The 57671-nt window shown below is 32.7% G+C and carries 49 protein-coding genes (2 of these 49 running past the window's edge); 31 read left to right on the forward strand and 18 right to left on the reverse strand.

Going from position 1 to position 57671, the window contains the following annotated elements; genetic code table 11:
- Positions 1 to 1572, reverse strand: the 5' portion of a protein-coding gene (locus ACT53I_RS00535) for an ABC transporter ATP-binding protein (protein ID WP_476077963.1). It extends 108 nt beyond the left edge of the window; only the first 1572 of its 1680 coding nucleotides appear in the window; the start codon lies at positions 1570 to 1572; its stop codon lies off the left edge, out of view.
- A 121-nt stretch (positions 1573 to 1693) separates the two neighbouring features.
- Here ACT53I_RS00535 and nusB point away from each other — a divergent pair, with 121 nt between their 5' ends.
- The 3 genes from nusB to yajC are packed head-to-tail and all read left to right on the forward strand — an operon-like array spanning position 1694 to position 3459.
- Positions 1694 to 2599, forward strand: a complete 906-nt coding sequence (gene nusB / locus ACT53I_RS00540) for a transcription antitermination factor NusB (protein ID WP_476077964.1) — start codon at positions 1694 to 1696, stop codon at positions 2597 to 2599.
- 42 nt (positions 2600 to 2641) lie between these two features.
- Entirely contained in the window at positions 2642 to 3127 is a 486-nt protein-coding gene (locus ACT53I_RS00545; protein ID WP_476077965.1) for a DUF1573 domain-containing protein, read from the forward strand.
- An 11-nt stretch (positions 3128 to 3138) separates the two neighbouring features.
- On the forward strand, positions 3139 to 3459 hold the full coding sequence (yajC, locus tag ACT53I_RS00550; protein ID WP_069800706.1) for a preprotein translocase subunit YajC: 321 nt from the start codon (positions 3139 to 3141) through the stop codon (positions 3457 to 3459).
- Positions 3460 to 3541: 82 nt separating this feature from the next.
- Here the strand turns inward: yajC and ACT53I_RS00555 are convergent, their stop codons facing one another.
- The 4 genes from ACT53I_RS00555 to aspS form a co-directional block, all read right to left on the reverse strand.
- The gene (locus ACT53I_RS00555; RefSeq protein WP_476077966.1) at positions 3542 to 5230 is read right to left on the reverse strand and encodes a putative transporter; all 1689 of its coding nucleotides are present in this window, start codon (positions 5228 to 5230) and stop codon (positions 3542 to 3544) included.
- A 140-nt stretch (positions 5231 to 5370) separates the two neighbouring features.
- Complete coding sequence (locus tag ACT53I_RS00560; protein WP_476079358.1) at positions 5371 to 6330, reverse strand: Fic family protein; 960 nt, start codon at positions 6328 to 6330, stop codon at positions 5371 to 5373.
- Between the two features lie 68 nt (positions 6331 to 6398).
- Positions 6399 to 6938: a hypothetical protein gene (locus ACT53I_RS00565; protein WP_476077967.1), complete on the reverse strand. Its 540-nt coding sequence runs from the start codon at positions 6936 to 6938 to the stop codon at positions 6399 to 6401.
- A gap of 73 nt (positions 6939 to 7011) precedes the next feature.
- Positions 7012 to 8760, reverse strand: coding sequence for an aspartate--tRNA ligase (aspS, locus tag ACT53I_RS00570; RefSeq protein WP_476077968.1), 1749 nt, complete (start codon positions 8758 to 8760; stop codon positions 7012 to 7014).
- A 429-nt stretch (positions 8761 to 9189) separates the two neighbouring features.
- Here aspS and ACT53I_RS00575 point away from each other — a divergent pair, with 429 nt between their 5' ends.
- Positions 9190 to 9396, forward strand: a complete 207-nt coding sequence (locus tag ACT53I_RS00575) for a 30S ribosomal protein THX (RefSeq protein ID WP_476077969.1) — start codon at positions 9190 to 9192, stop codon at positions 9394 to 9396.
- Between the two features lie 27 nt (positions 9397 to 9423).
- Here ACT53I_RS00575 and ACT53I_RS00580 read toward each other — a convergent pair whose 3' ends face one another.
- On the reverse strand, positions 9424 to 9933 hold the full coding sequence (locus ACT53I_RS00580; RefSeq protein WP_476077970.1) for a DUF2480 family protein: 510 nt from the start codon (positions 9931 to 9933) through the stop codon (positions 9424 to 9426).
- 108 nt (positions 9934 to 10041) lie between these two features.
- Between ACT53I_RS00580 and lpxB the strand changes: the two genes are divergently transcribed.
- The 13 genes from lpxB to ACT53I_RS00645 all read left to right on the forward strand — a co-directional run bounded on the left by lpxB (position 10042) and on the right by ACT53I_RS00645 (position 29084).
- Complete coding sequence (gene lpxB, locus ACT53I_RS00585; RefSeq protein ID WP_476077971.1) at positions 10042 to 11148, forward strand: lipid-A-disaccharide synthase; 1107 nt, start codon at positions 10042 to 10044, stop codon at positions 11146 to 11148.
- The gene (locus ACT53I_RS00590) at positions 11145 to 11615 is read left to right on the forward strand and encodes a DinB family protein (RefSeq protein WP_476077972.1); all 471 of its coding nucleotides are present in this window, start codon (positions 11145 to 11147) and stop codon (positions 11613 to 11615) included. The genes lpxB and ACT53I_RS00590 overlap by 4 nt, the downstream gene beginning before the upstream one ends.
- 137 nt (positions 11616 to 11752) lie before the next feature.
- Entirely contained in the window at positions 11753 to 14458 is a 2706-nt protein-coding gene (locus tag ACT53I_RS00595) for a phosphoenolpyruvate carboxylase (protein ID WP_476077973.1), read from the forward strand.
- Positions 14459 to 14747: 289 nt separating this feature from the next.
- Complete coding sequence (locus ACT53I_RS00600; RefSeq protein ID WP_476077974.1) at positions 14748 to 16352, forward strand: ComEC/Rec2 family competence protein; 1605 nt, start codon at positions 14748 to 14750, stop codon at positions 16350 to 16352.
- 101 nt (positions 16353 to 16453) lie between these two features.
- On the forward strand, positions 16454 to 17116 hold the full coding sequence (locus tag ACT53I_RS00605) for a succinate dehydrogenase cytochrome b subunit (RefSeq protein WP_069800732.1): 663 nt from the start codon (positions 16454 to 16456) through the stop codon (positions 17114 to 17116).
- Positions 17117 to 17129: 13 nt separating this feature from the next.
- Positions 17130 to 19142: a fumarate reductase/succinate dehydrogenase flavoprotein subunit gene (locus ACT53I_RS00610; RefSeq protein WP_476077975.1), complete on the forward strand. Its 2013-nt coding sequence runs from the start codon at positions 17130 to 17132 to the stop codon at positions 19140 to 19142.
- 22 nt (positions 19143 to 19164) lie between these two features.
- A complete protein-coding gene (locus ACT53I_RS00615) occupies positions 19165 to 19935 on the forward strand; it encodes a succinate dehydrogenase/fumarate reductase iron-sulfur subunit (RefSeq protein WP_371488604.1) in 771 nt (256 codons plus the stop codon).
- Positions 19936 to 20082: 147 nt separating this feature from the next.
- Complete coding sequence (locus ACT53I_RS00620) at positions 20083 to 21594, forward strand: TlpA family protein disulfide reductase (RefSeq protein ID WP_476077976.1); 1512 nt, start codon at positions 20083 to 20085, stop codon at positions 21592 to 21594.
- A gap of 118 nt (positions 21595 to 21712) precedes the next feature.
- Positions 21713 to 23122, forward strand: coding sequence for a 23S rRNA (uracil(1939)-C(5))-methyltransferase RlmD (gene rlmD, locus ACT53I_RS00625; protein WP_476077977.1), 1410 nt, complete (start codon positions 21713 to 21715; stop codon positions 23120 to 23122).
- 85 nt (positions 23123 to 23207) lie between these two features.
- A complete protein-coding gene (locus ACT53I_RS00630) occupies positions 23208 to 25727 on the forward strand; it encodes a zinc-dependent metalloprotease (RefSeq protein ID WP_476077978.1) in 2520 nt (839 codons plus the stop codon).
- A 164-nt stretch (positions 25728 to 25891) separates the two neighbouring features.
- Entirely contained in the window at positions 25892 to 26365 is a 474-nt protein-coding gene (locus ACT53I_RS00635) for a DUF6452 family protein (protein ID WP_476077979.1), read from the forward strand.
- On the forward strand, positions 26331 to 26981 hold the full coding sequence (locus tag ACT53I_RS00640) for a DUF6048 family protein (protein WP_476077980.1): 651 nt from the start codon (positions 26331 to 26333) through the stop codon (positions 26979 to 26981). The genes ACT53I_RS00635 and ACT53I_RS00640 overlap by 35 nt, the downstream gene beginning before the upstream one ends.
- A gap of 132 nt (positions 26982 to 27113) precedes the next feature.
- Positions 27114 to 29084, forward strand: a complete 1971-nt coding sequence (locus ACT53I_RS00645; RefSeq protein WP_476077981.1) for a M43 family zinc metalloprotease — start codon at positions 27114 to 27116, stop codon at positions 29082 to 29084.
- A gap of 69 nt (positions 29085 to 29153) precedes the next feature.
- Here the strand turns inward: ACT53I_RS00645 and coaE are convergent, their stop codons facing one another.
- The 5 genes from coaE to ruvB are packed head-to-tail and all read right to left on the reverse strand — an operon-like array spanning position 29154 to position 32491.
- Positions 29154 to 29759, reverse strand: coding sequence for a dephospho-CoA kinase (gene coaE / locus ACT53I_RS00650; protein ID WP_476077982.1), 606 nt, complete (start codon positions 29757 to 29759; stop codon positions 29154 to 29156).
- Between the two features lie 26 nt (positions 29760 to 29785).
- Positions 29786 to 30652 (reverse strand): MBL fold metallo-hydrolase, encoded by an 867-nt coding sequence (locus tag ACT53I_RS00655; protein WP_461377408.1) that lies wholly within the window; start codon positions 30650 to 30652, stop codon positions 29786 to 29788.
- Between the two features lie 24 nt (positions 30653 to 30676).
- On the reverse strand, positions 30677 to 30955 hold the full coding sequence (locus ACT53I_RS00660; RefSeq protein WP_476077983.1) for a hypothetical protein: 279 nt from the start codon (positions 30953 to 30955) through the stop codon (positions 30677 to 30679).
- Between the two features lie 12 nt (positions 30956 to 30967).
- Positions 30968 to 31441, reverse strand: coding sequence for a hypothetical protein (locus ACT53I_RS00665; protein WP_476077984.1), 474 nt, complete (start codon positions 31439 to 31441; stop codon positions 30968 to 30970).
- Between the two features lie 27 nt (positions 31442 to 31468).
- The gene (gene ruvB / locus ACT53I_RS00670) at positions 31469 to 32491 is read right to left on the reverse strand and encodes a Holliday junction branch migration DNA helicase RuvB (protein WP_476077985.1); all 1023 of its coding nucleotides are present in this window, start codon (positions 32489 to 32491) and stop codon (positions 31469 to 31471) included.
- Between the two features lie 136 nt (positions 32492 to 32627).
- Here ruvB and ACT53I_RS00675 point away from each other — a divergent pair, with 136 nt between their 5' ends.
- The 4 genes from ACT53I_RS00675 to ACT53I_RS00690 all read left to right on the forward strand — a co-directional run bounded on the left by ACT53I_RS00675 (position 32628) and on the right by ACT53I_RS00690 (position 36795).
- Complete coding sequence (locus ACT53I_RS00675) at positions 32628 to 32987, forward strand: four helix bundle protein (protein ID WP_371462262.1); 360 nt, start codon at positions 32628 to 32630, stop codon at positions 32985 to 32987.
- 50 nt (positions 32988 to 33037) lie between these two features.
- Positions 33038 to 34273, forward strand: a complete 1236-nt coding sequence (hutI, locus tag ACT53I_RS00680) for an imidazolonepropionase (protein ID WP_476077986.1) — start codon at positions 33038 to 33040, stop codon at positions 34271 to 34273.
- 6 nt (positions 34274 to 34279) lie between these two features.
- Positions 34280 to 35203: a formimidoylglutamase gene (gene hutG / locus ACT53I_RS00685; RefSeq protein WP_476077987.1), complete on the forward strand. Its 924-nt coding sequence runs from the start codon at positions 34280 to 34282 to the stop codon at positions 35201 to 35203.
- 296 nt (positions 35204 to 35499) lie between these two features.
- Positions 35500 to 36795: an NAD-dependent succinate-semialdehyde dehydrogenase gene (locus tag ACT53I_RS00690; RefSeq protein ID WP_476077988.1), complete on the forward strand. Its 1296-nt coding sequence runs from the start codon at positions 35500 to 35502 to the stop codon at positions 36793 to 36795.
- A gap of 45 nt (positions 36796 to 36840) precedes the next feature.
- On the opposite strand, the gene pyk is transcribed toward ACT53I_RS00690, so the two are convergent.
- The 5 genes from pyk to ACT53I_RS00715 are packed head-to-tail and all read right to left on the reverse strand — an operon-like array spanning position 36841 to position 40980.
- Entirely contained in the window at positions 36841 to 38277 is a 1437-nt protein-coding gene (gene pyk / locus ACT53I_RS00695; protein ID WP_104794232.1) for a pyruvate kinase, read from the reverse strand.
- Positions 38270 to 38725, reverse strand: coding sequence for an IPExxxVDY family protein (locus tag ACT53I_RS00700; protein WP_104794233.1), 456 nt, complete (start codon positions 38723 to 38725; stop codon positions 38270 to 38272). Before ACT53I_RS00700 ends, pyk begins: the two co-directional genes overlap by 8 nt.
- Positions 38700 to 39467, reverse strand: coding sequence for a ribonuclease III (gene rnc, locus ACT53I_RS00705; protein ID WP_476077989.1), 768 nt, complete (start codon positions 39465 to 39467; stop codon positions 38700 to 38702). The genes ACT53I_RS00700 and rnc overlap by 26 nt, the downstream gene beginning before the upstream one ends.
- Positions 39467 to 40714: a beta-ketoacyl-ACP synthase II gene (gene fabF / locus ACT53I_RS00710; protein ID WP_476077990.1), complete on the reverse strand. Its 1248-nt coding sequence runs from the start codon at positions 40712 to 40714 to the stop codon at positions 39467 to 39469. Before fabF ends, rnc begins: the two co-directional genes overlap by 1 nt.
- A gap of 26 nt (positions 40715 to 40740) precedes the next feature.
- Entirely contained in the window at positions 40741 to 40980 is a 240-nt protein-coding gene (locus ACT53I_RS00715; RefSeq protein ID WP_069800766.1) for an acyl carrier protein, read from the reverse strand.
- 171 nt (positions 40981 to 41151) lie between these two features.
- Here ACT53I_RS00715 and folE point away from each other — a divergent pair, with 171 nt between their 5' ends.
- From folE to ACT53I_RS00765, 10 genes are all read left to right on the forward strand, one after another.
- Complete coding sequence (gene folE, locus ACT53I_RS00720; protein WP_104794236.1) at positions 41152 to 41817, forward strand: GTP cyclohydrolase I FolE; 666 nt, start codon at positions 41152 to 41154, stop codon at positions 41815 to 41817.
- A 452-nt stretch (positions 41818 to 42269) separates the two neighbouring features.
- Entirely contained in the window at positions 42270 to 43739 is a 1470-nt protein-coding gene (gene cysS / locus ACT53I_RS00725; protein WP_476077991.1) for a cysteine--tRNA ligase, read from the forward strand.
- Between the two features lie 312 nt (positions 43740 to 44051).
- Positions 44052 to 46703, forward strand: a complete 2652-nt coding sequence (locus tag ACT53I_RS00730) for a 4-alpha-glucanotransferase (RefSeq protein ID WP_476077992.1) — start codon at positions 44052 to 44054, stop codon at positions 46701 to 46703.
- Positions 46704 to 46912: 209 nt separating this feature from the next.
- Positions 46913 to 47845 (forward strand): hypothetical protein, encoded by a 933-nt coding sequence (locus tag ACT53I_RS00735; protein ID WP_476077993.1) that lies wholly within the window; start codon positions 46913 to 46915, stop codon positions 47843 to 47845.
- A gap of 257 nt (positions 47846 to 48102) precedes the next feature.
- Positions 48103 to 49083 carry a glycosyltransferase family protein gene (locus ACT53I_RS00740; RefSeq protein ID WP_476077994.1) on the forward strand — a complete coding sequence of 327 codons (981 nt, stop codon included), beginning with the start codon at positions 48103 to 48105 and terminating at the stop codon, positions 49081 to 49083.
- Positions 49084 to 49172: 89 nt separating this feature from the next.
- On the forward strand, positions 49173 to 49637 hold the full coding sequence (locus tag ACT53I_RS00745) for a hypothetical protein (RefSeq protein ID WP_424305082.1): 465 nt from the start codon (positions 49173 to 49175) through the stop codon (positions 49635 to 49637).
- A gap of 152 nt (positions 49638 to 49789) precedes the next feature.
- Positions 49790 to 51676, forward strand: coding sequence for a DUF3857 domain-containing protein (locus ACT53I_RS00750; RefSeq protein WP_476077995.1), 1887 nt, complete (start codon positions 49790 to 49792; stop codon positions 51674 to 51676).
- Between the two features lie 3 nt (positions 51677 to 51679).
- A complete protein-coding gene (locus tag ACT53I_RS00755) occupies positions 51680 to 53605 on the forward strand; it encodes a hypothetical protein (RefSeq protein ID WP_476077996.1) in 1926 nt (641 codons plus the stop codon).
- Positions 53606 to 53676: 71 nt separating this feature from the next.
- Complete coding sequence (gene hutH, locus ACT53I_RS00760; RefSeq protein WP_476077997.1) at positions 53677 to 55170, forward strand: histidine ammonia-lyase; 1494 nt, start codon at positions 53677 to 53679, stop codon at positions 55168 to 55170.
- Positions 55171 to 55307: 137 nt separating this feature from the next.
- Positions 55308 to 55802, forward strand: a complete 495-nt coding sequence (locus ACT53I_RS00765; RefSeq protein ID WP_476077998.1) for a hypothetical protein — start codon at positions 55308 to 55310, stop codon at positions 55800 to 55802.
- A gap of 41 nt (positions 55803 to 55843) precedes the next feature.
- Here the strand turns inward: ACT53I_RS00765 and ACT53I_RS00770 are convergent, their stop codons facing one another.
- Both ACT53I_RS00770 and ACT53I_RS00775 read right to left on the reverse strand, forming a co-directional pair.
- Positions 55844 to 57355 (reverse strand): T9SS type A sorting domain-containing protein, encoded by a 1512-nt coding sequence (locus ACT53I_RS00770; RefSeq protein ID WP_476077999.1) that lies wholly within the window; start codon positions 57353 to 57355, stop codon positions 55844 to 55846.
- A gap of 192 nt (positions 57356 to 57547) precedes the next feature.
- A protein-coding gene (locus tag ACT53I_RS00775) for a LamG-like jellyroll fold domain-containing protein (RefSeq protein WP_476078000.1) crosses the window boundary here: on the reverse strand, positions 57548 to 57671 show its end. It continues 821 nt past the right edge of the window; 124 of the gene's 945 nt are visible here — the last part of the coding sequence; the start codon falls outside the window, past its right edge; the stop codon is at positions 57548 to 57550.

Below are 57671 nucleotides of genomic sequence, written 5' to 3' on the forward strand. Positions count from 1 at the left end.
TTTTTCTATGTTTTGAAGGATGTTTTCTTCGGTCTCTGTATCGAGTGCAGAAAGCGAATCATCAAAGATGAGGATTTCAGGTTTTTTGATGAGTGCTCTTGCGATACAAATACGCTGTTTTTGCCCTCCAGAAAGCATTACGCCACGTTCGCCAACCATGGTTTTATATTGGTCTTTGAATTCTACAATATTTTTATGCACATCTGCTTTTTTTGCAAATTCTTCTACCAAATCATGCTTAGGATGGTCTATAGCAAAGCCAATGTTATTTTCAATCGTATCCGAGAATAAGTAACTTTCCTGAGGAATATAGCCAATGTGTTTTCTGTATAATTCTAGATTATGGTCTTTTAGATTTTTCCCATCAATTAAAATTTCTCCTTCATCGGGATCAATCAACCTGCATAGTAACAATGCGATAGTAGATTTTCCGCTGCCCGTTTTTCCCATAATTGCCATAGATTTCCCAGCTTCTAGTTTGAAACTTAGATTTTCTAAAGCTTTAATTCCTGTATTAGGATAGGTGTAAGAAACATTTCTGAATTCTATATCGCCTTTAATTTCATATTGGTCAAAATTTTTGTTGACGATTTCAGATTTTATGTCCAAAAATTCATTCACTCTGGTCATAGAAGCAGCAGCTCTTTGATTAACAGATGAAACCCAACCTACCATAGAAAATGGCCAAATCAGAATATTAATATACATGAAGAAATCTGCAATGGTTCCTACCGTAAGTTTTCCTTCGAAATAATTTTTACCACCGATATATAAAATGGCAACATTTAATAAACCGATAACAAATAAAATAATGGTGAAGAAATACGCTTCTGTTTTGGCTAAATCTAATGCCTTGTCTTGATAATCTTTTACCTTTTCGCCATAATTTTTTTCGATGTATTTTTCTTTGTTGAAAAATTTCACCACTCTAATTCCCGAAAAACTATCTTGTACAAATGTAGAAATCGCACTTTGGCTTTTCTGCATAATTTTAGATTTTCGGTTGATAATAGAACTTACTTTGTAAATCAAAAAAGACAAAATAGGAAGTGGAATAAGTGTCCAAAGTGTCATTTGCACATTAGTCATGAGCATGTAAATACTCGTGATGACTAATAAAATCACCAAGTTCACCACATACATTACACCAGGACCAAGGTACATTCTAATCGCCACTACATCTTCAGAAAGTCTGTTCAGTAAATCACCAATTGTGGTTTTTTTATAAGTAGTAAGCGAAAGCTCTTGGTAATGTCTGTAAATTTTATTTTTGAGTTCGTATTCTATTCTTCTAGAAGCTACAATAATGGTTTGTCTCATCATAAATCTGAAAACGCCAGACAATACTGAAGTTCCTACGATAATGGCTCCGTTAATCAATAAAGTATTGAATAATAATTCTTTATCTACATTTTTCTTATCTAAAACACTTTTGATAACATCTACACTCTGCCCTACAAACTGTACTTGATAAATAGCAAAAAAGTTAGATGCTATGATAAATAGCAAGCCCCAAAATAGCAGAACTCTGTGTTTCCAAAAGTAAGGATTAAGCGTTTTAAGTGAATTCATAGTTGCAAAAATACAGAAAATATAAGTTTGAAAAAGAAGCAAAAATAACTTCTGACTTCATGTTTCTTACTTCCAGCATTTTTTTCTATCTTTGCACCATCTTATTAAAAGCTCTTTGAAAATGTTAGGAAGAAGACAAATCCGCGAAAAAGTAGTGCAGACACTATATTCTTATCATCAGAATCCTATAAAAACTGATGTTTTAGAGAAAAATATGTTTACAGAGATTGAAAAAATCTATTATCTCTATATTTATCAACTCAACTTCTTGGTTGCATTAAAAGATCTTGCCGAAAGACAAATTGATATCGGTAAAAATAAATTTATTAAGACTGAAGAAGACCTTAATCCTAACATGAAATTCGTGAATAATCAAGTTTTTTTACAACTTGATCAAAACGAAGAAAGACTTTCCTTTAACTCAAAACACAAAAAATATCAGTGGGACTTACATGATGAATTGTTGGTGAAAACATTTCAGAGAATCGTTGCGAGTAAGCGTTACCAAGAATATATGGCCGAAGAAAGCCTAAGTTTTGAAGAAGACCAAAAGTTTGTTGGGAAATTATTTTTAAAATACGTTGCAGAAAATGAAGATTTTCATGAGCGTTTAGAAGAATTAGAATTGTCTTGGGCAGATGATTTCCATATCTCGAATTCTATGATTCAGAAGACCATTGGTTTTATGAAACAAAATCAGCCGAGTCATACTTTAATCAAAATGCTTAAAGATGAAGAAGACAGACATTTCGCTAAAAAATTATTACTACAAAGCATTTCTCACTGGGAAAATTCTGAGAAAAAAATCGAAGAAAGACTAGAAAATTGGGATTTAGATAGAATTTCTTTAATGGATAGATTGATTTTGATCACAGCTATTACAGAGATAGATAATTTCCCTCTCACTCCAGCAAAAGTGATTATCAATGAATATATAGAGGTTTCTAAAGTGTTTGCTACTGATAGAAGTCAGATTTTTGTGAATGGAATCTTAGATAAATACACGAAAGATATTTCTAGAGCATAAATTTTGATTAAATTTGAGGAAATTTTTAAAAAATCAGAATCAATGAAAAGAATATTAGGTTTAAGCTTACTAGCTGTTTTGACTTTAGCTTCTTGTAAAAAAAATGAAGCAACAGAAACATCAACTGCTACTACTATAACAGATCAGAAAGATCCTTTTGCAGATGATAGAGTAGTAAAACAAAGTGATTTAGTAAGCGAAGCAAAAAATCATGCAGAAACTACATTAGCACTTTCTGAACCAGATTTTAATTTCGGAAAAATCAAAAAAGGTGATGTGGTAGAACACGTTTACGAAGTAACCAACACAGGTAAAAATCCTTTGATTATTTCTGCGGTAAAACCAGGTTGCGGATGTACAGCTCCAGATTATACTAAAGAACCAATTATGCCAGGTCAAAAAGGTCAAATTACACTAAAATTTGATTCTACAAATTTTGATGGTGTAGTGTATAAATCAGCAGAAGTGTATGCAAACGTAGCACAAGTTCCTATCGAAATTAGATTCTCAGCAGATATTCAACCCTAAAAAATTAAAAAATGTTTACAACAATATTTCTACAAGCACAAGGTGGAGGTGATTTCTTCTCAATGATTTTACCATTTGTCTTAATGATTGTAATTTTCTACTTCTTAATCTTGAGACCACAGACTACGAAGCAAAAGAAAGAAAGACAATTTCAAGATTCTCTAAAACCAGGCGCTAGAGTAGTAACCACTTCTGGTATGCATGCTAAAATTGTACAAGTAGTAGAAGACGGTGTGATTTTAGAAACCATGAGCGGTAAATTAAAATTCGAAAAAGCTGCAATTTCTAGAGAATTTACAGAAGCTAGATTCCCTGAAACAGTAGGAAAATAATTCTAAAAAATTTAGAAATTCTATAAAATAAAAATTCCATCAAATTGTTGATGGAATTTTTTATTGTGTCAAAGATTAATTTTTAAGTCAGTAGCAAGATTAATAAACTTGCGGTAAAAATTCTGGCAATGGTAACCAAAGGATAAACTTGCGCGTAACTTTGGATTGGAATGTCAGAATCTAAATAATTGGTGCTGAATGATAATGCAGCTGGGTCTGTGTAACTTCCGCTCATAATTCCTACCAATTGTAAATAATTGATTTTCAGGAAAAATCTTCCTACAATCACCATCAAGATTAATGGAATGAAAGTTACTGCAGAACCATATAAAATCCATAGCCAACCGTTATATTTGATGAAATTTTCATAAAATCCTTCTCCTGCATGAATACCTACTGCTGCAAAGAATAAGCAAATTCCTAAATCTTTCATGAAATAAGTCGCTCCGTTATTGATATAAGAGTGAATGAAAGAAATACCACCATATCTAGAAATAAGTAATGCTACAATAAGTGGTCCTGCTGCAAATCCTAATTTTAATGGAATTGGTAAACCAGGAATCACTAACGGAATAGAACCTACGATAATTCCTATTAATAAACCTCCGAAAAGTGATAAGAAATCTGGTTCTATTAATTTTTTCTCTTGATTGCCAATGATTTTTTCTGCTTCTTTAATACCTTGATCTGTACCGATAACTCTCAAAATATCTCCGTAGAAAAGTTCTAAACTTGGTCTAGGAATCATCTCTTTCCCGGCTCTGAAAACTCTGGTCACTTTTACATCATAAGCATTATACAAGTCTAAATCTGAGAGTGTTTTGTGAACTGCAGAAGGTTTGGTTACGAAAATATTTTTCTTGTTAATATCAGAATCAGATTCTATGAAAGAGTCAGTAGAAGGTCTTCCTACTTTTTTGATGAAGTCTTCTAAATCCGCATCTTTTCCTACAATCATCAGTACATCTCTGTCTTGAAGTTCTGTGTCTAATTTTGGCGAAAAAACAGAAACCTCGCCACTGTGTTTTAATCTAGAAACTACAATATCATATCCTATATTGCTAATTACTTCTCCTAATGGAATTCCAAAATATTGAGGATTCGTAACTCTTAGTTTTTTGTGAATTAATGGTTCTTCGCGATTAATTTTATTCATTCTGAATTTTCTCATTTCTACATCAGGATGAATTTTTAGAAGAACTTTAGATAAAATAATGACACCAATGATTCCAAAAACACCTAAAGGATAAGTGATGGCGTAACCAATAGTTGGGTCGTCAAATGTTTTATCTGGAAACTGATTTTTTAATTCTACAATGGTATTTTTAGCAGCTCCTAAACCTGGTGTATTGGTTACTGCACCACTCATAATTCCCACCAAGTTTTCTATGCTCACTCCTGTGAATTTAAAGAGTAGAAAAGTGATGAATCCGCCGAATAAAACTGTAGAAACCGCAAGAATATTGAATTTTAAACCTTCATTTCTAAAAGAAGAGAAGAATGATGGTCCTACTTGTAATCCGATACCATAAACAAACAAAATCAAACCGAAATCTCTAATGAAATCGAAGATTTCTTCATTCATTCTATAGCCAAAATGCCCCAATATTAATCCAGTAAACATTACTGCAGAAACACCGAAGGTAATTTTGCCCATTTTCAATCTTCCAAAGAAAACGCCAGTACCTATTGCAAGCATTATGGTAACTAATGATTGAATTACACTTGGGTCTTCAGTTGGGAAAAGTAAGGTTTTAAGCCACTCGAACATAATAATAGTTTTTTAGTAGTGCAAAGTTACGCTATTGCTATTGCGTGAATAATATTTTTAAACTGAAATATATCAGAAATCAAATAATCGTTTAATTTCCAAAAAAAGCGAGGAAAAAACCTCGCTCTAATTTATAAAAATCAATTTAATTTTCTTTTTCTTTCTCGCTTTTCTATGTAATCTAGAACAGCTTCTTTGGTTGTAAGCCAATTTCTACCTTCCTTGAAAGCGTCTATTTTTCCCTTTCTAGCCAATAAACTTACGTATTCTTGTCCATAAGGAAGCCTTTCTTCTTCTACAATATTAGAAATCGGGCGATAATTATCATACGTATTATTGAGAGAACCTAAATAAATGTCTAAACTTCTCTCCAAAGCTTGAAGAACTAATAATAAAATTTTAGAATAATCTCCATTATTTGCCAAGTTTAAAGCATCATAATATTTTTTTCTATCATTTTTGAGGATAATTGCAGGAGGAAAACCTTCTCTCATCAATAAAAGATTGAAAAGCAAACGTACAGTTCTACCATTTCCATCAAAAAACGGATGAATCCAAACAAATCTGTGGTGAAAAATTGCCGCTTTTATAATAATATTAATATCTGAAGAATTTACCCAATCAATTAATTCTGTTACCAATTCATCTACTTTAAAAGCATTAGGTGGAATAAAATTTGCTCCAGAAATTCTTACACCAGAAGTTCTGAACATTCCAGCAAAATCTTTTTCAATTTTTTGTAAAACCAAATAATGAACTCTCATAATATCGGTTTTGTTTAAATTTACATTATCCGATATTAAAGACTCTACAAATTCTATCGCTTCCTGATGATTTATGGCTTCGAAATGTTCTCTCAAAGATTTTCCTTTGATGGTAAAACCTTCTTCAATCACCATTTTTGTTTCGTGTAGCGTCAAAGTATTTCCTTCGATGCTATTAGAATTGTAAGTCCATTCTAGCATTAAACTTTCTTTAATACTTTTCACAGCATAACTAGGAATTGGGCGTAATTTATCTAATTCTGTTTTTTTTTGCAGAATTCTTTCGAGGTGTTTTTCTAAACCTTCAAAGTGATAAGGATAATTTTGCCAATTCATTGGGCAAAGGTAAGAAATTTTTCTTAACATCGGATATGTTTAATTTTTATTTTATCCGATGTTAAAAATTATTTTTTAATAATATTGGTTTGAATCAGTCCAATTTCTTTTTCTACAAGTGGAAATTGTGTTGAAATAAGTTTGTAAGTGATAATTGTATCTGTTGAAAATTGTTCTGTTTCAATTAGTTTTATTGGTAATATTTTATTGTTTTCAAGATGAAGCATTCCATAAAGTTCACCTTTAGTTTTTAGTCTTTCTGTGGAAATTTGTGATTCTTTCAATTTTTTTGGATAAAATAGTCTTAAAGTTTCGTTGTCATTGAAATATTGATTTTCTATTTCAACGGAAAGGATTTTGTTTTCGGAGAGTGTATCTTCAAATTCTTTTTCAATCAAAATATTTGGAATTGTAAATGTTATAATGATTAGAATTATTGATGATACAATAAAATAATGGTTTTTGTATAAATTATGTTCTTCTAAAATCGGATTAACATCATTTACACGATTAAAGCCAATAGCTTTTGCAATAGGAAAAATTGAAATAATGAAAGATATAATTGCGATATATCTAATGTAATAAAGAATTGAAATCACTGTCTCCATAACAAAAAAGCGAGGGAAAAACCTCGCTCTAATTTACAAATTTATTCTAAAAAACCTTGAAGGTTTTGCATTTCTACAAATTCACTTTCAATGCCAATTCATTAAGTTGTTCATCGTGAATTGGTGAAGGCGCATCAATCATCACATCTCGTCCAGAATTATTTTTCGGGAAAGCAATGTAATCTCTAATCACTTCGTTTCCGTCTAGAATGGCAACCAATCTATCAAAACCGAAAGCCAAACCAGCGTGAGGTGGCGCTCCGAATTTGAAGGCATTCATCAAGAAGCCAAACTGCGCTTCTGCTTCTTCTTTAGAAAATCCTAATAAATCAAACATTTTCGACTGCAATTCTTTATTGAAAATTCTTACAGAACCACCGCCAATTTCGTTTCCGTTCAGCACCATATCATAAGCATTGGCTCTTGCTTTTCCTGGTTCGGTTTCTAATAAATGTACATCTTCAGGTTTTGGCGAAGTAAAAGGATGGTGCATTGCGTGATATCTTCCTGTTTCTTCGTCCCATTCTAAAAGCGGGAAATCTATTACCCAAAGTGGAGCAAATTCATCGCCTTTTCTTAAACCTAATCTGTTCCCCAATTCCATTCTTAAAGCGGAAAGTTGAGTTCTCACCTTATTGGCGTTTCCGCTCATTAAGAAAATTAAATCTCCTTGTTTTGCGCCGAATTTTTCTGCAATTTTCTTTAAATCTTCTTCAGAATAGAATTTATTTACCGAAGAAGTAACAACTCCATCATTTTGGAATTTAATCCAAACCATTCCTGTTGCGCCAATTTGTGGGCGTTTTACCCAATCTATTAACTCATCAATTTGTTTTCTGGTATAATCTGCACAACCTTCTACATTAATCCCAACTACCAATTCTGCTTCGTCGAAAATTTTGAAATCTTTTCCTTTTACCAAATCATCTACTTCCACGAATTTCATTCCGAATCTAATGTCTGGTTTGTCGTTTCCGTAAGTTTTCATCGCTTCATCAAAAGTCATTCTTGGGAATTTACCAAATTCTTTTCCAGTAATGTCTTTCAATAAATGAGCAGTCATTCCTTCGAAAATTTCTAGAACATCTTCTTGTTCTACGAATGCCATTTCGCAATCTATTTGGGTAAATTCTGGTTGACGGTCTGCACGCAAATCTTCGTCACGGAAACATTTTACAATTTGGAAATATCTGTCCATTCCACCAACCATTAAGAGTTGTTTGAAAGTTTGTGGAGATTGTGGCAATGCATAAAATTGCCCTTGATTCATTCTACTTGGAACCACGAAATCTCTCGCTCCTTCTGGTGTAGATTTTATCAAAACAGGAGTTTCTACTTCGATAAATCCTTTATCTGAAAGATAATTTCTGACTTTTTGTGCCATTTTATGACGGAAAATCAGTTTGTCTTTCACGGGATTTCTACGGATGTCTAAATATCTGTATTTCATTCTCAATTCTTCGCCGCCATCCGTTTCGTCTTCGATGGTGAAAGGTGGCAATTCTGCGCTATTGAGAATCGTTAATTTTTCAACTAAAATTTCAATTTCTCCTGTTGGAATTTTTGGGTTTTTAGAAGCACGTTCAATTACCGTTCCTTCTGCCTGAATCACAAATTCACGACCTAATTTTTTAGCATTTTCTAGAATTTCTGCCGAAGTTCTTTCTGCATCGAAAACCAATTGAGTAATTCCGTAACGGTCTCGCAAATCTATCCAAACCATAAAACCTTTGTCTCTGATGGTTTGTACCCAACCAGAAAGTGTAACTTTTTCATTAAGATTTTTGAGTGTAAGTTCTCCGTTAGTGTGCGTTCTGAACATTTTTTTAGATTTTAGATTTTAGATTTTAGATTTTAGATATTTCAATTTATGAAATTCAATTTCAAAATTTGAAGAATATATAATCTCCTAATTCCCAAAAATTAGGTTGCAAAGATAAGATTTTAGGATGGAAGATGGAAAATTGGGAACTAAGTTTTTGATATTTTTAAAATTAATATTGAACTTTATTTTAATACATGAATTTGCGTGAGGGCGTAACCGAAAATCCCGCAGTAAGCTAAGGCAAAAGAATGGGAACGAGGAATTGCAGGTGAAGACCGACTTTTTGTTTTTTTGGGAAAGGAATGAAATGGCTACAAACAAAAAGGCACGCCCAAAAAATCTAAATTTTTAAGATGATAAAATGCATTTGTGTACTATTTTAAATTTTTTAACTTTGTAAGAACCAATCATTTAAAACTAATATTTATGGGAAAAGGCGATAAAAAAACGAGAAGAGGAAAAGTAACCGCAGGAAGCTACGGAAAAACAAGACCGAGAAAATCCGGAACATCTAAAGTCGCGGCTCCAAAAGTGGAAGCAAAAGTTGAAAAACCTAAAAAAGCAGCAAAACCTAAAGAAGAAGTAGCTGAAGAAAAGCCAAAAACTACTAGAAAGAAAAAAACCGAAGAATAATCTTCGGTTTTTTTATTGAGACTTTTTCTAATTTTTAAAAATCGGGACATTGCTACAAGCTTCGCCGAACATGAGTGATTTTACAATAGGTTTTAGTTTTTCTACCAATTCTATGTACGCGTTTTCGGGAATGTCTTCTTCGCTACAGCCTTTTACGAGAACACGTTTTGCTTCTAAATCTGCGAAATTATAATGAGAAATCGCTTCGTGCATTAAAACCACTTCTAAATCTTTTTTGGTTCCGTAAACTATTTTTTTAGCAACTCCTGTAAGTTTGGAAGTAATTAAAAAATAAGCCCAAATCGGAACAATAGCGTCTACCGAACAATAAACGTAAACAAAGGCGTCACGATATATTTCAGGGTCTATTTCTGCAACTTTTTCGCGGAAATCTTTTTCTTTCAAAATCATTTCCATGAAGAGAAAATCCTTCAAATCTATCCCAATTCTTTTGCCTTTAGGAGAAAGTTCTGATAAATCAAAATTCACCAAACCGCTTTCTGCTACTTTATTTTTTATTTCGAAATCTTCTGACATTTTTTATTATTATCTTTGAGCAAAATTAAGTCAAATTTTTAGAATAAAAATTTTTAGTCCATCTGAAAATCTAAAATCTAAAATCTAAAATCTAAAAAATCTAAAATCTTGAAATACTATATCATCGCAGGAGAAGCATCAGGAGACTTACACGCTTCTAATTTAATGAAAGCCATTTTACAGAAAGACCAAAATGCAGAATTCAGATTTTGGGGAGGAGATTTAATGGCGAAAGTTGCGGGTGAAAAACCTGTAAAACACTATAAAGAATTGGCTTTTATGGGTTTCTTGGAAGTGGCGATGAACCTTAGAACGATTTTGAAAAACATAAAACATTGTAAGGAAGATGTTAAAAATTATCAACCAGATGTTTTGGTTTTGGTAGATTATCCAGGTTTTAATTTGAGGATTGCAGAGTTTGCGAAAAATCTTGGAATAAAGGTAGTTTACTATATTTCTCCACAATTATGGGCTTGGAAAGAAGGCAGAGTAGAAACCATCAAAAAATATGTAGATGAAATGCTGGTGATTCTTCCTTTTGAGAAAGATTTTTATAAAAAACATCAAGTTGATGCGCATTTTGTAGGTCATCCTTTACTCGATGCGATTTCTGATTTGCCAGAAATTTCTGTTGAAAATTTCAAAAAGGAAAATGGTTTAAATGAAAAAGAAATTATTGCACTTTTACCCGGTTCTCGAGAGCAGGAAGTAGAAAAAATGCTCGCTTTGATGCTTTCTGTGCGAGATTCTTTTAAAAATTATCAATTTGTAATCGCTGGTGCGCCAAGTTTACCCAAAGAATTTTATCAGAAATTTGTAGATGATGATGTGCATTTCGTTTCCAATAAAACCTATGATTTATTGAGATGTTCTAGAGCAGCTTTGGTGACTTCGGGAACGGCAACTCTAGAAACAGCCTTGCTGAATGTTCCAGAAATTGTGTGTTACCGAACCAGTAAAATTTCTTACGAAATTGGTAAACGTGTGGTGAAAAATATTAAATTTATTTCTCTGGTGAATTTGATTATGGATCAAGAAGTGGTAAAGGAATTGATTCAAAATCAACTCAATACGGAAAATTTAGTTGATGAACTTCAAAAAATTCTGGAAGGGCCAAAACGTGACAAAATGCTTCAGGATTATGAACTTCTCAGAGAAAAATTAGGTGGAAAAGGAGCAAGTAATCACGCTGCAGAAATTATTGTTAATCTATGATGAAAAAAATAATTGTACAACTCGAAGAAATAGAAAATTTAAAACAATTTTCCCATAAAAATGCTCCTGAAATTTCAGAAGCGAGTATTGGTTGGCATTTAGAACACTCGCTTTTGGTGATTTCTAGAATTTTGGAAGGTTTGCCTGCTTCTCATCCAGAAAAATATCAACCTAAATTTTCTTGGGCTAAATTTATGGTCATGACTTCGGGATATATACCTAGAAAAAAAGGAAAAGCTCCGAAATTCACTATTCCTACAAGTGAAAACTTTATAGAAAATATAGATAATTATCTAAATTTGGTTCGAGAAAATTTACAAATGATTAAGAATCTCCCTTCTCAATCTTATATAGAACATCCTTATTTCGGACATTTAGATGTAAAACAAACTTTAAAATTTTTAAAAATTCATACTCAGCATCATCTTAAAATTGCAAGAGACATATTGGCTAAATCTCATTCGTGAATTTAATTAAGAATAAATGACAAATAGAAGAGTAACAAGAGGTTGCTCTTTTTTTATTTTAAGGGTGAGTGTTTTCAGGATAGTTTCTTCATGTTTTAATCAATTTCATTGCTTAAATTTGTTAAAAATTAAGAATTATGGCTTTTAACGAAAAGGATTATCAGAAAATTTCTAAGGACCGTACATTCATCATTGATTGCTATACAGAAATGTTGTCTAGAATTAATGAAAATGAACTAGTAGATTTAATCAACAATACAGAAGAAGGGAAAAAGTTCGTAGAAAATGAATTGTCTAGTGAGAAAATTATACAATCATTAAGTATCTATTTTCAATTGATGACATTGGTAGAAGAAAACGGAGCTACACAATATAGAAGAAGATTAGAAGACCAAGAAAAAATCACTGCAATTCGTGGTTCGTGGGGAGAAGCATTCCATTTTTGGAAAAATTCTAATGTGAAAGAAGAAGATATGCTGAATGCGGTTTCTGCTACACATGTTATTCCTGTTCTTACTGCGCATCCTACTGAAGCAAAAAGAGTCACGGTTATAGAATTGCATAGAGAATTGTACTTGCTTTTGGTGAAAAAAGAGAATACTTCTCTCAGTAAATTAGAGCAAAATGAGATTAAAGAAAAAATTATTCAGCTTCTAGAAAGATGGTGGAGAACAGGCGAAATTTACCTCGAAAAGCCAGATATTAAAGACGAAAGAGCAAATGTTTTATATTATCTTACCAAGATTTTCCCAAATGTTTTGGTAAAAAGTGACCAAGAAATCATCAATTCTTGGATTGAGTTAGGGCTTAATCCTCAGAAAATTAAAAATCCAGATTATTTTCCGAAAATCAATTTTGGAAGTTGGGTTGGTGGTGACAGAGATGGTCATCCTTTTGTAACACCTGCAGTGACTAAGGAAACACTTTTGCTTCATCGAAAAGCCGCATTAGCATTGGTTAAAGAAGATTTAATTCATTTGGCAAAGAAAATTTCTATTTCGGCGGTGTCTAATCCTGTTCCTTTTCAGCTTTCTGAAATGATTGAGGAGAAAGTTTCTGCATTAGGTGAAATGGGCAAAAAAGCAGTAGAAAGAAATCATTATGAACCGTGGAGACAATTCGTAAATCTTATGATTTGTCAATTAGAAAATACCATTACAGAAAATTTTGAAGATTCTAAAACTTATTATAAATCTAGCAAAGCGCTTCAAGAAGATTTAAAAAATCTGAGAGAAGTTTTGGTGCAAAATGGTTTCCAAAGCATTGCCGAAGATTTATTATTCTCGGTAGAAAGAGCGGTTCAATGTTTCGGTTTTCATTTGGCTAAATTAGATATTAGACAAAATAGCGCTTTCCATGATAAAGCTATTTCGCAGATTCTTAAAGCTAGCGGTGAAACAGATTATGATTTCGAAAATTGGGAAGAAGAAAAAAGAGTAAATTACCTGAACCAAGTCTTGAGCAACAATGCTTTTATTACAGATGTTACCATTTCTTACGGTCCAGAAGCAGATAATGTTTTAGATTGTTATAGAGTCATTCGTCAACATATCAGTCAGTACGGAGCAGAAGGAATAGGTTCTTTTATTGTAAGTATGACCAGAAATTTAAGTGATTTATTGGTAGTTTATCTTTTGATGAGAGAAACTCAACTTCTTAATACCAAAATAAGAGTAGTTCCACTTTTGGAAACTATCGAAGATTTAAAAAAAGGTTCAGAAATTTTAGAAAAATTCTTGCAACATCCTATTACAATTAGCAGAGCTAAAAATTTAGATGGAAAACAAGAAGTAATGTTAGGTTATAGTGACAGCAATAAAGATGGCGGAACCATTGCAAGTAAGTGGAATCTTCATAAAGCAGAAATTGCCTTATCAGAAATTGGCAAGAAACATAATACCGAAATTTATTTCTTCCACGGAACTGGAGGAACCATCAGTAGAGGTGGTGGTAAATATCATCGTTTCTTAGAAAGTATGCCAGAACAAACTGTTTTTGGAACTGTGAAAATTACAGTTCAAGGCGAATCTGTAGCGCAACTTTTCGGAAATCCTATGACAGCGAAATATAATCTCAATGCACTTTCTTCTGGAACAGCAAGACATATTATTCAAAATAAATACAAAACCGAAAAACCACAATATCCATTTGAATCTATGGAATTTCTGGCTCAAAAATCCTTTGAACATTATAGAAATTTAATAGAAACTCCAGGATTTATCAATTTTTACGGTAAAGCAACGTGCATAGATGTTTTAGAGAAAAGTAAAATAGGTTCTAGACCAGCCAGAAGAACGGGAACCAGAACATTGCAGGATTTACGCGCCATTCCTTGGGTTTTCAGCTGGAATCTTTCTCGTATTGCACTCACAGGTTGGTACGGTTTAGGTGAAGCGCTCAAAATTTTGAAATCAGAAAAACCACAAGAATATCAACAGTTAAAAGAAGCGGCTCAAAATTGGAATTTCTTCAAATTTTTAATGATTCAGACCGAGACCAATCTTATTTTGTCTAATCTAGAAATTATGAAAAAATATGCAGAATTAGACCAAAATGAAGAAGAAAGAAACCTATTGATGGATAAATTTCTTACCGACCATCAAAATGGAGTTCAGCTCATAGAAGAATTGTTCGGTGAAGCTGCTCTGGAAAGAAGAAGCGGACAATATGATAACTTGAAATGGAGAAACCAAAAATTAGATGTTTTACATCATTTACACCTTCATTATCTTCAACAATGGAGAAATTTAGATGACGAAAATAAACTAGAAAAAGATAAAATTCTCAATAAATTATTAAGTTTAATCAATGCTATTTCAAGTGGTTTGAAAAATACTGGATAAGAGTATAAAATTCCTTAAATGTAACGTTTAGGGAATTTTTTTGTTTAAAAATGGAGAAAAAGAACTCGTGAGTTCAATAAATTTTTATATTTGGTTAAACTAATAACCAAATTGCATGAACAAGCAACCACTTTTGATTTTGTGGATTTGTTTCATTTTCGGGATTCTTATTTCCGAAAAGCTGAGCTTGTCAACTGCTTTAATCAATGTGTTTTTGGAATTTAGCTTCTTATTAATAACTTTTAGTTTTTTAAAGTTTGATTTTTTCTTCAAAATCAAAGATTATGTATTGTCAATTTTCTTTGTTGTATTAGGTGTTTTCGCGCATCATTTAAATAATAAAGAACAAATTCTTCCAAATTTTCCTAGTTCTTCGGAAGTGGTTTTTACTTTGGATAAAAAACTGAATTCCAACGAGAAAAATAAACGTTACGAAGTCAAAATTTTGAAAGTTAACGACGAAATAAACCATTTAGGTTTGGTTTTGTCGGTTCCAAAAGAAGAAAAGGAACTGGATTTCAAACATTTTTATAAAGCCGAAATTTATCTCAACAAAGTAAAAGCGAATGCGCAGGATTTTGGATTTGATTATCAAAAATATCTTGGTAGAAAGCAGATTTATTTTCAAGGATATGCTCCTAATTCTTTTCAAGTTGCGGAGAAAGAAAACCTTACTTTGTCCGAAAAAATTAAACAAAAACGCTTAGAAATTTTGCAAAATATTGACCAAGCAAAACTTTCTGAAAAATCTAAAGAATTTACCAAAGGAATCATTCTGGCAGACCGCACAGAAATGGACCGAGAAACAGTAGAGGATTTTAGTAAATCTGGATTGGTGCATATTTTGGCGATTTCGGGTTCGCACATGGCAATTATTTTTTGGTTGATTTTACTGCTTTTGAAACCAATTTTTCCTGCAAGTTTTAGAAATATTCCGATTGTTATTTCTTTGATATTCATTTGGTTGTTTGCAATTTTTATAGATTTTGGAAGTTCTGTGATTCGTTCGTGTGTTATGATTACAGCATATTATTTCTATGTTTTATTGCAACGGAAACCAGATTTGTTACATGCAATGGCGATTTCTGGTTTAGCGATTTTGATTTTTGACACAAATCAACTTTTTGATGTAGGATTTCAATTGAGTTTTATTGCGGTTTTCGGAATTTTTTGGCTCAATGAACCGATTTTGAAATATTTGCCAAAGCCTAAAAATAATGTTCAGAATTTTTTTGTGAATGTAGTTTCGATTAGTATTGCTGCGCAAGTGGCGACTTTACCATTAGTAATTTATTATTTTCATCAATATTCTCTGATTTCGATTGTTGCTAATTTAGTGGTGATTCCTTTTTCTGAAATAATTATCATTTTTGCTTTATTGATGACCATTTTATTGGGTTTTGGCTTCGAAATTTCTAGGTTAGATGCTCTTTACGATTCTGGAGTTCAACTGGTTTTGAAAGTGATTCATTTTTTCGCAAGCCTTGATGTTTTCTTCTTTAAAAACATACCAATGCATTGGTCAGAAGTCATCGTTCTTTTTGTCATGATTTACTTTTTGAGGAAAGTTTTAGTGCTTCATCAATTAAAATCACTCGTCAAAGTAGGATTTTTGGTCATTTTATTTTTAATGCTTAGAATAGGATTTGACTTCTATGAAAATTCTCAATCCGAAATCTTAGTGCACGAATTTTTTAAAGAAAAAATAATTTCTGTTAAAGAAAAAGATAAAGTGGTCTTTTTTGTGAAAAATTCTAAAAATTTAGAAAAGCAGAAAAAGTACATCATAGAGCCTTATTTGGTTGCTAGAAGAGTGAATGATTTTAAAATTGTATTTGTTCCTCAAAATGTAAAATCTATAGTCATAAATAAGAAAAATTATAGACTAGAATAATTTATTTAGAATAGTTATAAACTGAAAAACATGACATTTGTCATAGTTTCAAACGTTAACAAATTCTTAATTTTGTGAAAATTCAAAAAAATAAATAAACAATGGCAGGATTAACTCAATCTACAATTGGTAGAAAGTTTTTAATGGCGCTTTCAGCAATGTTTTTGCTTGTCTTTTTGTTGATTCACTTGTCGGTAAATTTACTATCGATATTTAGTGAAGATGCATTTAACACAGCGTCTCATTTTATGGGATACAATCCTTTAATACAATTTGTGATGCAGCCGGTTTTAGTTGCGGGTGTTATCTTTCACTTTGTAATGGGCTTCGTTTTAGAAATGAAAAACAAAAACGCAAGACCAGTAAAGTATGCTGTAGCAAATAACAGCGGAAATTCTAGTTGGTCTTCTAGAAATATGATTATTTCTGGAGCAGTAATTTTAGCTTTCTTAGGACTGCATATGTATGATTTCTGGATGCATGAGATGAATTATAAGTATGTAGAAGCTCTATCAATCAATGAAACAAGATATTGGGAAGAGTTACATGCTAAGTTTGCAGATTTATGGAGAGTGATTTTTTATGCAGTTTCTTTTGTTTTATTAGGATTGCACTTATCACACGGTTTCCAATCATCATTCCAATCGATTGGAGCGAGACATCCTAAATATTTAAAATGTGTAAACACTTTAGGAACTTGGTATTCTATTTTAATTCCGCTAGGATTTATCGTAGTAGCTGTATTTCATTTCGTAACTCAATAATTTACATAATATTATGAGCAAATTAGATTCAAAAATTCCAGCAGGTCCTTTAGCAGACAAATGGAAAAATCATAAAGCACACATGAATTTGGTTGCACCAAATAACCGTGATAAAATAGATATTATTGTAGTAGGAACTGGTTTAGCTGGTGGTTCTGCTGCGGCAACTCTTGCAGAGCAAGGATATAATGTAAAAGCTTTTTGCTACCAAGATTCACCAAGAAGAGCGCACTCTATTGCAGCTCAAGGTGGTATTAATGCAGCTAAAAATTATCAAAATGATGGTGACTCTGTTTACAGATTATTCTATGATACCATCAAAGGTGGAGATTATAGAGCAAGAGAAGCTAACGTACACAGATTAGCAGAAGTTTCTGCAAATATCATTGACCAATGTGTAGCACAAGGTGTTCCTTTCGGTAGAGAATACGGAGGTCAGTTAGATAACCGTTCTTTCGGTGGAACTCAGGTGAAGAGAACTTTTTACGCAAAAGGTCAAACTGGTCAGCAATTACTATTAGGTGCATATTCTGCAATGAGCCGTCAAATCGGTAAAGGTAGAATTAAGATGTACAACCGTCACGAAATGATGGACTTAGTAATGGTAGATGGTAAAGCTAGAGGTATTATCGCAAGAAACTTAGTAACAGGAGAAATCGAAAGACATTCTGCTCACGCTGTAGTGATTGCTTCTGGTGGTTACGGAAACGTATATTTCCTTTCTACTAACGCGATGGGTTCTAACGTTTCTGCAGCTTGGAAAATTCACAAAAAAGGAGCGTATTTCGCAAACCCATGTTTCGTACAGATTCACCCAACTTGTATTCCAGTTCACGGAACACAACAGTCTAAACTGACTTTGATGTCTGAATCTCTTAGAAACTCTGGAAGAATTTGGGTTCCTAAAAAATTAGAAGATGCTCAAGCCATCAGAGAAGGAAAACTTAGACCAGAAAGTATAAAAGAAGAAGATAGAGATTACTATTTAGAAAGAAGATACCCTGCATTCGGTAACTTAGTACCTAGAGACGTAGCTTCTAGAGCCGCTAAAGAAAGATGTGATGCTGGTTTCGGAATCGAAAATAATGATACTAAAGAAGGTGTATTCTTAGATTTCTCTACAGAAATTATGAAAAAAGGTAGAGAAGCTGCTACTGAGAAAAATATTCACAATCCTTCTGAACAACAAATCTACGATTTGGGTAAAAAATGGGTGGAAGAAAAATACGGAAACCTATTCCAAATGTATGAAAAAATTACAGCAGACGATCCATACGTAACTCCTATGAAAATTTATCCTGCAGTTCATTATACCATGGGAGGAGTTTGGGTAGATTATAACTTAATGAGTACTATTCCTGGTTGTTTCGTAATTGGTGAAGCTAATTTCTCAGACCACGGCGCAAACAGATTAGGTGCATCTGCTTTAATGCAAGGTTTAGCAGACGGATATTTCGTATTGCCTTACACGATTGCAGATTATCTTTCTGCAGACATCAGAACAGGACAAATTCCTACCAATTCTTCAGAATTTGAAGCTGCTGAAAAAGAAATTAAAGACAAAGTAAACTTCTTCTTAACCAATAAAGGAACTCATTCTGTAGACTACTTCCACAAAAAACTAGGAAACGTAATGTGGAACAAAGTAGGTATGGGAAGAACTCCAGAAGGTTTAGCAGAAGCGATTAAAGAAATAGAAGAAATCAGAAACGATTTTTGGAAAAATGTAAAAGTTCCTGGCGAAGCAGATGGAATGAATACAGAACTTGAAAAAGCATTCAGAGTGGCAGATTTCTTAGAACTAGGTCAATTAATGGCGAAAGATGCTCTTGAAAGAAAAGAATCTTGTGGAGGACACTTCCGTTGGGATCACGCTACTCCAGAGGGTGAAGCAGAAAGAGATGACGAGAACTACAAGTATGTAGCAGCTTGGGAATACAAAGGTGAAGATATCAACGCCGAAGTATTGCACAAAGAAGAATTGGTGTACGAGAATATTGAAGTGAAAACGAGAAGTTATAAATAATCTCCATAAAATAATTTAAAAAATGAGTGCAAAAAAAGGATTAAACCTGACTCTAAAAATTTGGAGACAGAAAAATAATAAATCAAAAGGTCAGTTCGAGACCTACAAAATATCAGATGTTTCTACGGATTCTTCTTTCCTTGAAATGTTAGATATGCTAAACGAACAATTGGTAAATAACGGAAGCGAACCAGTAGCATTCGACCACGATTGTAGAGAAGGAATCTGCGGTATGTGTTCTTTGTACATTAATGGTAGAGCTCACGGTCCAGATACAGGAATTACAACTTGCCAATTGCACATGAGAATGTTCAAAGATGGCGAAACCATCACTATTGAACCTTGGAGAAGTGCTGCTTTCCCAGTAATCAAAGACTTGGTAGTAGACAGAAGCGCATTTGACAGAATTATGGCTGCAGGTGGTTTCGTTTCTGTAAATACTTCAGGAAATACACTTGATGCAAACGCAATCCCAGTTCCTAAAGAAGATGCAGATAAAGCAATGGATGCTGCAGCTTGTATTGGTTGTGGAGCTTGTGTAGCTACTTGTAAAAATGGTTCTGCTATGCTATTTGTAGGTGCTAAAGTTTCTCAGTTTGCTCTTTTACCACAAGGTAGAGTAGAAGCGAAGCGAAGAGTACTAAACATGGTAAAACAAATGGACGAAGAAGGCTTCGGTAACTGTTCTAACACAGGTGCTTGCGAAGTAGAATGTCCTAAAGGAATTTCTCTAGAAAACATCGCTAGAATGAACAGAGAATTTCTTGCGGCTAAATTTACTACAGTAGATTAACCTTATCAATGAAATAATTTGAAAATCACCTCTTTCTTTGAGGTGATTTTTCGTTAAAACTTTCCCAAAACACAAAGTTTTTTTCTGCAAATAAAACTAAAAGTATATTTTTGCGTGATTAAAAACAAAAACAACTTTTTTAAAGAAATGAAAAAATATTTTTTATTATTCTTATTCTCCATTTTATTGCTATCATGTTCTAAAGGTGGCAAAGTAACCATAAATGGTAAAGTGACTAATGGCTCACCATTAGAAAGATTAGAAATTATAGATGCTTCAGGAATTGCAACTTTACCACTTGCTAATTTTGGTGTAGATGCCAAAGGAAATTTCTCTGAAACCATAGAAATTCCTAGAGATGGAGTTTATGTAATTACTTACGCAGGAAACACAGGTTTTCTTTATCTAAAAGGTGGCGACCAAGTAAATCTTGATTTTGAAGCGATGCTTTTCCCTCAAGGAATGAAAATTACTGGTGATGCTAAAGGAAATACAGAATACTTAATGGAATCTCAGCAATTCATTAACCAATACATGTCTAAATTAGACCAATCTGTTATTTCTAAAAAAGAAGAAGATTTCCTAAAAGAATTAGAAAAATATAAAGGCGATATTACCAAAAAAATGGACGAAATCGCTAAGGTGAAAAAACCAGACAGCGATGTAGAAAAATTCAATAAAAGAGAACTAGATGTAACTTTATTGATGATTTCTTCTCAGTACGAAAGCATGCATGGTCCAGCTACCAATGACCCAAAATACAAAGCAGGAGCTAAATTGTTAGAATTCCAAAAAAGTCTAGAAAACGAAAGCTATGTAGAAGATATGCCTAATTACAGAAACTACGTTATCAGTAAATTAAGTGCAGGTTTCCAAAAATTCTTCGAAGGACAAAAGAATGCTGCTCCTACTTCTAATGTGCAAATGTTCTCTAAATTCTTAGATACACAAAAAGATGTTTCAGATAAAACTAAAGAATATCTTCTTGCTGCGGTAGCTGCTCAATATGATTTAAGAGAACCTGCTAATCCTAAATTACAAGAAGTTTTCAAATTTTTAGATACTAAAATCAAAAATTCTGCAATCAAATCAGAGTTGAAAAATTTAGAAGAAGCTATTTACGGAATTGAGCAAGGAACAGATGTTTCTGGATTAAATGTTGTGAAACAAGACGGTAAAAAAAACACTTTAGCTGACCTTAAAGGAAAACCTACAGCATTAGTTTTCTACGCTTCATGGAATCCTTACATCACAGAAAGCACATTGCCTGTTCTTAAAGAAATGGTGAAATTCTATGGTTCAAAAATGAATTTTGCTTTCATTAATTTAGATGATACTCAAGACCAATTCGTGAAAACTTCTAAAGCGATGTTTACAGGAATTCAAGGGAATAATTATTATGCAACTGGTGGTATGAAATCTGAAGTTGCTAAGAAATTTGCAGTGTATGGATTTAAAATGCCAAGTTTCATCATCATTGATAAAGACGGTAAAATTTCTAGTAAAACTTACTTAAATATCGCAGACCCAGCTTTAGTAGATGGATTGAACAAAGCTTCTGGTTTACAAGCTCCAACTGCTGTTCCTCAAGCGCCAGATTTAATGACAGCACCTTCAGCTACAGAACAACATTCTGCAAATGATGGTCACGGTCACTAAAAAAGATAAAAATATCATATCAAAAAGCGGACTTTAGTCCGCTTTTTATTTTTTCAAAATTTATGAAAATCAACAAACACACTGAAAATTAGTTTTAAAACATTAATTTTGCATCGTTATGAGTAAGAAAAAGAAAAACATTATTTTAGAAAATATTAAATTAATTACTGCTGGTGCAAAAGGTGTAGCCGTAGGAAAAACTGAAGAAGGGAAAACAGTTTTAATTTCTGGTGCGGTTCCAGGTGATGTAGTAAATGCCAGAGTGAAAAAATCTAAATCTAAATACTTCGAAGCAGAAGCCATAGAAATTTTAGAAAAATCACCTTACAGAGTAGAGCCGAAATGTATTCATTTCGGAGTTTGTGGTGGTTGCAAATGGCAGAACCTTTCTTACCAAAAACAACTCGATTTCAAGCAAGAAGAAGTTTATAACAATATCAAACGAATTGGCGGAATCGAAAATTTTGAAACCTTGCCAATTCTCGGTTCAGAGCAAGAATATTTCTACAGAAATAAAATGGAGTTTTCTTTTTCTAACGCTCGTTGGCTTACTCAATACGAAATCAGTTCCGAAGAAAATTTCGGGAATAAAGATGCTTTAGGATTTCATATTCCGGGAATGTGGAGCAAAATTTTAGATTTACAAGAATGCTTCCTTCAAGAAGCGCCATCTAATGATTTAAGATTAGCTGTAAGAAATTACGCCATCGAAAATGGTTTAGATTTTTTTGATGTAAGAAATCAAGAAGGCTTTTTGAGAACTTTAATGCTTCGTCAAAACTCTCAAGGAGAATGGATGGTTTTATTCCAATTGTATAGAGAAGAAAAAGAAAACAGAGAACAATTATTCAATTATATTTTAGAGAAATTTCCGCAAATCAAAACATTGGTTTATGCCATCAATCCAAAACAGAATGATTCTATTTATGATTTAGATGTGCAGACTTATTTTGGCGAAGGTTTTATTTATGAAGAAATGGATGGTTTGAAATTTAAAATCGGGCCAAAATCTTTCTTCCAAACCAATTATAAACAAGCGCTGAATTTGTATAGAAAAACACTAGAATTTGCAGAAATTTCTGAAAATGATGTGGTGTACGATTTATACACAGGAACTGGAACGATTGCACAATATATAGCCAAAAAAGCAAAATATGTAATCGGGATAGAATCCGTGCAAGAAGCGATTGATGCTGCAAAAGAACATGCTAAGCTCAATGGTTTAGAGAATTGTGAGTTTTATTGTGGTGATATGAAAGACGTTTTCACAGAAGAGTTTTTAGCTAATCATCCAAAACCAAATGTTTTGGTTACCGATCCGCCTAGAGACGGAATGCACCAAAAAGTGGTAGAACAAATTCTGAAATTAGCACCGCCGAAAATTGTCTATGTTAGCTGTAATTCTGCTACTCAAGCCAGAGATTTAGCACTGATGAAGGAACATTATGATGTGGTGAAGATTCTGCCAGTAGATATGTTTCCGCAGACACATCACGTAGAAAATATAGCGCTATTAATAAAAAAATAACTAAATTGGGGGTTCGAAACAGAATCCTCAATTTTTTTATCTTATAGTTGAGGTATTTTAACCAAATAAAAATTTAAAATATCGAATGAAAAATGTACTGAATTTGTTTTGCGCATTGTCATTAATGATGTCAGCGAGCGCATTTTCTCAACAGAAAGACAGTGTAAAAGTAGATGTAAAAGCTAAAAAAGACACCGTAAACACTGCAAAACCAAAAGACAAAAAACCAGAAAAAATTCAACCTTTCGAGAAAGTAATTACCAACAAAGCAGTTAGCGATGAAGGAATTATTACCGTTCACAAAGTAGAAGACAAATATTATTTCGAAATTCCGGATAAAGCACTGAAAAAAGAATTTTTGGTAGTGACTAGATTAACCAAAGCTGGTGCAGAAATGAGAATGGGAACAGTAGGTTATGCAGGAGATCAAATCAGTCAAAACGTTATCAGTTTCGAGAAAGGACCAAATGATAAAGTGTTTTTACGCTCTATTTCTTACGTAGATTATGCTAAAGATTCTACCTCTGCAATGTATAAAACAGTGATGAGAAACAACGTAAATTCTATAGAACAAGCTTTTGACATTAAAGCTTTCGGTAAAGAAAAAAACTCTACCGTGATAGATGTTACAGATTTTATCAATGCAGATAATGATGTGGTTTCTTTTGATACTCGTTTCAAGAAAGGATTTAGAGTAGGCGCTTTTCAAAAAGATAAATCTTTTGTCAATTTCGTGAAATCTTTCCCAGCCAATATTGAAATTAATACGACTAAAACCTACAACAGAAGTGCAGGAGAAGCTTCGCCAATTCCAGGTGCTCCAAAACCTGAAGTGAGCGGAAATTATACGGTAGAAGTGAATTCTTCAATCATTCTTTTGCCAGAAAATAAAATGCAGGCAAGATATTTTGATCCTAGGGTAGGTTATTTTACAGTAGGTTATACCGATTTTGATGAAAATCCTCAAGGCGTAGAAAGAGTTTCTTTGGTGAAAAGATGGAGACTGGAACCCAAAGCAAAAGATTTAGAAAAATATAAAAGAGGCGAATTGGTAGAGCCAGAAAAACCAATAGTTTTTTACATAGACCCATTAACTCCGAAAAAATGGATTCCATATTTAATTCAAGGAGTGAATGATTGGCAAAAAGCTTTTGAAAAAGCAGGTTTCAAAAATGCGATTTATGCAAAAGTTCCGAATGCTAAAGAAGATCCAGAATGGAGTTTAGAAGATGCAAGATTCTCGGCTATCGTTTATAAACCTTCAGATGTTCCTAATGCTTCTGGTCCTTCAATTGCAGACCCTAGAACTGGTGAGATTTTAGAAAGTCACATCAATTGGTATCATAATGTGATGAAATTGTTGAACGATTGGTATTTCGTACAAGCTTCACCGAATGATCCTAGAGCTAGAAAAGTAGATTTTGATGATGAATTAATGGGGCAATTAATCAGATTTGTTTCTTCACACGAAGTAGGTCATACCCTTGGTTTGAGACATAATTTCGGGTCTAGTTCTACGGTTCCTGTAGAAAATCTTAGAAATAAAGCTTGGTTAAAAGCCAATGGACACACTCCTTCAATTATGGATTATGCGAGATTTAACTACGTTGCACAACCAGAAGATAATGTAGGCGAAGCTGGATTAATGCCAAGAATTGGTGATTATGATGATTGGGCAATAGAATGGGGTTACAGAAGATTTTACAACTATAATTCACCAGAAAAAGAAAAAGCTCATCTTAATAAATGGGTGATGGAAAAATTACAAAATCCTAGACTTTGGTTCGGTACAGAAACTAATCCTTATGACCCGCGTTCTCAAAGCGAACAAGTAGGCGATAATCCTATGCTTGCAGGAAAATATGGAGTGAAAAATCTTCAGCGAATTATGGAAAACATAGAAGCGTGGAGTACAAAACCAAATGAAGATTACAGCAGTCTTAATAATAGATTTACTCAAGTTTCTGGTCAGTTTGCTAGATATTTAGGTCATGTTTCTAAATACATTGGTGGCGTAAAAGAAACGCCGAAAATGGTAGAACAAAAAGGAGCTATCTACGAATTGGTTTCTAAATCAGAGCAAAAAGAAGCTTTGAAATTTTTATCAGAAAATGTATTCACCACTCCAAATTGGTTGTTGAAAACTTCTGTTTTAACTAAAATAGATAAATCGCCTGTAGAAGTGGTAGAAAATCTTCAAAAAACAGTGCTCAATAGAGTTTTAAGCGAAGGTGTTTTGAATAAATTATATGAAGGAGAATCTTTAGATGCTAATGCTTACGCTGTGTATGATTATCTTCAAGATATTAAAAATAGTGTATTTTCTGAGTTGAAATCTTCTTCTAAAATTGATATTTATAGAAGAAATTTACAGAAAAATTTTGTAGAAACTTTAATAGCGAGAACTCAGGCAAGTAAACCAAGCACAGGCAGAAATGCTGAGACGATTTCTGATAACTCTGATGTGAAATCATTAACCAGAGGAGTTTTAAGAGAAATAAAAGCAGATGCTTCTAAAAATGCACAAAATGCACAAGATGCAGTGACCAAATATCATTTAGAAGATTTGGTTTATAGGATAGATAAAGCTTTAGAAGTAAAATAATTCAAAAATAAAGTTCATCATTTCCAGAAAATGGTGAACTTTGTTTTATGAAAGAGATTTTTCTGAAAATTTAAAATAAGAAAAATCAAAATAGTAAGTTAAATATCTGAAACCGACTTTCAAGTTGAATAGGCGTTTTCAGAATATTATTTCCTCGTTAAAAAATGAAAAAATTAATCTTTCCCTTTGTAATATTGGGTTTTTTGCTCACTTCTTGCGAAAACGACGACGATGTTTGCGTAAGTGGAGAAGCTACACCTCGACTAAAAATTAAATTTAAAAGTACAGATAATAAAGTGCTGACTTTAGATTCGCTTTATTTAGATGTAGATTATGGTAATAATAATATTTTAACAGTTGTAAGAGCTGCTAAAGTAGATTCTGCATTGGTTCCAATTCGGGTAGATGATGCAGGTTTTACAGAATTATACGTGAGAAAAACTAAAAAAGGCAGCGTTTCTAAAATAAAACTGAATTATAATACCACTTCTGAATATGTTTCGCCAGCTTGTGGATTCAAAAGACTTTACCAAAACCTTACTGGAACTCTAGAAACTGCCAATCCAGTCACTAAAGTAGAACTCAATCAAAATCAAATTATCAATGAAAACAAAGCTCACCTTTATCTTGTTTTTTAGTTTTTGTTTGGGTTTTTCTCAAGAGAAAGATTCAGTAAAAACCAAATATCAATATAAACCCAATTTTACTGTAGGAGTAGATGTACTGAGTGCTGGATTATCTGCTTTTAGTGATAGAAAATTACTTCAAGGATATGTTTCTTCTGAGATTAAGAAAAATCTTCATGCGGTTTTAGATGTAGGTTTCGAAAAAAATATTTATCAGAAAAACGGTTATGATGCTAGTGCAAACGGAATTTTCGGAAAATTAGGAGGCTATTATATGCTTTCTATGGATACTGAAAATCCTGATAATGGGTTTTATGCAGGAGCAAAAATGGCAGCAAGTTTTTACAATCAAGAGTACAAAAAAGTTCCCATTCGTGGTTTTGGTGGCAGTGACCAATATCTTGCTTTTCCTTCGGTGAATCAATCTGCATATTGGTTAGAAGGTTTTGCAGGAGCTAGAGTTCAGTTGTTTAAATCTAATTTATATGTAGATGTGAATGCGCAGCCAAGATTTTTATTTTATTCTACCAAACAAGAAGAAATGAAACCCATGATTGTACCTGGCTTTGGTAAAAGTTCTACTAAATTTAATGTGGGCTTTAGCTGGAATTTAGCGTATCAGTTTTAAGGGTTTTTAATGGAATTTTAGAAATCTATTTATTTTTCATAAAAATAAATTCTTTTTTGTCTAAATAATTAAGAGAAACTCTATAACTTTGAAGATTCTAAAAATCAATGTATAATTTAAAATCAGATGTAGATGAGAAAACTTTTATTTTTGATGTTGATGGCTTTTTTTACCATTAATATTTCTTCTCAAACAAAAAAGCCAAGTAAAATACTTAGCAAATCTCCCAATGGATATATAAGATGTTATTCTACTGAATACGAAAAAAGTCTTCAGAAAAAAAATAGCAGAAGAGCAAATACTGATGTTTTTGAAAATTGGATTGCCACCAAAATTTCAAAACAAAATACTTATAACCAAAGAATCACTGCGGCAAGAATAATTCCTGTTGTAGTGCATGTTATTAGTAAAGGAGAAGCATTAGGAACTGGTGCAAATATTAGTGATGCACAAGTTATTTCTCAAATCACTACACTGAACAATGATTACAGAAAAAAGTCTGGAACTAGAGGGTTTAATACCAATCCAGTTGGTGCAGATGCCAATATTGAATTTGCACTCGCGGTAAGAGATCCTAATGGAAATCCTACAAATGGGATTGACAGAATTTCTTACAATAAGGATTTCTGGGATGAAGCGGCTGTAGAAAATGAATTAAAACCCAACACAATTTGGGATCCTACAAAATATCTAAACATATGGGTAGTAAATTTTGGCGGAGATTTAGATGGTATTTTAGGATATGCTCAGTTTCCTGAAGCAAGTACTTTAAGCGGTCTGAACTATCCACCTTTTACTGCTAGTACGGATGGAGTTATTATAGGTTATCAATTTTTTGGAAATCTAGACTATAATGATGGTAGTTTTATTTTAGATGCTACCTATGGCTATGGAAGAACGGTAACTCATGAAGTCGGACACTGGTTAGGTTTACGTCATATTTGGGGAGATTCAAATTGCGGTACAGATTATGTAGCAGATACTCCTGTTCATCAAACAGAAAATTACGGTTGTTTTACTCATCCTAAATCAAATACTTGCGGAACAGCAGATGAAATGTTCGAAAATTACATGGATTACACAGATGATACTTGTATGAACATTTTCACAACTAATCAAGTTGATAGATTTAATGCCGTTTTAGCAAATTCACCTAGAAGAAAAGAACTATTAACTTCTAATGCACTTACTCCAGTAACTTTGGTAAGTAATGATGCAGAAGTTAAAGTGCAGTTGATTTATAATACAGATTGTTCTTTCCCTCAGAAAGCTCAAATTAGATTAATAAATAGAGGAAATAATGCTCTAACTTCAGCTGTTATATCTGTTAATGATGCTGGTGTGATATATAACCAAAGTTGGTCTGGTAATTTAGCCACTAATGCAGAAGCGCAAATTCCTATTAGTTTAAATGGAACTGCTATTAGCAATAATAATATTTCGGTTACAGTAAATTCTGTCAATTCTTCATTAGACAATAGAGCTTCTAATGATGCTAGTAATCTTATTTATGCTTCTACTCCAAGCTTCAATACAACTCAAGTGAATTTAGAACTTCAATTAGATTCTTATGGTTCAGAAACTTCTTGGGAAGTAGTAGATGGAGCAGGGAATGTTTTATACACTAGCGAAACATATGTAGATGATGACCCAGATATGCCAGCAGTGAAAAATTACACATTTAATTTAACTAATAATAAATGTTATATTTTCAAAATTTATGACAGTTGGGGTGATGGATTCTGCTGTGATTACGGAAGTGGTTATTATAAGTTGACAACCAGTACAGGAACAGTTATGGTAAATACTACATTTAGTACTGCAGAAGCTTCATACGCCTTCGTTTTAGGAAGTATGTTAGGAACTAAAGAAGCAAACAAATTAGAAACAAAAATTTTCCCTAATCCAGCGGTAGATGTTTTAAATATTACAAAAGTATCTAATAATGCTACTTTTACCATCTATAACGTTGCAGGTCAATTTATTTCAAAAGGAAAAGTCACCAATAATAAAGTCAATGTAGCTACTCTTGCAAAAGGAGTCTATTTCATCGAAGTTTCTGAAAAAGGAGCAACTTCTAAAATGAAATTTATCAAAAAATAATCTTACATGATATAAAAAAGAAAACCTTGAGTTCATCTCAAGGTTTTTTTATTTTTAGAAAATTAGAATTTACAAATCCATTCTTTTTAACTCGTCTATAACTTGATGAGTAAATTCCTTTAAAGTCTCTAAATCAGTATTGTTTTGAATTACAAAATCTGCTAATTTCACTTTTTCGGCTTCAGGCATTTGTTTATCGATGATTTCTTTCACTTCTCGGTATGTTCTGCCATCTCTATCCATCACTCTTTTTATTCTGATGTTTTCATCAGCAGTAACCAAAATTGAATGATAACAACTTTCATTCAGTTTTAATTCAAAAAGTAAAGCCGTTTCTTTGAAAACAAATTCAGCGTTTTGAGCATTTACCCAATTTTCAAAATGTATTTTTACTGCAGGGTGAATAATTTGGTTGAGTTGTAAAAGCAATTCTTGATTTTCGAAAACCTTTTCTGCAACAAATTTTCGGTTGTATTTTCCGTGTTCATCATAAGATTCTTCGCCAAGAAGTTCTATAATTCTAGACTTTAGATTTTCGTCTATATTCACCAATTCTTTTGCCCAAAAATCAGAATCATACACAGGAAATCCCAGCTCTTCAATAAATTTAGAAACCGTAGATTTTCCACTTCCTATTCCGCCCGTAATGCCTATGATTTTTTTTGTAGTTTTCAAAATTCCATCTTCCATCTTCCGTCAAATTAATACCCAAAAACTTCGTTAAAACTGAAAGTTTCATCTAGCTTCACGCCTTTTTCAGTCATTTTCAGACTTGCCAATTCATGATGAGCATCATGCTCGAAGAATAGTAAATATTCATTCTCTACACATTGCTTCAAAAATTTTCCTTTTTCTTCCATGGTAAGAAGCGGTCTCGTGTCATATCCCATCACGTAAACTTGCGGAATGTGCCCAGCTGTTGGAATGAGATCTGCTGCAAAAACAATCGTTTTTTCTTGATATTGAATCACAGGAAGCATTTGTTTTTCGGTGTGTCCGTCTACAAAGATCACGTCCATTTTCAAATCTGGTGCGAAACCATAATTTCCCGTTTTTGGAGTAGGCAGAAATTGCAATTGTCCGCTTTCTTGCATCGGCAAAATGTTTTCCTTCAAGAAACTTGCTTTTTCTCTTGGATTGGGTTCAGTTGCCCATTGCCAATGATTTTCATTAGTCCAAAACTGTGCGTTTTTAAATGCTGGTCTATAACCTGTTTTGTCATCATTCCACTCAATGGCGCCACCACAATGGTCAAAGTGAAGGTGTGTCAAGAAAACATCTGTAATGTCATCTCTTACAAACCCGAATTTTTTTAAATTTTTGTCTAAAGATTCGTCTCCATAAAGCGAATAATGCCCGAAAAACTTCTCATCTTGCTTATTTCCTAATCCACAGTCTATTAAGATGAGTTTTTTGCCATCTTCCACCAAAAGAGAACGAGTCCCTAGTTCGATTAAATTTTTAGAATCTGCAGGATTAGTACGTTCCCAAAGAGATTTCGGGACGACACCAAACATAGCACCGCCATCTAATTTAAAATTTCCGCATTGTATAGGATAAAGTTTCATATAAAGTGTGATTTTGTGCTAAAATTAAAGAATTTTTTCGAGGTTAAAGAAAGAATAAATAAAAGAACTAAATAAAATTATAAGCAAAACTTGAACAATTATTTTTCTCTTTTTTGAAATTTTTAATTGTTGAATTAAAAAGTCTAAAGCTATTAAAATTAAGAAAATGAAAAATGTGAGTATTAGCATAAATAACCAACCACCTTGGAAATCTTTATTAGTGAGATTTCTAAATAAAGAAATAATCATTAATAAAACTGCATAAGTATTAAGTGGAGTAATTTTGTGTATTTTTTCATTCATAGTTTTATTATTTTAATCATTCCAACCATAACTTCTCCATTTATCATCATCACTATAATACTTTTCTGTAATTAAAAATCCTCGAGAAAAAGATATAACAAAGGTTTCTTCTCCTTTTATTTTGTGATATTTAATTCCAGTTGGTGTTTCAATATTTTCGGGCAATTTCTTCTTTTGTTTTTGAATTAAATGTAACTCTTCAATTAAACTTTCTGAACGAAATTTTTGAAGTTTATCAATTAAAAAAGTGCTAGTTATCTGAGCTAAAATAAAAAATGGTATGAGTAAAGAAATGATTGAATCAGATATTTTTTTATCTTTTGACAAAGAATTAATAGCAATCAAAACAAGTGACACTAGCAATAACAAAAGTAAAGGGATGAATCCAAAAAACACTTCAATTACTACAAAACTATCCCAAAATGGAGCAATAAACCCAAATATTATTGCTAAAAAAAATGCGATGATTACTATTTTGTTTTTCATAATCTTAACCTTTAGTCTTATCTTAATCTAAAACAAACTATCAGGTCTTCTTGGTACAGAAATTCCTAAATGTTTGTAAGCTTTTTCTGTAACTTCTCTTCCTCTTGGAGTTCTGATGATAAAACCTTCCTGAATCAAAAACGGTTCGTAAACTTCTTCCAAAGTTTCAGGATTTTCGCCAATAGAAGTTGCCAAAGCAGAAATCCCCACAGGTTTCCCTTTGAAATTTTCTATCATCACACGCATAATTTTATTGTCCATGTCATCCAACCCATATTCATCTACATTCAGAGAATTGAGAGCAAACTTGGTAATTTCAATTTCAATTTCGCCGTTTCCTTTAATTTCTGCAAAATCTCGAACTCTGCGCAATAGTGCATTGGCAATTCTAGGAGTTCCTCTGCTTCTTCTCGCAATTTCCAGAGCTGCATCTTCATAAATCGGAACGCCCAAAACTCTAGCGCTTCTCTCGATAATCATTCCCAAAAGTTCTACTGTATAATATTCTAATCGAGATTGAATCCCGAATCTTGCTAACATGGGTTTCGTGAGCATTCCAGAACGAGTGGTAGCGCCAACTAAAGTAAAAGGATTTAAGCCAATTTGTACAGAACGTGCATTAGGACCTGTTTCCAGCATAATGTCGATTTTATAATCTTCCATCGCAGAATACAAATATTCTTCAACCACAGGCGAAAGTCTGTGAATTTCATCAATGAAAAGCACATCGTTTTCTTCCAAATTCGTCAAAAGTCCAGCCAAACTCCCCGGTTTATCTAAAACTGGTCCCGAAGTAATTTTACAATTTACGCCTAGTTCATTGGCAATAATATGCGCCAAAGTTGTTTTTCCCAAACCTGGAGGCCCGTGTAAAAGCACGTGGTCTAAAGCGCCACCTCTATTTTTAGCAGCCGCCACGAAAACCTCTAAATTATCCAACGTTTTTCTTTGTCCCGCAAAATCCTTAAAACTTTGTGGGCGAATCTGTTCTTCCTGCATTAATTCCTCATCAGAGAAATTTTCTTTATCTGCGTGTAAAAAATCTGGCATCAGTAATAGTACTTGTTATGTTCAAAGGTAATAAATTTTAGGTAAAGGCAAAGGCAAAGGTAAAGTTTGAGAATGTTAATAATTTTGTTGTTGAAATAAATTAATTCTATTTTTGTTAAAATAAAAATTCTAAAAAATGTTTAAGGATTTTACTGAAATGCCAGTTTGGCAAAAAGCGATGGAAATCGCCGTAGAGTGTTTTTTCCTTTCGGAGAGATTGCCAAGAAAAGAAGATTACGGATTAACTTCGCAGTTGAGACGTTCAGCAGAAAGCATTTCGGCAAACATAGCAGAAGCATTTGGTAGAAGAAGTAACAAAGATAAAAGTAGAGTTTACGATATTAGCAGGAGCGAAGCTTTTGAAACAAAAAATCATTTAATTTATGGAAATAAAGTTCAATATTTTACAGACGAAGAACGCAAAAAATTAATTGAAGAATTAGATGTAGTAATCTATGAACTCAATAAAATAATCAATTATCTCAATCGTGATTAAAACTTCTAAGCCTCAATCTTTACCTTTTCCTTAAACTTTACCTCAATCACATGAAACTAATCGGTCCTTTCAAACAAATTCTTACACTCAATAATCTTCCACTTCGAGGAAAACTCTCTGATGAACAATTAGAAATTATCGAAAACGGCGGAATTTTAATCAATAATGATAACTTAATTGAGGAAGTTGGTGATTTTGAAAAATTGAAATCTGACTTCCCAAACGCTGAACTCGAACCTCGAACCTCGAATCTCGAACCTCAAATCCTTCTTCCCGCATTCATAGATTGTCACACACATATTTGTTTTGGAGGAAACAGAGCCAATGATTTTGCGATGCGCAATGCAGGGAAAACTTATCTAGAAATTGCAGAAAAAGGCGGTGGAATTTGGAGTTCCGTTAAGCATACCAGAAATGCTTCCGAAGACGAACTTTTAGAAAAACTATTAGAAAGAATCAATCGCTTAATTTCACTGGGAATTACCACTATCGAAATAAAATCTGGTTACGGATTGAATGTAGAAAGCGAACTCAAAATGCTTCGTGTGATTCAACAAGTACAAACTAAAACCAAAGCAACTTTAGTCCCAACTTGTCTTTCTGCCCATTTAAAACCAAGAGATTTTGAAGGGAGTAATAAAGAATACTTACAACATATTGTTGATGAAATTCTACCAAAAGTAAAAGAAGAAAATTTAGCGAAAAGAGTAGATGTTTTCATCGAAAAATCTGCATTTCAACCAGAAGAAAGCCGAAAATTTTTAGAAAAAGCAAAAGCATTAAATTTTGAAATTACGGTTCACGCAGACCAATTTACGGCGGGAAGTTCTAGAATTGCTGTCGAAGTTGGCGCTGCTTCAGCAGACCATTTAGAAGCAACAATTGATGAAGATATACAATATTTAGCCAATTCAGAAACCGTTGCAGTTGCACTTCCAGGCGCAAGTTTAGGTTTAGGAGAACCTTTTACCCCAGCGAGAAAAATTTTAGATAAAAACGGAATTCTCGCTATTGCAAGTGATTGGAATCCCGGTTCTGCACCGATGGGGAATCTTATTATCCAAGCTTCCATTTTAGCCACTTTTCAGAAGTTAAGCACTGCCGAAGTTTTGGCTGGAATTACCTTCCGTGCTGCTAAAGCATTAAATTTAACCGATAGAGGAATTCTGAAAAAAGGAATGAAGGCAGATTTCGTAGTTTATGAAACCAATAATTTCCAAAATATTTTATACAATCAAGGAAGTTTAATGGCGAGTGAAGTGTATATTGATGGAGAAAAAATTTAATTAAACATGGATAACATTTGGCAAGGACGTAACGATGGAGATTCACCGCTTCATCACAGAATATTCCAACGAGTAGAAATAGCGGAGAACTACGAAAATATTTCACCGAATAATTTCGTTTTGCATGGTTTTGCGGTAGATGAAGGCGTTAGAAGAAACAAAGGAAGAATTGGCGCTGCCAAAGCTCCATACATTATCCGAAAAAATATGAGCAATTTTCCTGTAGTTTCTCCAGATTTTAAATTATTAGATTTTGGAAATATCACTAGCGAAGACCGAAATTTAGAAAATACTCAAGAAAATCTTGCTGAAAAAGTTTCTAAAATTCTGCAAAAAAATGGAAAATCAATTGTTTTAGGTGGCGGCCACGAAGTGACTTTTGCACATTATTCTGGCATCAAAAAAGCATTTCCAAACCAAAAAATTGGTATCATCAATCTCGATGCTCATTTTGATAACCGAGAACCCGAAAATGGAGTAGGAGCAAGTTCTGGAACGGGTTTTTGGCAAATCGCCAAAGAAGGAGAAATCCATTCATTGCAAATCGGTATTCAGAAAAATTCTAATACACTCAAATTGTTTGATACTGCCCATCAATTCGGGATGAAATACATTTTGGCAGACGAAATTTTCTTCGAAAATCTCCCGAAAATCTATCAACAGATTGACGAACTAGTTTCTTCGGTAGACCAATTGTATCTCACCATTTGTATGGATGTTTTCAACGCGTCAATTGCGCCCGGAGTTTCGGCTGTGGCGTACAACGGAATCTTTGCAGATGCTACTTTTCTGCATTTTTACAGACATATTTTGAAGTCAGAAAAATTGGTCGCGCTAGATGTTGCGGAGGTAAATCCAGAGTTTGATATTGCCGAGAGAACCGCCAGATTGGCTGCCAGTTTGGTAAATGAGTGGTTTATGATTTCGTAGGGACAAATCGTGATTTGTCCAATAATTAAAATTTTTAGAAGCAACCCGTTTCTATTTTCTTTCATGTTATGTCCTGCTTTCGCTACTCGCTTTTTTGTTTTTTTTTTCATATGAGCGAAGTCGAAATATCTAAAAAAAACAAAAAGAGCTCAAACATGTCGCTCAATCAGGGCTAGAAATTGGTTTCGGTTTTATTTTCACTTTTTTAAATGATAAGCATTTAAAATTTTTATCTTTGGCAAAACCACGTTTAGGCTTTGGTACATTATCTTTGTACACTTTTTTAATCAAAAATTATGGAACAATTCCTTCAAAATACCTTACAAAATTCTCAAGACGCTTTCCAAAAATGGAAAAAAATTCCATTTGAAGAAAGACAAAAACATTTCACTCAACTATCTGAAATTCTGAATGATAGAAAACAAGAGTTTGCGACAATCATTACCCAAGAAATGAATAAACCGATTTCGCAATCGGTTTCAGAAATAGAAAAATGTGCAGCATTATGTGATTATTATGCTACCGCAGAAAATATACTGAAAACAGAACAAGTAGAAACAGAATTTCAAATTTCCGAAATCCATCACGAACCTTTGGGCGTTATTTTGGGCGTTATGCCATGGAATTTTCCTTTTTGGCAAGCGATTAGATTTGCAGTTCCTACCATTTTAGCTGGAAATGTTATTGTCCTAAAACATGCTTCTATTTGTGAAAAATCAGGTGAAACCATACAAGAAATCTTCGAGAAAGCAGGTTTTCCAAAAGGTATTTTTACTTTTTTAAATGTTTCTCATTCGCAAGTAGAAGAAATGATTGCTCATCCTATTATCAGAGGCGTTTCTCTCACAGGTAGTGAAGCTGCTGGAAGAAAAATTGCAGAAACTGCAGGTAAAAATTTAAAAAAATGTGTTTTGGAATTAGGCGGGAGTGATGCTTTTATCGTTTGTGAAGATGCAGATGTTTCTAAAGCAGCAAAAGAAGGAGCGCAAGCAAGATTACAGAATAACGGTCAAACTTGTGTAGCTGGGAAAAGATTTGTCATTCACGAAAAAGTATATCAAGATTTTGTAGAAAAATTTACAGAAGAGTATCAAAAATATCAACCAAAAAATCCTATGAAAGAAGAAACGAAGTTAGGATTAATGGCGAGAGAAGATTTGGCTTCAGATTTAGAAAAACAATATCAAAAAGCGCTTAACAACGGAGCGAAAGCTATTGTAGCATTAGAATCTGTAGGAAATATGGCTTTTAAACCAGGAATTTTAGAAATGAATCCAGAAAATCCTATTGCTCAGGAAGAATTATTTGGTCCATTGGCAATGGTTTTTAAAGTAAAAAATGATGAAGAAGCTTTACAAATTGCCAATAATACCATGTTTGGATTAGGAAACGCAGTTTTCACCTCAAATAAAGAACGAGCTTTGTTTTTCGCAGAGAATTTAGAAAGCGGAAGCGTGGCAATTAATCAAATTTTTCGTTCAGATGTAAGATTGCCTTTTGGTGGAAGAAAGAATTCTGGATATGGAGTAGAATTGTCTCTGTATGCACTCAAAGAATTTACCGCTCCCAAAACCATTATAGGTAAATTTTAGAAATTTAAAAAAATAAAAAAGCTCCAAATTTTTGGAGCTTTCATTTTATATAGTGGTTAATCTGAGTGTATTGGTTTTTCCACCTTCATAAACTGGCATTGCATTGAGATTTACTACGAAATCTCCTTTTTCTACATAGCCATAATGATGTGTTAACATGTTTACTTGGATTACCGTTTCGTCTGTAGATTTGTTCATGTCATAGTAGAACGCTCTTACTCCCCATAAAAGGTTCAGCATGGTAAGAACTCTTCTGTTAGAACTGAAAACGATAATTCTAGAAGTAGGTCTGTGTGCAGAAATTTGGAAAGCAGTGTAACCAGAGTGAGTAAGCGTAATAATGGCTGCTGCACCAGTAGTTTCTGCAATTTTAACTGCGTTAAGACAAACCATATCTGTTACGAAACGATCGTCTACACAAGTTATTTTTTCTATAATATCATTTTTCTTTTCGTAAAGATTAGTAGATTCTATATTCTTAATGATCTTTGTAATGTTTTTAACTACATCTACTGGATATTTTCCTACAGAAGTTTCACCAGAAAGCATTACTGCATCAGCGCCGTCTAATACGTTGTTTGCCACGTCATTTACCTCGGCTCTAGTTGGAGTAAGGCTACTGATCATGGTTTCCATCATTTGCGTAGCGATAATTACTGGTTTAGAGTAATATCTGGCTTTGTCTACTAATTTTTTCTGAATGACAGGAACTTCTTCCATTGGAACTTCTACTCCTAAATCTCCACGTGCAACCATTAATCCGTCACATTCTAGAAGAATTTCGTCAATATTTTTTACACCTTCTGGTTTTTCAATTTTTGCAATAATTGGAATTTTGAAATCAGAATGCGCTTCAATTAATTTCTTTAAATCAATAATGTCTTGAGCATGACGAACGAATGAAAGTGCAATCCAATCGAATTCATTTTCAATCATGAATTTAGCATCTTCGATGTCTTTTTCTGTCAAAGCAGGAAGAGAAACATTGGTGTTTGGCAAATTCACTCCTTTTTTAGAGCTTAATGGTCCACCTTGAATCGTTTTTGCTTTTACCGTATCTTTTTGGTTAGTTTCGATGACTTCGAAAACTAATTTTCCATCGTCAATAAGGATTCTTTCACCAACTTTTACGTCTTGCGGGAATTTTTCATACGTCATGAATACTTTGGTTGAATCACCTTCGCAAGGCTCATTGGTAAAGGTAAGTACGTCTCCTGGATTAAGGAAAGAACCTTCTTTTACTACTCCTACTCTTAATTTAGGACCTTGTAAATCTCCTAAAATAGAGATGTTATAACCGTATTCTTGATTGATTTCTCTAATAATGTCTACATTTCTCTTAACCAGTTCGTAATCGGCATGAGAAAAATTTATTCTAAAAACATCGGCTCCAGCTTTTACCAGTTCTAGCATGATTTCTTTCGTAGAAGAAGCAGGTCCTAATGTTGCGATTACTTTGGTTTTTTTCGCTCTCTTATTCATAATAATTAATTAGCTTGTATAGTTCGCTATTGGGTTGTAAAGAAAAATCTTGTATTTGAAACATGATGTTTTCTGGCAGCAAAATTAGTGAAAAATCTTTAAAACTATCCTTTGCATAAATAATGTAGTCTACATCTTTATTTTTGGGCATCAGAAATTTGATTTCTTCAGTCTGTGCAAAGAGTTCGTTGTCTGTTTTTTTTCGTAATGGTGCTGATTTGTTAGATACTATAGAATAGCAATTTTTAGTTTCTTTGTGATATCCTTCGAATTTTGTAAAACAAAACTGTTTTATTTTTAAGTCGTCTGTTCTTACGAATTGGAAGGGATTTATTTTGTTAATTTCGAAAAATATTTCGTGATCGGGTAATTTTTTAGCCAATCTAAGTAAACCAATATCCATTGGTTCATCATCTTCTAGGTCAAGAAATATTTTTTTGTTTTTCAACAATGTGTTCTTTTTTATTTAAGGAGTAAAACGCTCTTTGTGCTGCTTTTTCTTCTGCTTTTTTCTTAGAAGTTTCTGTGGCAGAAGATATTTTTACATTATTTAAGTAGATGCAACTCTTAAATAGAAGGTTCTTATTGGGCAAAGTTTCTTCGGTGATATCATACTTTATCGTCACCTTTTTCTTTTGGCTCCATTCTAGCAATAATCCTTTGTAACTTACGATTTTGTTTTCTAGTTTTTCAATATGTTTATCAGTAAACAATTTTTCTAAAACAATTTTTTCGCAGGTTTCATAATTGGTGTCTAAATATAGCGCACCAATAAAGGCTTCGAAGAGATTCCCCGAAATGTTTTCACCTAAATTACCATTTCCACCATTTTGAATAAAATCTCTAAGCTTCAGTTTTTCGCCTAGAGAGTTAAGGTTTTTTCGATTGACAATTTTTGATTTCATTTGGGTAAGAAATCCTTCATTGGCAACAGGATAATTTTTATAAAGATAGCAAGAAATGATGCTTCCTAAGACTGCATCTCCTAAAAATTCTAATCTTTCGTAGTTTTTAGCTCCCGTAGTTTTATTAGGAATTTTTAATGAAAAAGCTTCATGATAGTAATCAAGATTTTTTACATTCTGCCCAATTATTTTACTAACTCTGGCAGAAAGTAGCTTTTCTTTTTCAGTCTTTTTTTTGAAAGGTCTTTTAAGTAGAAATTTTTGTAATGAATTTTTTAAGCCCATTATAATTTCTTGAATAGAACGCAAGCATTGTGACCTCCGAAACCAAAGGTATTACTCATGGCAATTTTTACATCTTTTTTTACAGCGTGGTTAAATGTAAAATCTAATCTGCTGTCAATGTTTTCGTCATCAGTAAAATGGTTAATGGTAGGAGGAACAATACCATGTAAAATAGTTCCTAACGCTGCTATAGCTTCTATTACACCAGCTGCACCAAGAAGGTGACCAGTCATAGATTTAGTAGAGTTTATTTGAATATCAAATGCATGCTCGCCTAATAGTTTAACAATTGCATTAGATTCTGCAATATCTCCTAATGGAGTAGAGGTACCATGCATATTGATGTGGTCTACTTCATCTGGAGTTACACCAGCGTCTTCTAAACAATTTTTCATCACTAGATAAGCGCCTAATCCTTCTGGATGAGGTGCAGTCATATGATATGCATCTGCACTTAAACCACCACCTGCAAGTTCTGCGTAAATGGTAGCGCCACGTTTTTTAGCATGTTCATACTCTTCAAGGATGATACAACCTGCACCTTCTCCTAGAACAAATCCATCTCTGTCTTTGTCAAAAGGTCTAGAAGCAGTTTTATAATCATCATTTCTTGTAGAAAGAGCCATCATAGAATTAAATCCTCCCATTCCAGATGCGGTAACAGCAGCTTCTGAACCTCCACATACTATTACGTCTGCTTTTCCTAATTGGAGAAGCATTTTTGCATCAATCAACGCGTTTGTAGAAGATGCACACGCAGAAACTGTAGTGTAATTAGGTCCATGAAAACCGTATTCCATAGAAACATGACCCGGAGTAATATCCGCAATCATTTTTGGAATGAAGAAAGGATTAAATCTAGGTATTCCTTCAGATTTTGCCCAGCCTAGAACTTCGGTTTCGAAAGTTTCTAAACCTCCAATTCCTGAGCCCCAGATTACACCCACTCTGTTTTTATCTACTTGATCTTCGATAATTCTAGAATGTGATACAGCTTCACGAGCTGCCACCACACCGAGTTGAGTGTTTCGGTCCATTTTTTTTGCTTCCTTTTTTTCAAAATGATCTAAAGGATTGAAGTTTTTAACCTCACAAGCAAATTTTGTTTTGAAGTTAGTAAAATCGAAGAGAGTGATAGGAGCAGCGCCACTTACACCTTTTACAAGGTTTTCCCAATACTCTTGAGCATTATTACCAATTGGTGTAATTGCACCAAATCCTGTTACTACAACTCTCTTCAATTCCATAGTTTTGTTAATTTTTGTAATAAAAATTATTGTTTGATAACTTCTTCAATATAAGCGATTGCGTGACCTACAGTAGTGATTTTTTCTGCCTGATCATCAGGAATCTGAATGTTGAATTCTTTTTCAAATTCCATAATTAATTCTACAGTATCTAAAGAATCTGCACCTAAATCATTAGTGAAGCTTGCTTCAGGAGTTACTTCTGTTTCTTCCACGTCTAGCTTATCTGCGATGATAGCTTTTACTCTTGATGTAATGTCTGACATAGCAATTTGTTTTAAAAATTTTTGTTAATTCAAGTGCAAATATATAAAATTCTGTGCCAATACAAATTTTTTTCATATATTTTGATTTTAAATTATTGTAAATCAGTCTAATAATATTTTAGTAATATGATTTAGAGATTAATTCTTAATTTTGTGACATTATTTCAGACTATGAGTAACTTTTTTGAAAACGATGATGATGTTTTTACAGGCAAAGACCATACTCCGCTTCGTGAGGATGCTTTCGTAAAGACACCAGAAGAAAAAATAAAAATTATAGAAGAAAAGTTTGCAGAGATTATGCACACTTTAGGTCTTGATATGACCGATGATTCTCTGAAAGATTCACCAAAACGTGTTGCTAAGATGTATGTAAACGAAATTTTTGGTGGACTTTTGCCAGAAAACAAACCAGGGATTTCTACTTTCAGCAATAAATATAAGTATAGACAAATGCTGGTAGAGAAAGATATTACCGTATATTCTTTCTGTGAGCATCATTTTTTACCGATTATTGGCAAAGCGCACGTTGCTTATATTTCAAACGGAGACGTAATTGGGCTTTCTAAAATCAATAGAATTGTAGATTATTACGCAAAACGTCCGCAAGTGCAGGAAAGATTAACGATGCAGATTGTAGATGCTTTAAAAGAAGCACTGGGAACGAAAGATGTAGCTTGTATTATCGATGCTAAACACCTTTGCGTAAATTGTAGAGGAATAAAAGACACTGCAAGTTCTACGATTACCGCAGAATTAAGCGGAATTTTCAGAACCAATCCTATTACCAGACAAGAATTCTTACATTACGTAGGAAGTCATGCGAAATTGGATTAGGTGATGTGATAATTAGGTAATTAGAAGATGTGTTAAAGAGATTATTAGAATATGAAAATTGAAAAAAAAGACCTTTTTATTATTTTTCTTCTTACTTTTTTGTTAATTTTATGTTTTGGAGTTTATCAGATTTACCAAATTTTTTATCCCTATTACTTTAATCATGCAGACTTTACATATGTTTCTTTTGAAGGAAAAATTCCTTCTAAACTTGAGGTTCTATTTTTTGGTTTTTTGAGAGTAGAATTAATAACTGTAAGTTTGTTGGTGAGTGTTGGTTTTGTTTTTTTTAGAAAAATTGTATTAAAAAAATGACCAGATTTAAAAAAATATCACACCAGATTTTTACAACTACAATTATTTGTTGTTGCTAAAATCATTGCGCCTAAGAGGAACGAAGTAGGAAGAAATCTTTCAATTTTTAAATCTATCAATCATTAAATAAAAATTAAATGCAACTTAAAATATACAATTCGCTTTCTGCGGAAAAAGAAATTTTCACACCTATTAACGGCAACAAAGTAGGAATGTACGTTTGTGGACCAACCGTTTACAGCAATGTGCACTTAGGAAATGTGAGAACTTTTATGAATTTCGACTTTATTTATAGAAGTTTGAAACATTTGGGTTATGATGTTCGTTACGTAAGAAATATTACAGATGCGGGGCATTTAACTGACGATGGAGATGTAAATAACGACCGTTTCGTGAAGCAATCTCGCCTCGAAAAACTGGAACCTATGGAAATTGTACAAAAATATACCGTAGATTTTCATAAAGTTTTAGAAAAATTTAATCTTTTGCCTCCAACGATTGAGCCAACTGCAACTGGTCACATCATCGAACAGATAGAACTCACCAAAGATTTAATCGAAAAAGGTTTGGCTTATGAAAGCAACGGTTCTGTTTACTTTGATGTTCGTGCTTACAACGAAAAAGGAGGAAATTATGGTGAACTTTCTAAAAGAAATATCGACGAACTTTTTGCCAATACCCGCGATTTAGACGGACAAAACGAAAAGAAAAATCCACAAGATTTTGCCCTTTGGAAAAAAGCCAGTCCAGAACATATTATGAAATGGATTTCACCTTGGGGAGAAGGTTTCCCAGGTTGGCATCTTGAATGTACAGCGATGTCTACTAAATATTTAGGTGAACAATTTGATATTCACGGAGGTGGAATGGACCTTAAATTTCCGCACCACGAATGCGAAATTGCTCAAGGTAAAGGTTGCAACGGTGTTTCGCCAGTGAAATATTGGATGCACGCGAATATGTTGACCATGAACGGACAAAGAATGAGTAAATCTACAGGAAACTACATTCTTCCGCAGCAATTAATTTCTGGTGAAAATGATTTTTTTGAAAAACCGTTTCATCCAACTGTAGTTCGTTTTAATTTTTTACAAGCGCATTACAGAAGCGTTCTTGATATTTCAAATGAAGCAATGTTGGCTTCAGAAAAAGGTTTCCAGCGTTTAATGGAAAGTTTGAAAGTTTTAAACACTGTCACGCTGAGCGGAGTCGAAGCGTCTTCTAGTTTTGATTTAAAAGAATGGAAACAAAAATGTTATGATGCGTTGAATGATGATTTCAATTCACCAATTTTGATTTCTCATCTTTTTGAAGCGGTAAGTTTTATTTTTAAACTGAAAGATGGTAAAGAAAATATTACTTCTGAAGATTTAGAAGAATTAAAAACCTTGATGAATGCTTTTGTATTTGATGTTCTAGGTTTACAAAATATTGAAGAAAATAACAATTCAAAATTAGACCAAACTTTGCAGGTTCTCATCGAGTTAAGAAATCAAGCCAGAAAAGCCAAAAATTTTGAGCTTTCTGACCAAATTCGTGATAAGTTATTAGAACAAGGCATAGAATTGAAAGACGGAAGAGAAGGAACTTCTTACGTTTTAAATTAAAAAAAATAAAATTTTTATAATTTACCCTTTTTGTATTCTAAATGCAGAAAGGGTTTTTTGTTTTCTTGAAAAGAAACTCCTGTTTGCAAATTGGGAGTATTTTTTACTAAAAATGATAAATTTTCGACAGAATAAAATTTTTAAAATACATTGATTTTTTAGATACTTTACTAGATATTATTGTATCATGAAGAGACATTAAATCCCTTTATTTAAAGACGTAAATAATCAGAAACAAATTAAAAATCATATAATTAATTTTTTCTAAAGCATATATATTTTTGTAAATTCGTGAGTTGAAAAACGAAAAAAATGAAATTATATTTCACTATTAATTATGGAACTGAGTTTGGGCAGAGGTTAGCCATTCAAGTTTCTGAAGGGAAAAATGTGAAAACACATGACCTTCATTTCTCGGATAATAGAAATTGGAAGGGCGAAATCGATTTTTTCTCTAAATCTATAGAATACAAATATTTGGTTCTAGATGCTAATAATCAAATCATTAATGAGGAGATTTGCCATCATCGATTGAATTTTGTGAATAATTTCCAAGAGTATAACATTTATGATGTCTGGAACAATAAAAACTTCCCCGAAAACTATCTCAATAATAAGATTCTTCAAAATAAACTAGGAGATTTCAAAGCAGAGAAAGTTGCAATTCTTAAAAAACATACGCATCATTTCAGAATAGAAGCTCCGCTGTATTCGCCTGATTGGAAGATGGTGATTTTGGGAAATAATGAAGTTTTGGGTAACTGGAGTTATGCCGACGCTCCAAAAATGGCTCAAACTTCTGTTGGTGTTTGGGAATTGGCGGTAGATTTAAAAAAACAAAAAGAATTTGTACAGTATAAATACGGAATTTTTGACGAGAAAAAAGGCGAAATCATTGCAGTAGAATACGGCGAAAATAGATTAGCTTTCCCAAATCAAGATGCAGAAGTTTTACAAATTCATGCAGATCATTATTTTAGATTTAATGCCGAACAGCTTTACAAAGCAGCGGGAGTTGCCATTCCTGTTTTCAGTTTAAGAAGCGAAAACGGTTTTGGAGTTGGTGAGTTTGCAGATATTAAAAAATTAGCAGATTGGGCACATAAAACTAATCTTTCTATCATTCAGATTTTGCCGATTAATGATACTACCGCTAATTACAGTTGGACGGATTCTTATCCTTATGCGGCGATTTCGGTGTATGCATTGCATCCTCAGTATTTGAGTTTAGAAAATCTGCAGTATTCAATTCCTGAAAATTTAAAAGTAGAATATAAGCACAAAAAAGATGAATTAAATGCTGAAAAATTTGTGGATTATGAACAAATGATTTCAGGAAAATGGAAATTCATCAAAGCTGTTTTTGAGGAAAATAAATCTGAAATTCTTAAAGACAAAGATTTCTTAAAATTCTTGAAAGAAAATGCAGATTGGCTGAAACCTTATGCAGCCTTTTGTGTTTTAAGAGACAAAAATAACACGCCTAATTTCAATAATTGGAAAACGCATAAAAAATACGTTGCAGGAAAAATTTCTCAATTTTTTGATGCAAAACATGCCGAATTTGAAAGCGTAATGCTTCATTCTTGGGTGCAATATCAGTTGCATTTACAGTTAAAAGATGCTGTAGATTATACTCACGGTTTGGGAATTTCTCTGAAAGGAGATTTGCCAATCGGTATTTACAGATTTTCTGCTGATGCATGGACTGAACCAGAACTTTTCGGAATGGATTTTCAAGCAGGAGCACCACCTGATGAATTTTCTGACTTAGGTCAAAACTGGGAATTCCCAACTTATAATTGGGAAGTGATGAAAGAAAACAATTACGATTGGTGGAAAAAACGCTTTAACGTAATTGCGCGCTATTTTGATGCGATGAGAATAGACCATATTCTAGGATTTTTCAGAATTTGGAGAATGCCAATGACTGCTACACAAGGAATTTTAGGGTATTTTTATCCTGCAGTTCCTGTGACTTTGCAAGAATTTTCGGCAAGACATATTCCATTTAATTATGACAGATATTGCAGACCTTTTATCAATGACCAAATTCTTTGGGATAATTTCGGTTACGAAAAAGAGGTGATTGCAGAACATTTCTTGTATCAAGAAAATGGAGTGTATCATTTCAAACCAGAATATGATTCGCAAAGAAAATTAGTAGATTATTTTAAAACACATCCTAGAGATTGGATGGAAGAAAAACTGATTTCACTTGCCGCGAATGTGTTATTCTTAACCGAAAATAATGGCGAAGACATTGTTTATCATCCAAGATTTAACATTCAAAAAACATCTTCCTATCAACACCTTTCTGATTGGGAAAAGAATGCATTGCATGAATTGTATATCGATTATTTCTTCAGAAGACAAGATGGACTTTGGCATGAAAAAGCCATGGAAAAATTACCTATGTTGCTTTCTGCAACAGATATGTTAATTTGTGGCGAAGATTTAGGTTTGGTTCCAGATTGTGTTCCTGGAGTGATGGATGCTTTAGGAATTACAGCATTAAAAGTTCAGCGTTCGCCAAAAGAAGATGTTCCGTATTACAATCCTCAAAATGCAGGTTATATGAACGTAGTTACGGCTTCTTCTCACGACAGTTCTACATTAAGACAATGGTGGAAAGAAAACAGAGAACTTACACAAAATTATTATAATAATCAGCTTAATCAATACGGAACTGCGCCTTCGGAACTTCTTCCAGAATTGGCAGAGATTATTATGAAACAGCATTTGCATTCTCAAGCGATGTTAGCGATTTTCCCAATTCAAGAGTATTTTGCTACAGATTATGAAATTGTAAATCCTTATGCAGATGACGAGAGAATCAATAATCCAGCGGTTTTCCCTCATTATTGGAGATACAGAATGCATATTGCACTAGAAGATTTATTACAAAAAGAACATTTTAATGATAAAATTGCACAGTTTGTAAGTGAATCAAACAGACAATAATTGAGATTATAACTACTCAGTTACACAATAAAGAAGTTAAAATCGAGTTCAGATTTTAACTTTTTTTATTTTTCTACATCAAATTCTTAGTTAGTAAATATGGCTTAAATTCTACATTTTTAAAAATATACAACCTTTCGTTATCAAAAAATAGAAAGTTTGGCACGTATTTTTAATAATGCTTAATAGAACATTAAATAACTAAGAAGATGAAATCTATATTCACAAAATTATTCCTCGTTTCTGCGTTATCAGTTACAGGAATTTCATACGCACAATATTATCCTAATGATGATTATGGCAACAATTATGGCTATGAATATTATTATGATGATTACAATTATCCAGACGAATATTATTATGAATATCCTAATGATTATTACACCAATGATTTATATAGAGGATATTATAATGATTACAGGAACACGATTATCAGCATCAATTGGGACAGATTTTTTGTAGAATTCAGGCTTTCTCCTTATCAAATCAGAGAGATAAGAATTTTAAACTCACGTTTCTCTAATTACGGAAACTGGCACAGATATTACAGATATAATCCTAACAGATGGTATTATGATAGATTTATTGCATTAGAAAGAATTTTAGGTCCTAGAATTTACGTAGTGTATTATCAAAGATATTATCGAAACTATAATCCAATTGTTTACTATCAAAATTATAGAGTAAAACATTATAGACCAACGGTTTATGTGACTCCTAGATATAGAAATGTAGATGTAAGAATATTTAAAAATGATGCTTACAGAACAGGAGGTTTCAGAAATAATGATAGAGTGTATAATGACAATAGAAATTTCGAAAAATCTAGAGAAAATTCAGGTTTCAGATCAGGTTCATCTGATGAAAGACCTAGAGATAATGGCGGATTTAGAAGCTCAGATTCTAGAAATGATAATGACAGAAACTACGGGAACCAAAGTCAACAACCATCTAGAAATGAAGGCTTCAGAAGCGTTTCTCCTCAAAGAAGTGAAAACCAAAACAGAGGAAATGACGCAGTAAGAAGCGGTGGTTTTAGAAATCAAGGCCAAGAAAACAAAGCTTCAGAAAATCGTTCTTCTGGTAATAATGGTAGAGGAAATGGAAACAGTAACGGAAACAGAGGTGGCGGATTTAGATAGAAACATCATACTTTACATTCCAATATTTTGATTTTTAAATGAGGAACAATTCTATTGTTCCTCATTTTTTATGATAAAAAACATAAACCAATTTTTAGGCACGAGATTTGATTATTTTAAATAAGAGAAGTAATTCTTCATATCAAATTAATTTTTTACATTCACACAAAAGCGGAACTTTAGTTTCGCTTTTTTTTTTAACATTAAATTTATTTAAACTTGAATTTTGAGAAAATTTTTGTTCTAACTTCGTAGTTATGAAAATTTTATACGCGATTCAAGGAACAGGAAACGGACATGTTTCCAGAGCAAGAGAAATTATTCCCATCCTCAAAAAATATGGCGAACTAGATATTCTCATCAGTGGAACTCAAGCCGATGTAGATCTAGATGAAGAAATAAAATATCAATTCAAAGGTTTCGGGTTTGATTTCGGAACCAAAGGTGGAATAGACTACAAAAGCAGTTTCCGAAAAGCAGATTTTTCACAATTGATAAAAGATATTAGAAATCTCCCTGTAAAAGATTATGACTTGGTGATTAATGATTTTGAACCTGTTACGGCTTGGGCTTGTAAACTGAGAGGGAAAAAATCGGTTGCGCTGAGTCATCAATCAGCATTTTTGTCTCCTAAAACGCCTATTATTTCTGGAATTCATTTGGGTGCAATCATTCTCAAAAATTATGCTCCAGCTACTGATAAAGTGGGATTTCACTTCGAGCGATATGATGATTTTATCAGAACTCCAGTCATTCGTTCGGAAATAAGGAACCTAAAACCAGAAAATTTAGGACATTACACGGTTTATCTTCCTGCATACTCAGATGAATTTATTTTGAAAAAATTATCAAAACATCCCGACCAGAAATTTCAAGTTTTTTCTAAACATACTCGCGAAGATTATTCTCAAGAAAATGTAGAAGTCTATAAGGTGAATAATGAAAAATTTAATCTATCTCTAGGAAAATCCGAAGGATTATTAACGGGTGGCGGTTTCGAAGGTCCCGCTGAAGCTTTATTCTTGGGCAAAAAACTTTTGTGTGTGCCTATGTTTCATCAGTATGAACAGCAATGCAATGCTTTGGCTGCCGAAAAAATGGGAGCAACTGTGATTTGGAGTGAAAAAGAATTTGACCAAAAATTAAATCATTGGCTCAACAATGCAGAACCTATACAAGTCAATTTTCCTGATGAAACAGAAGAAGTCATTAAAAACCTTATTGAAAAATACAGTTAAGTTTTTTTAACAAAATTTTAGCTTTTCAGCATTTAACCTTGGTAAGGTTTTGTCATCAAAAAGATAATTAACCAAATAATTACAAAAAAATGACAAAGAAAATAATTTTAAGTGCAGCCATTTTTGGTGCAGTATTCATGTTCGGACAAGAGAGACAAAAACTTACGCCAGAACAAAGAGAAGCTAAAAAAGCAGAAATGGTTCAGAAAGCGAAAGAAAGACAACAAGCTCATTTAGACAAGATGACTACAGAACTTAATCTTTCTAAAAAGCAAGTGGAACAAATAAAAGCTTTGCAAGAAAAAAATAATGCAGAAAGAGAAGCGAATAGAGCAAAAATGGAAGAAATGAGAAAGCAAAGACAACAAGAAATGCAAGCGAAAAGAGATGCTCATGATGCAGAAATGAAAAAAATCCTTTCGCCTGAACAATATGATAAATGGCAAAAACAAAGATTAGAAAACATGCAGAAACAAAGAGACGCATGGAAAAATAAAGCCATGAGAAAAGGAGGAAAACAAGGCGGAATGAAACCACAAAATACACCTCAGTAAAACACAAACTTCATAAACTTTTTATTTTAATTTTTAATTCACACAGCGAGAAAATTTTTTCTCGCTTTTTTTTGTGATTTTTATCAAGTTCTTAAAGGTTTGTTTAATAAAAGTTTTTTCTTAAATTTAGCCAAAACTAACAAAACCATTTTATGAACAAGCTTTTCTCTTTTATCTTTCTTGTTTTCAGTACTTTACTATTTTCTCAAAATTATGCAGTTTCTGCGATTCCAGAAAATTTACTTCATAAAGCCAATGCTGTAGTAAGAAATGATGAAACTACTATTGATATTAATGCCATAGATAATATGGTGCAGACTTACAATAAAACCATTACCATACTGAATAAATCTGGTGATAATTTTTCAAGTATTCGTATTCCTTATGATAAAAGTGTTTCGGTAAGCAATATAAAAGTGTCTATTTTAGACCAAAATGGAAAAGTAATTAAGAAATATTCTAAAAGCGATTTTATAGATGCTAGTCATAGTCCTAGTTTTTCTTTTTATGATGATAGTAGAATTTTGTTTCTAAATTACATGTCAATTTCTTATCCGTATTCTATACAGTATTCTTATACCACAGAGACAAGAAATACAGTATTTATGCCAGATTTTTTTCCAATTGATGGCTATAATATTTCTACAGAAAAAACGAGTTTAGCGATTAATAATAAATCTGGAATCAGATTAAGAACTAAGGTTCATGAAGCGGATTTCGCGAAAATTTCATTTACAGAAAATGGGCAAAAATATTTTTACAGTTTTTCTAATGTTCCAGCAGTAGAAGATGAACCACGCTCACCTAGTTTAATAGATTTTTTACCAAAAGCTGAGTTTTCGTTAGATCAATTTTCCTTAGAAGGGAAAAAAGGAAACCTTACTCAGTGGAATGAATTTGGGAATTGGTATTACCAAAGTTTAATTCAGCCTGTTTCAGAAATTACACCAGCACTTCAAGCAGAAGTTGCAGCACTTAATTTAACAGGAGGCACTCATGATAAGGTGAAAAAACTTTTCCAATACATGCAGAGCAAAACCAGATATGTTTTGGTAGCAATAGGAATTGGTGGTTGGAAACCTATGTTGGTAGAAGATGTTAGAAAAAAAGGATATGGTGATTGTAAAGCATTAACCAATTACATGAGAACATTATTGCAAGCGGCAGGAATTAAATCTTATTACTGCATCATCACAGATGATCGGTCACCGATAAAATTTTCTGAAGATTTTCCAAAAATGTTTGGAAATCATGCTATTCTCATGATTCCTACAGAAAAAGGAAACATTTGGTTAGAAAATACTTCACAAGAAATTGCTTTTAATCATTTGAATTATACTTCTTTAGATAGAAATGTGATGGCCATTTCTGAGGACGAAATCAAGTTAGTCAATACACCTACTTATAAACCAGAAGAAAGTAGTGAAATTCTAAATGCAGAGGTTAAACTTAATCCAGATAATAGTATAAATGTGGATGCTAAATTTAGATTTTCTGGGGCACAATATGATTTCCAAAGACCACTTACTTCCTTAAACAAAGATGAGGTAAAGGAAGCGCTTAAAGAAAGATTTTATTACCTTAATATGGAAAATCTGGAGGCTAATAATGTGACTAATAATAGAGATGAAGCGCTGATAAATTATGAAGTGAAGTTGCAAGCGAAAAATTATTCTAAAAAATTAGGAAATGACATCATTTTAAGAGCAATGCCGTTCTTAGATCTTATGCAAACTACTAGTCATGAAGACAGAAAATTACCATTAGAAGTCTATTTTTCTTATCAAGATACTTACAATTTTTCTCTAGAAATTCCAGAAGGATATAAGTTAGCAGAAATTCCAAAATCTGTACAGTTAAATTCAGAGTTTGGCAGCTATTCTCTCCAATTTTCTATGGAAAATGGCAAACTGGTTACTCAACGAAAAATTACGATTCTGAAAAATATTTATCCAAAAGAAAAATTCAAAGAATATATAGAGTTCAGAAAAAAAACCAATAACCTAGACAATACTAAAATTCTTTTAACTAAAATCTAATACATGAAAACTAAAATTTTAACTGTTTTTTTATTTTTTATTTCAATGTTTGTGTTTTCGCAGCACAAGTTTTTGAAATATCCAGAATTTAATAAAAATGACCTTTCTAAAACGAAATCTACCATCAAAGAAGATGCTCATGCAGAAATATTATACAGTTCTATTAGTAATTTGATTATTAATGGACAATTAGAAACCAAAGTCTTTAAAAGAATTAAAATTTACAATAAAGAGAAATCTTCTCAATATCTAGATGTAGAAATACCTTTATATGAAGGAAATGGAGAAAAAGAGTCGGTTTCTGGTCTCAAAGCTGTAACCTACAATTTAGATAATGATAAAGTTGTTACTTCTAAAGTAGAAAAAGACGCTAAATTTAGATCTAAGGAACAAAAAAATAGATTTATTCAAAAATTTACTTTTCCTAATGTCAAAGATGGGTCTATTATAGAATATCAGTATCAAGTAAATTCTCCTTTTTTACAATTGCTAGACAAAACTTATTTGGAGTTTGATATTCCTGTTATTTATGAAGAATATATTTTTGATTTTCCTAAGTTTTTTGGGTACAATTATAATTTTCAAGGAGGATTAATGCCAAAATATAAAGATGATAAGGCTCAAATGATGTATGGTCAAGATTACTACAGTTTGAGGCTAGGTTTTGAAAATGTACCGCCTTTTAAAGCCGAAAATTTCATGAAAAATGAAAGAAATTATATTACCAGTGTAAGGCCAGAATTGAATTCTACTAATTATAATAACATATTTAAATCTTACGCAACAAGTTGGGATGATATTAGAGATAAGTTAAAAGAGTATGATGATTTTGGAGGACAATTAAGTAAAAAATCTTTGGCAAGAAATGTTCTTTCACAAGATATTTTAAGCATGACTTTGCCAAAAGAAAAAGCCAATAAAATTCTGAAATTTGTGCAATCAACTTATACGTGGGACGGAAATGTTGGGTTATTTACAGGAGATGGTATTAAAAGTTTAATAGACACTAAGATAGGAAATAGTGCAGAGATTAATCTTTATTTAATTATGCTGATGAGAGAAGCTGGGCTTAATGTAAGTCCAATGATTATGAATACTGTAAATAGAGGAATTTTGAATATTGCATTTCCTACAATTGGTGCTCCTAATTATGTAGTAGCTTGTTTAGAAGATAATGGTAATTACTATTTGTATGATGCAACTTCTAAATTTTCTTTGCCAAACTTATTGCCACCAAGAGCTTATAACTATAACGCTATTCTGTTAAAAGATAAAAAAGCGGAAATTCTACAAATTAATAATTTCATCGAAAGTAAAACTTATCTTAATGTAGATGCTAAACTGAATGAAGATACTACTTTTGAAGGCAACTTTAAAGATAGAGATACTAAAACTTTTGCGATTCTTGCTTATGATGAATATATAGACAATAAACAAGACTACGAGAAAAAGTACAAAGAAAGATACACCTTTAATTTTAATAATTATAAATCAGAAGTAGTAAATGATAATGAGTTTCAGACCAGTTTTGATTTCAATACAGACGGTTTTGTAGATGGAGTTGGGGGTAAATTAATTTTCAATCCACTGCTATTTTTATACCGACAAAACCACGAATTTAACCAAACCGAAGAAAGAAAATATCCTATAGAGTTTCTTTCTCCTTACGAAACGGTAAAAAAAGTGGTAATTACCATTCCAGATAACTATAAATTTGAAAATCTTCCGAAGTCTAAAAAATTTAAGACCGAAGATGAAGGGATTGTTTATTCTTATCTAGTGAGCACTGAAGGGAACAAAATCACTGTAGAAACCTCAGTTAAAATAGACTCGGATAATTTTCCTAAAGAATATTACCCTGCATTTAAGCAGATTTTTGATGCCATTACACAACTCGAAGGTCAGCTCGTAACGCTGGTAAAAAAATAAACGAAAAGCGAGATTTTTTCTCGCTTTTTTCTTTGCAAGGATTTGTGTAATTTTAGACAAAATAATTTAAAATGTTAATTTACGGAGTAGACCACTTTACTTACCAAGATGTCATCAATATTATCAATGGTAAGCAAAAAGCAAATTTGGATAAAAAATCAAAAACCCAAATCCAGAATTCTTACCAAAATGTACAAAAGATTGTAAAATCAGATAGAACCGTTTATGGAATTAATACAGGTTTTGGTCCGCTCTGTGATGTGAAAATTTCCGAAGAAGAAACAGCACAGTTACAAGAAAATCTTATCATTTCGCATTCTGTAGGAGTAGGAAAACCGATTGCTAAAGAACTTTCAAAAATTATGATGGTGTGTAAAATTCACGCTTTGTCAAAAGGATTTTCGGGGATTTCTTTACAGGTTGTAGAACGATTGATGCTCATGCTAGAAAAAGACATTATTCCTGTAGTTCCAGAGCAAGGTTCAGTTGGCGCAAGCGGAGATTTAGCACCGCTTTCTCATTTGGTTTTACCACTTTTAGGTTTAGGAAAAGTTTGGGAAGGCGAAAATACAGTAGAAACTGCCCAAGTTTTAGAAAAACATCAATTACAACCTTTAAAATTACAAGCTAAAGAAGGTTTAGCGCTGATTAATGGAACTCAATTTATTCTAGCACATGCAATTTTAGGATTAGATAAATTCAGGTATTTATTAGATTTAGCAGATGTAGCCGCTGCTTTTTCGATTGAAGCTTATCAAGGTTCTGCAAGTCCTTTTAAGAAAGAATTACACGAAATTAGAGCGTATAAAGGCAGTCAATTGGTGGCGAAAAGAATGACCAAACTGCTTAAAAATTCTGAAAATTTAGAATACCACGAAAATTGCGGAAGAGTGCAAGACCCGTATTCTATGCGTTGTGTTCCACAAGTTCACGGTGCGAGTAGAAACGCTTATGAGCACCTGAAACAAATGGCAGAAACAGAACTGAATTCTGTAACCGATAATCCTATCGTTATTTCTGATGAAGAAGCAATTTCTGGAGGGAATTTTCATGGTCAATTAATGGCTTTACCCATTGATTATGCGACTTTGGCAGCTGCAGAATTAGGAAATATTTCGGATAGAAGAAGTTATCTTTTATTAGAAGGAAAATATGGTTTACCGAAATTATTGATTGAAAGTTCTGGCTTAAATTCTGGATTTATGATTCCGCAATATACTACTGCAGCATTGGTTACCGAAAATAAAACGCTTTGTTTCCCAGCTTCGGCAGATTCTGTTCCTACAAGTTTGGGACAAGAAGACCACGTTTCTATGGGAAGTATTTCTGGTAGAAAATTTAATCAAGTTTTAGGAAATTTAGAAAATATTTTAGCGATAGAACTTATGTTTGCAGCGCAAGGTTTAGAGTTCCGTAGACCGCTGAAATCTTCTAAAATCATCGAAGAAAACTATGTGATTATTCGTGAAAAAGTGAAAAAATTAGAAAACGACAGATTAATTGGCGAAGATATTCTCACCATTGCAGGAATGGTTAAAAATAAAGCATTTAAAGTGGAGGTTTAAAAAAATGAAATATCCTGCATTTATTTTAATTTTAACGTTATCTTGTGTTGAAAGTATTTCATTTGAAAAAAAACTGAGTTTTCAGAAAAAGAAATTTTGAATGAAATTAAAAAAATATAAAAGAAAAAAACTAAAATATGACTAACAAAGACTTCTTCAGACTCATGATAAAGCTTTTCGGGCTTTATCAATTTTTATTACTGATATTTACTTCTTTACCAAGAAATTTGCAGTTACTATTTAATGATTTTTTTTCAATAAGTAGTATTGTAACTTTAATTTTAATAACGCTTTTTATACTCGCAGTTTACTATGTATTTGTCAAAAAACCAGATTTAATCATTGATTTTTTTAAACTGGATAAAGGTTTTGATAATAATGAAATTACAGTAAGTAACCTCAATTCTGATACTATTTTGCAAATAGGAATGGTTTTGATTGGAGGCTTTTTGATTGTTGATAATTTTGGTTATTTCATTTCTTCATTTATCACTTACTTTAAAATAAGTTACATGAGTGAAAATTTAGAGAGTTTAAAAATTTTTGAATCTCTAATTTTAGGTGGGGCAAATTTAATTATAGGTTTTTGTTTAATCATTTACAGAAAACAAATCGCAAAAAAATTTCAATAAAAAAGGACTTCAAAATAGAAGTCCTTTTTTGTTATAAGATATTACTCTTTTATCAAATTTTTAGTTTGTGTATTTCCTTCTTTATCCGTAATCTTTATAAAGTAATTTCCTCTTGGTAAAGAAGAAATATTTATTTCTATGGAAGTGGATTCTTTCAGTTTTTTACCAGAAAAGTCATAAAGTTCAATCTTAGTAATTTGTTTTTCAGATTTTACAAAGACAACATCTTTTGCAGGATTGGGATAGATGGAAATAGTACTTTTTGCCATGCGATTATTTTCAGAAGCGCTGAGCGTATTATTTTGATATAAATTTAAAATCTGTGTACTTTTAAGAGCTCGATCATATATTTTTAAATCATCTATCGCTCCAGCAAAAGCATTAATTCTAAAAGAAGTTAACGTGCTGTTTATTAAAGGTTTAGGGGAAGTGCCTTTTATTACTCCATTTATATATATTTTTACATTATCAGCTTCAAAAACTAGAGCTGCGTGATACCATTGGTAAGGATTTGTGGTTCCGTTCGGAAAGCTAGCATCATAGGAAGCCCCAGAAAAACTAACGCTATTAGCATTCATGTAAAATCCAAAGGCATTGTATTGTGAGGTTCCGCCATAACCTAATGATGCGTAAGAAGTTATAGGATTGAAAGAGGTGTGATAGTACCAAAAAGAAATAGTCCTGTCTCTTTTTCCGAGTGGCAAATTAGGAATATTACAAACTCTTGTAGCAGAAGCAGTGGTAACCATTGCTTGGCCAGCTCCAGATCTTCCAGCAGTATAAGTTATAGGATAAGATGCATTACTTGTTGTAAAACTCACGCTGTTTGAATCATCTGCAGCAGTGTTATTAAACGAAAAAGATTTTATTAATCCTACAGTATTCGTATTGGGTTCATTATATATAGCCGTAACTTCACTGTCTGAAACAGCTCTGTCATATATTTTTAAATCGTCTATTAAGCCATTAAACCATTGTTCTCCACCAACACCAATACCTAATTTAAAAATATCTGAATTATTAATTGTATTCCACGATTTAGTCATAGAACCCATTAATTGTCCATTTCTGTACATTTTTGCAGTTGTCCCGTCATAAGTCATCACGAAATGATACCAAGTTCCTACATTATTGGGATTTCCTCCCATCATTACTGTGTAATTATCTGTATGAGACATAAACATCGTTCTATCTACACTTACACCACCACCACAAGCGTTTCCAGAGGTGCCTGTTCCGTATGTAAAAATTGGTCCGTAATTTAATCCCGCATCCGCTAAAGATCTTGTCCAGAATGCAATAGTTCTTGGAGCATTACCATAAGGTAATCCAGGAATGGTAGCTTGAGATTGCAAAGTGTAGGTCATTCTGATTGCAGAATTGGGATATCCACTTCTATCATAATCAAAAGAAGTAGGCGAAAAAGAAACTGTATTGGCTTCATTAGTATAAGAATTATCAAACTTAAAATATTGAATCAGCCCTGATGTAACTTGTGCATTCCCAAATGAAAAAAATACAAACAGTAAAAAAGTAAATGCTTTTGTCTTCATAATTATAACTTAAAAATTTAGCTAAATTTATAGGTAGTATTTATTGAAAATTAAGCAAATTAACCAAACTTGCTTTTAAGTTAACGAAAGCTTGCTTTTAGTTTTTTGTTTAATCATTTACAGAAAACAAATCGCAAAAAAAATTCAATAAAAAAGGACTTCTATTTTGAAGTCCTTTTTTGTTATAAGATATTACTCTTTTATCAAATTTTTAGTTTGATTATTTCCCTCTTTATCCGTAATCTTTATAAGGTAATTTCCTCTTGGTAAAGAAGAAATATTCATTTCTTTGGAAGTGGATTCTTTCAGTTTCTTA

The organism is Cloacibacterium sp. DMC96, from assembly GCF_056313765.1.

Excerpts from the sequence above, each read along its gene's own strand:
- nusB (WP_476077964.1), top strand. The coding sequence starts at position 1,694 with ATGTTAGGAAGAAGACAAATCCGCGAAAAAGTAGTGCAGACACTATAT.
- ACT53I_RS00545 (WP_476077965.1), top strand. The coding sequence starts at position 2,642 with ATGAAAAGAATATTAGGTTTAAGCTTACTAGCTGTTTTGACTTTAGCT.
- yajC (WP_069800706.1), top strand. The coding sequence starts at position 3,139 with ATGTTTACAACAATATTTCTACAAGCACAAGGTGGAGGTGATTTCTTC.
- ACT53I_RS00555 (WP_476077966.1), bottom strand. The coding sequence starts at position 5,230 with ATGTTCGAGTGGCTTAAAACCTTACTTTTCCCAACTGAAGACCCAAGT.
- ACT53I_RS00560 (WP_476079358.1), bottom strand. The coding sequence starts at position 6,330 with ATGAATTGGCAAAATTATCCTTATCACTTTGAAGGTTTAGAAAAACAC.
- ACT53I_RS00565 (WP_476077967.1), bottom strand. The coding sequence starts at position 6,938 with ATGGAGACAGTGATTTCAATTCTTTATTACATTAGATATATCGCAATT.
- aspS (WP_476077968.1), bottom strand. The coding sequence starts at position 8,760 with ATGTTCAGAACGCACACTAACGGAGAACTTACACTCAAAAATCTTAAT.
- ACT53I_RS00575 (WP_476077969.1), top strand. The coding sequence starts at position 9,190 with ATGGGAAAAGGCGATAAAAAAACGAGAAGAGGAAAAGTAACCGCAGGA.
- ACT53I_RS00580 (WP_476077970.1), bottom strand. The coding sequence starts at position 9,933 with ATGTCAGAAGATTTCGAAATAAAAAATAAAGTAGCAGAAAGCGGTTTG.
- ACT53I_RS00590 (WP_476077972.1), top strand. The coding sequence starts at position 11,145 with ATGATGAAAAAAATAATTGTACAACTCGAAGAAATAGAAAATTTAAAA.
- ACT53I_RS00595 (WP_476077973.1), top strand. The coding sequence starts at position 11,753 with ATGGCTTTTAACGAAAAGGATTATCAGAAAATTTCTAAGGACCGTACA.
- ACT53I_RS00605 (WP_069800732.1), top strand. The coding sequence starts at position 16,454 with ATGGCAGGATTAACTCAATCTACAATTGGTAGAAAGTTTTTAATGGCG.
- ACT53I_RS00610 (WP_476077975.1), top strand. The coding sequence starts at position 17,130 with ATGAGCAAATTAGATTCAAAAATTCCAGCAGGTCCTTTAGCAGACAAA.
- ACT53I_RS00615 (WP_371488604.1), top strand. The coding sequence starts at position 19,165 with ATGAGTGCAAAAAAAGGATTAAACCTGACTCTAAAAATTTGGAGACAG.
- ACT53I_RS00620 (WP_476077976.1), top strand. The coding sequence starts at position 20,083 with ATGAAAAAATATTTTTTATTATTCTTATTCTCCATTTTATTGCTATCA.
- rlmD (WP_476077977.1), top strand. The coding sequence starts at position 21,713 with ATGAGTAAGAAAAAGAAAAACATTATTTTAGAAAATATTAAATTAATT.
- ACT53I_RS00630 (WP_476077978.1), top strand. The coding sequence starts at position 23,208 with ATGAAAAATGTACTGAATTTGTTTTGCGCATTGTCATTAATGATGTCA.
- ACT53I_RS00635 (WP_476077979.1), top strand. The coding sequence starts at position 25,892 with ATGAAAAAATTAATCTTTCCCTTTGTAATATTGGGTTTTTTGCTCACT.
- ACT53I_RS00640 (WP_476077980.1), top strand. The coding sequence starts at position 26,331 with ATGAAAACAAAGCTCACCTTTATCTTGTTTTTTAGTTTTTGTTTGGGT.
- ACT53I_RS00645 (WP_476077981.1), top strand. The coding sequence starts at position 27,114 with ATGAGAAAACTTTTATTTTTGATGTTGATGGCTTTTTTTACCATTAAT.
- ACT53I_RS00655 (WP_461377408.1), bottom strand. The coding sequence starts at position 30,652 with ATGAAACTTTATCCTATACAATGCGGAAATTTTAAATTAGATGGCGGT.
- ACT53I_RS00660 (WP_476077983.1), bottom strand. The coding sequence starts at position 30,955 with ATGAATGAAAAAATACACAAAATTACTCCACTTAATACTTATGCAGTT.
- ACT53I_RS00665 (WP_476077984.1), bottom strand. The coding sequence starts at position 31,441 with ATGAAAAACAAAATAGTAATCATCGCATTTTTTTTAGCAATAATATTT.
- ruvB (WP_476077985.1), bottom strand. The coding sequence starts at position 32,491 with ATGCCAGATTTTTTACACGCAGATAAAGAAAATTTCTCTGATGAGGAA.
- ACT53I_RS00675 (WP_371462262.1), top strand. The coding sequence starts at position 32,628 with ATGTTTAAGGATTTTACTGAAATGCCAGTTTGGCAAAAAGCGATGGAA.
- hutI (WP_476077986.1), top strand. The coding sequence starts at position 33,038 with ATGAAACTAATCGGTCCTTTCAAACAAATTCTTACACTCAATAATCTT.
- hutG (WP_476077987.1), top strand. The coding sequence starts at position 34,280 with ATGGATAACATTTGGCAAGGACGTAACGATGGAGATTCACCGCTTCAT.
- ACT53I_RS00690 (WP_476077988.1), top strand. The coding sequence starts at position 35,500 with ATGGAACAATTCCTTCAAAATACCTTACAAAATTCTCAAGACGCTTTC.
- pyk (WP_104794232.1), bottom strand. The coding sequence starts at position 38,277 with ATGAATAAGAGAGCGAAAAAAACCAAAGTAATCGCAACATTAGGACCT.
- rnc (WP_476077989.1), bottom strand. The coding sequence starts at position 39,467 with ATGGGCTTAAAAAATTCATTACAAAAATTTCTACTTAAAAGACCTTTC.
- fabF (WP_476077990.1), bottom strand. The coding sequence starts at position 40,714 with ATGGAATTGAAGAGAGTTGTAGTAACAGGATTTGGTGCAATTACACCA.
- ACT53I_RS00715 (WP_069800766.1), bottom strand. The coding sequence starts at position 40,980 with ATGTCAGACATTACATCAAGAGTAAAAGCTATCATCGCAGATAAGCTA.
- folE (WP_104794236.1), top strand. The coding sequence starts at position 41,152 with ATGAGTAACTTTTTTGAAAACGATGATGATGTTTTTACAGGCAAAGAC.
- cysS (WP_476077991.1), top strand. The coding sequence starts at position 42,270 with ATGCAACTTAAAATATACAATTCGCTTTCTGCGGAAAAAGAAATTTTC.
- ACT53I_RS00730 (WP_476077992.1), top strand. The coding sequence starts at position 44,052 with ATGAAATTATATTTCACTATTAATTATGGAACTGAGTTTGGGCAGAGG.
- ACT53I_RS00735 (WP_476077993.1), top strand. The coding sequence starts at position 46,913 with ATGAAATCTATATTCACAAAATTATTCCTCGTTTCTGCGTTATCAGTT.
- ACT53I_RS00740 (WP_476077994.1), top strand. The coding sequence starts at position 48,103 with ATGAAAATTTTATACGCGATTCAAGGAACAGGAAACGGACATGTTTCC.
- ACT53I_RS00745 (WP_424305082.1), top strand. The coding sequence starts at position 49,173 with ATGACAAAGAAAATAATTTTAAGTGCAGCCATTTTTGGTGCAGTATTC.
- ACT53I_RS00750 (WP_476077995.1), top strand. The coding sequence starts at position 49,790 with ATGAACAAGCTTTTCTCTTTTATCTTTCTTGTTTTCAGTACTTTACTA.
- ACT53I_RS00755 (WP_476077996.1), top strand. The coding sequence starts at position 51,680 with ATGAAAACTAAAATTTTAACTGTTTTTTTATTTTTTATTTCAATGTTT.
- hutH (WP_476077997.1), top strand. The coding sequence starts at position 53,677 with ATGTTAATTTACGGAGTAGACCACTTTACTTACCAAGATGTCATCAAT.
- ACT53I_RS00765 (WP_476077998.1), top strand. The coding sequence starts at position 55,308 with ATGACTAACAAAGACTTCTTCAGACTCATGATAAAGCTTTTCGGGCTT.
- ACT53I_RS00770 (WP_476077999.1), bottom strand. The coding sequence starts at position 57,355 with ATGAAGACAAAAGCATTTACTTTTTTACTGTTTGTATTTTTTTCATTT.